Genomic DNA, 55,980 nt, shown 5'->3' with positions numbered 1-55,980 from the left:
AGCGCTACGGGACGTACCTCCGGCGGCTCGACCCCGACGAGCCGTCGCTGACGGTGAGCACGAACGTCTTCATTCACCCGACCGAGGACCGCTACCTCACCCCCCGCGAGATGGCGCGGCTCCAGACGTTCCCCGACGAGTTCGCCTTCGAGGGGACGAAGACCGACGTGATGAAGCAGATCGGCAACGCGGTCCCGGTCCGGCTCGGCGAGGAACTGGCGACGCAGCTGCTGGAGTACTACCCCGAGGTCCGCGACGCGCCCCCCGCCGACCCCGACGTGTACGAGCAGCAGTCGTTGACTGATCTGGCGTGAGACGGTTTTCAGGGTCACAGAGCTTCGATTTAGGTCGCTGCTACCTCCACGGTGACCACCGTCAAAGCCCCAGCCGGGACGACTCGCGCGGCTCGTTGCGCTCCTCGGTCGCTCGTTACACTCGCTCCCTGCGGTGCTTACTGCGCCGTGCTTCGTCCTCCCGGCTGCCCCTTTGGGTCCCACCCCACAGCACCGCGACCGCACCTCTCACCCCCCCAGCCTCGTCAGTCGCCTCCGCTTCGCTCCGGCGACTGACTCCCTCGCGCGTGCTGTCTCGCGGCCTCCGCGTTCGCTCCGGCCGCTCGCAGGCACGCGCCGGCGTCTCTCTGTCATAGCCACTGCTCACGGACTGTTCGCAGTAGAAGTGGGACCGCCCGGATTCGAACCGGGGTCACGAGCACCCAAGGCTCGGAGTATACCACTAACCTACGGTCCCTCACCCGTACTACCCCGAAGAGCCGCTAAAGGGTTTCGTTGCGCTCCGCGCCGCGGTCGACCGCGGCCGCCCTCACTCCTCGTCGTCGCGCAGTTCGAGGTCGGCCACGATGTCGTAGGGGTCGGTCCCCTTCCGGACCGCGTCGAGGATGAAGAACGCCTCGTCGGGCGCGAGGAAGTGCCTCGTGACGCCGCGGCCGAGCGGCGTCGGCTCGAAGCCGTCGATGAAGTTCCACTCCAGCAGCTTCCCGAGCGCGTGCTTGGTGGGGACCTCGCCGATCATGCGGTCGTTGAGGCGCTTGGCCTTCTTGCCGGCGACGACGACGTTCGCGAGCGTCTCCTCGGCCGCGGCGGTCTCGTCGTAGTGGGTCGCCACGTCCTCCATCTCGCCTTTCAGGAGGGTGAACGCCACCTCGTCCTCGGTGCGGTCCATCGAGCCGTGGTAGACGCCGTCGGGCTCGACGAGGAGGTAGACGCGGCCGCGGTCGTGGTAGTCCGGGCGCCCGGCGCGCCCGAGCATCTGCGAGAACTCCTGGACCGAGAGCCACTCGATCCCCATCGCCAGCGAGTCGAAGATCACCTGCGAGGCGGGGAAGTCGACCCCGGCCGCCAGCGCCGCGGTGGTGACGACCGCGGAGAGGTCCTGGTTCCCGAACTGGCGCTCGACCTTCTTCCGGCGCCCGTAGTCGAGGCCGGCGTGGTACGGCGCGGAGTCGTACCGCAGCTTCCGGCTGATCTCGTGGCAGCGCCGCCGCGAGTTCGTGAAGATGATCGTCTGCCCGCGGTACCCCTTCGACGATTTCGTGTCGAACTCGCGTTTCACGAGTTTGTCGGCGATCTGCGCTTTCTCGCGGCCGTCCGCGAACGTGACGTGGCGCTCGATGGGAACGGGACGCTCCTCGTACTCGATCAGCGTCGCCCGGAGCTTCTCCGCGAGCCACTCGGGGTTCCCGACGGTCGCCGAGAGGTAGACGAACTGCGTGCCGTCGTACCCCGAATGCGTCCGCATCCGCTCTTCGCTGTAGTACTTCAGCCGCGAGATGAGCCCGTCGAGGCGGTGGCCGCGCTCGCCCTCCTTCAGCGTGTGGACCTCGTCGATGACGACCGTGCCCACGTCGCCGAGGTCCTTCCCCGTTCGGAGCGCGTGGTCGATCCCCTCGTAGGTGCCGACGATAACGTCCGCGTTCGGGTCGAAGCGGTTGCCGTCGTCGTTCACCCGCGAGGACCCGACGCGGATCGACACGTCGAGGAGGTCGCCGTAGCGGTCCTCGAAGTCCTCGTGCTTCTGGTTCGCGAGCGCGACGAGCGGCACGAGGAAGAGCAGCTTCCCGTCGCCCTTCAGCGCGCGGTCGATCCCGGTCAGCTCGCCGACGAGGGTCTTCCCCGTCGCGGTCGCGCTCACGACCAGCTGGTCGTCGCCGTCCAAGAGCCCGTTCCGCACCGAGAGGCTCTGGACCGGAAGCAGCTCCTCGAACCGGCCCTGGAGGTGCGCGGAAAGATCCGGATGGAGGTCCAAGTCCTCGGTCCGCACCGGCGAGATGTCGTCGACGTTCGCGGAGACCTCGTCGTACTTCGTGAGGTCGGGGTCGAGCCCGCCCTGGAGGAGGCTCACGATCCGGTCTAAGTCGCCCGACTCGTACAGCAGCTCCTCTAAGCGCTCCTCGGCCGCGCCGGTGAACTCGCCTTTGTACGACAGCTCCCGCTCTAGCTCCCGGCGGGCGCAGTCCCGGCAGATCAGCTCGCCGTTGTGTTCGATCGCGTCCTCGCTCGTGATCGGTCCGTACCGCCCGTCGCTCGCGCAGCGCCGGCAGGTCCGGACCGCCGTCGCCTCAAGCTGGTAGCCGTCCAGCATCTCCTTCAGCCGCGCCCGGTTCTCGGGCGTCGTCTGCTCGGAGATGCGGATCCGGCCGGCCGCCCGCGCGAGGTCGACGAACTCGTCCGGCTGGCGGGGGTGGTCCTCCCCGTCGCGGATCACTCGGAACTTCCCCGGGCGGGGGCCCGCGGAGGTCTCCTTGAGTTCGAGCCGCCCCCGGAGCACGCGCTTGCCGTCGCGGTTCGCGACCACGGTGTAGTCGCTCCGCGACTCGTGGAGGAACAGCGTCTCGACCTCGGCCAACTGCTGTGACACTGCCATGCGGTACGCGAGCGAGGTATTTCAGGAGTTCGGCTCGCCGCGTGACGGCCGGCGGCTGCGCGCGGCGCCGCGGCTACGTCACGCGAACGCGTGGAGAAGAACCCGCCTCACGGACGGGGCGGTCGGCGGTCGTTACGAGACGAGCAGCTTCTCGCCGCGGTCGACCGTGATCCGGCACGGCGGGGAGAGCTTGTTGTACGCGCGGCGGAACGCCTCCTTCACGACGGGCGCCTGGTCGACGTCGCAGTACGCGGTGAAGATCACGTCGTCCTTGTCGAGCCGCGCGGCGGTGCCGACCGGCTTCCCGAACGCCTGGCGCATGCCGTCGGAGACGCGGTCCGCGCCGGCGCCGGTCGCCTGCTTGTTCTCCCGGATGACCTGGTGGGGGAACTTGCGGAGGGTCATCTTGTAGTTGCCCTCGCCGAGCTCCTTGATCAGGTGGCGGTTCGCCGACAGGCGCGCGCTCTCGAGCGAGCCGTGTCGGACCTGAAGCTCCTCCTCGACGCGGAGGCTGATCTGGACGGGGTAGTCGTCCGGCTCCGCGGAGAGGTCGCCCATGTTGTGCTGGGCGATCTTCGAGCCGGGGATGCCCGTGATGTACTCGCGGCGGGTGTACGACGGCTTGTCGATCGTCCGATACATGGAGGCGGGTTTGTCAGACATGGCTACTTGTCCGATGTAGCCCTCGCTGCGGCGATAAACCCTTCGATAGCGAGGCGTCCTCGTCGGCCTCGCGGCCCTGAGCGCCCGCCGTTCGGCCCGATCGCGTCCCGCGTTGGCACGCCGCTCGGCTCACTCCTCCGGCGTCGGTTCGAGCGCGACGTGGTCGAACCCGCGGTCCGCGAGCCGCTCCGCGGCCCGGTCGGTGACCGACGGCGCGACCAGGATGCCGCGGACCGCGGGGGAGTCGTCGTCGGTCTCGCCCTCGTCGGTGACTCCGAGTTCCTCCCGGAGCGCCCGCACGTACCGCGCCAGCTGTCCCACGGCGTCCGGGCCGACCCGCCGGCGCTTCAGCTCGACGACGACCGGCGTGCCGTCGGCGTCGACGCCGAAGACGTCCATCGGGCCGGCGCTGGAGGGGCGCTCGGTCTCGCGGGGCTCGAACCCGGGTTCGACGAGCTCCGGGCGCTCCAAGATCCGGGTTCGGAGGTCCTCTTCGCTGCCGTGGAGGTCGAGGTCGCGGCCGCCCGTGACGGCCATCGCGGAGAGCTGGTGGACGTCGGAGAAGCGGACCGTCAGGGTCTCGTCCGGGTTGCTCCTGGTCGAGCGCACGCGGAGCCGCCCCTCCCGGACGGCGGCGTGGTGTTCCGACCCCGGCGGCTGCCAGTTGACCGGCTGGCGGCCCTCGTCGGTGTGGACCAGGGCGGCACCGTCGGGCTTCAACACGAGCAGCCGGTCGCCGGCGCCGAGGTCCGAGGCCGCGCGCCCCTCGTAGGTGACCGTACAGCGGCCGAAGAGGCTGACGAGGTCGCCGCGCCCGAAGGCGTCCTCCAGCTCCCAGAGGGCCTCGCGGTGGCTCGGGTCGTGGACGCTCGTGACTGTCACTGGCGCGTCGTAGGCGGTCGCCGCTGAAAAAGGGCGCGAGCCGGACCGCCTCTCTCAGTCGCCGCGCCGCGACACGGCGATGCCGGCGACGAAGAGGACGACGCCGAGCGCGAAGGCGGCGATCCGAAGCGTCGTGTCCGAGACGAGGATTCCGGCCAGCACCGAGACGCCGAATCCGGCGTGTAAGACCGCGGTCAGGTTCATGGGATCGGTACGGTCGGGCGGCACAAAAACGGGTCGAAGGCGGCTGGGCGACCGCCGGGAGTCCCGCGCCGTCTCAGGTCCCGTGTTCCCAGCTGCCCATGTACTCGCGCTGCTCGTCGGTGAGGTCGTCGTACTCGACGCCCTCGGCGGCCAGCTTGATGTCCGCGACCTCGCGGTCGAGCTCGTCGGGCACGTCGTGGACGCCGGCGTCGTACGCGTCGCCGTTGGCGGCCAGTTCGCGGACGACGACCGCCTGGACGCCGAAGCTCTGGTCCATCACCTCGACCGGGTGGCCGAGAGCGATGGGCGCGGCGAGGTTGACGAGCCGCCCCTCCGCGATGACGTTCAGGACGCGGCCGTCCTCCATCTCGAACCCCTCGACGCCGTCGCGGACCTCGTAGCGGTCGACGGCGAGGTCGTCTAAGTCCTCCAGGTTCACCTCCACGTCGAAGTGGCCGGCGTTCGCGAGCAGGACGCCGTCGTCCATCTCCGCGAAGTGTTCGCGGGTGATCACGTCGCGGTTGCCCGTCGTCGTGATGAACACGTCGCCCTTCTTCGCGGCCTCCGCCATGGGGAGCACCTCGTACCCCTCCATGTGCGCCTCCAGGGCCTTCCGCGGGTCGACCTCGCAGACGATGACGTTCGCGTTCTGCCCGGCGGCCTTCTTGGCGACGCCCTTCCCGCACTGGCCGTAGCCGCCGACAACGACGTTCTTCCCGGCCCACGAGAGGTTCGTCGTCATCGCGATGGTCGCGAGCGAGGACTCGCCCGTGCCGTGGACGTTGTCGAACAGCTGCTTCATCGGCGTGTCGTTCACGGCGAAGACGGGGTAGTGGAGCTCGCCGTCGGCGTCCATCGCGCGCAGGCGGTCGACGCCCGTGGTCGTCTCCTCGGCGCCGCCGACGATGGAGTCGATCAGGTCGGGGTACTCCTCGTGGACGAGCTTCACCATGTCCATCCCGTCGTCGACGGTGATGGTCGGCTCGTGGGCGATGCAGGCGTGCATCGCGTCGTAGTACTCGTCGTCGTCCACGCCGCGCACGGCGTAGGAGGTGATCGACTCGTGGGCGTCGAGCGCGGCCGACACGTCGTCGTGCGTCGAGAGGGGGTTACAGCCGGTGATCGCCACCTCGGCGCCGCCCTCGGCGAGCAGTTCGACGAGGTTCGCCGTCTTCGCCTCGACGTGCATCGCCATCGCGATCGTCTCGCCGTCGAGCGGCTGCTCGTCGACGAACTCCTCGCGGAGGGCGTTCAAGATCGGCATGTGCTGGAGCGCCCAGTCCATCTTCCGGCGCCCCTCCTCTCGGGCCGTATCGACGTCCGAGAGGTGCTGTGACACCGGCGGATACGCGGTCTCGCTCATACCTCTCGGTTCGCTCACGGCGCACTAAACCCTGCCGACACCGATCGCGTCGACGGTCCTCGTCGAGGGGTCGACGAGGAGAAAGAGAGAAACGGGACCGAACCGCTCGCGTCTCGGGGACCGCGTCGCCCGCGCGTCAGTTACGGCGGGCCGTTGCCGTTCCCGTTACCGGGGCCGGCGTCGTCGTCGTCATCGTCGTCGTCATCCGCTTCCTCTTCGTCGTCCTCTTCTTCTTCGTCGTCATCCTCGTCCTCCTCGGCCTCGTCTTCCTCCGCGTCCTCGTCGTCCGCGCCGTCCTCGTCGTCCGCGTCGTCGTCGCCGTTCCCGGCGTGGTCCGGCGGGCCGCCCTGACCGTTGCCGACGCCCTCGGGCGCGTTGCCGTTGCCGGGCGCGTCGGTCTCGTTGTCGGCCTCGTCGTCGTCAGCCTCGTCCGGGCCGCCGGGGCCGCCGGCGTGGTCCGGGGCGTTACCGGGGTTGTTCTCCGTCACGAAGTCCGAGACGGCGCCGCCGATGTCGCTGTTCCGGTCCTTGAGCCCCTGGATGAACTCGCGGACCAGCTGGCCGAACGGCGTGCCCGCGTCGGCCTCGTCGTCCTCGTCCTCCTCGCCGGCGGTCAGCTCGACCGTCTCCGAGACGGTCTCGTTCTCGTACTCGGCGGTCACGTCGACCGTGACGTTCTCCTCGGCGGCGGGGAGTTCGACGGTGCCGTCCTCGTCCGTCTCGTACTCGCCCGTGCCCGCGTACGAGGCGTTCTCGCCCCCGTCGTCGGCGAGCGCGACGACGACCGTCGCGTTCGCGACCGCCTCGTCGTCGTTCGTCACCGTGACGACGGGCTCCTCGTCGGTGTCCTCGACCTCCAGTTCGAGGTCGTCGGGCGCCTCCAGCTCGACGGTCTCGGAGACCGAGTCGTTCTCGTACTCGGCGGTGACCTCGACGGTCACGTCCTCCTCCGCGGCGGGGAGAGTGACGGTGCCGTTCGCGTCGGTCTCGTAGTCGCCAGCGCCCGCGTACGACTCGTTCGCGGGGTCGGCGACGGTGACGTTCACGGTCGCGTTCTCGACGGCGGTGTCGTTGTCCGTCACGGTGACGACGGGCTCGCCGTCCTCGTCGTCGACCTCGAGTTCGAGGCCGTCGGGCGCCTCCAGCTCGACCGTCGTCGAGGCGCTGTCGTTACCCGCGGCGGCCGTGACTTCGACCGTCACGTCCTCCTGGGGCGCCTCGAGCTCGACGGTTCCGTTCTCGTCTGTCTCGTACTCGCCCGCTCCCGCGTACGACTCGTTCGCGGGGTCGACAACGGTGACGTTCACCGTCGCGTTCTCGACGGCGGTGTCGTTCTCGGTCACCGTGACTGTCGACGTCCCGTCCGCGTCTTTGTCGACGGCCACTTCGAGGTGACTGTCGGCGGCCGCGACGCCGGTCATCGCGCCGAGCGCGACGACCGCGATCAGTAGGATGGCTGTCGTGCGTTCGCTCATGTCCACTCGGGTCCATCCCCTGTTCACACATAAAGAGCGAACTCCCTTAACGCGGTTTAATTCGGTTTATATCCGGCTTAACGGCTCTGTACCGTTTGTTTTGGTTGATCGGCGGTTCGGCGACGGTTTCGCCCCCGATCGGACCCCGTTTCGACCCGGACGCGGGTCGGTCGCCGCTCGCGCGCGATACGTCAGTTATGAACTCGCCTCCTGAACTGACCGCGTAGTGAACACCTCCAAAGCCCCAGTCGCGAGGGCGACGTACGCTCGCTGCGGTGCTTGCGTCGCCTACGTCGCCCTCGCGACTGCCCCTTTGAGTCCCACCCGACCGCGACCGCACCGCAGCCTCATTCCTCCCCAGCCTCGCGGCTCGCTCGGGGTTCCCTCCGGTCACCCACGTCGCTCGCCGCGTCGCTCGCCGCGTCCCTCGCACGCGCTCCTCGCGGCCGCCGTTAGCGCCCGCTCGGAGGCACGCGCCGCCGCACCGTCTCGTTCAGCCGAAACTCCCGTCGTGGGTCTACTCGACCCGGTCGACGAGGTCGCTCGCGGCGGCCGCGGCGCGCTCCTGGACCGCATCGGCGTCCAGCGTCAGCACCTCGCGGTCGCGCATGAGGACCTCGCCGTCGCAGACGGTGTGGCGCACGTCGCTCCCGCGGGCCGCGTACGCGAGGTGCGAGACGGGGTCGTGGACCGGCGTCAGGTGCGGGGCGTCGAGGTCGACCACCGCGAGGTCGGCCGCCGCCCCCGCCTCGATCCGGCCGCCCGGGAGGCCTAGGGCGTCCGCGCCGCCGGCCGTCGCCATCTCCACGACCGCCGCCGCGGGGACCGCGCTCGCGTCGTCCGCGGCCAGTTTCCCGAGCATCGCGGCGTCGCGCATCTCGTCGAACACGTCGAGGTCGTTGTTCGAGGCCGCCCCGTCCGTGCCGAGCGCGACCGTCACGCCCGCCTCGCGCAGGCGCCGGACCGGCGCCATCCCGCTGGCGAGCTTCATGTTCGACGCCGGGCAGTGGACCACCGCGGTCCCCGCCTCGGCGAGCCGGTCGATCTCCGAGCCGTCGACGTGGACGCCGTGCGCGAAGAAGTCGTCCGGGCCGAGCGCGTCGAGGTCGTCGGCGTACGCGATCGGTCGCTCGCCGCGCTCGTCGACGATGGGGTCGACCTCGTCTGTCGTCTCGTTCGCGTGGAGGTGGACGGGGACCCCCGCCGCCCTGGCCTCGGCGACCCCCTCGCGGAGGAACTCCTCGCCGACCGTCGTCAGCGAGTGCGGCATGAACGCGGTGCGGATCCGCCCGTCCGCGGCGCCGTCGAGGTCGCGCGCGACCGCGAGGCTCTCCTCGACGTCCGCGCGTGCGTCCGCGTCGTCCTTCCCCACGGTCACGACGCCGTGGCCGAGCCGCGCGCGCAGCCCGGCGCGGTCGACGACGTCGGCGACGCGGTCCATCGCGAAGTACATGTCCGCGAACGCGGTCGTCCCGGACCGGATCATCTCTACGACGCCCAGCTCGGCGCCCGCCTCGACGTCGTCGGGCGTCAGCTCGGCCTCCGCCGGCCAGATGTCCTCGCGGAGCCACGGGTCGAGCGGCTTGTCGTCCGCGTACCCGCGGAGCAGCGTCATCGCGACGTGGGTGTGCGCGTTGACGAGCCCCGGCATCACCAGCGACCCCGACGCGTCGAGCGTCTCGGCGGCCGCCCCGCCGAGCGCCTCGTCCACCTCGTCCGGCGACCCCACGGCCCGGACCGTTCCCTCGTCGCGGTCGACCGCGACGTCCGCCCGCTCGACTCGGCCGTCGGGCCGGAGCACTCGTCCGCCGCGCACGCGGAGGTAGTTCATGTCCGCCCGTTCCGCCCGCCGCACCAAACGCCTTCGGTTCGACTCCTCGCTCCGCGACGCCTCCTCCCCCGAGCGACACGCCTTTATCCGCCGATCGAAACGGGCCGGTATGGCTCTGGACCGCGTCGCCTCGGCGCTCACCGCGAGCAAGCTGCGGGTCGCGCTCGTCGGCGTGGCGGTCGTCGTCGCCGCCGTCGGCGGGGCGGTCGCGCTCGGCGTCCTCGGCGTCCCGAGCGTCGCCGCCGTGAACAACTCCTTCGGCGACGTGACGAACGAGACGACGGTCGTCGAGACCGACCTCGTCGTCTCGAACCCGAACCCGGTCGGCGTCGGCCTCGACGGGGTCTCGATGAACTACACCGTCTCGATGAACGACGTCGAGATGGCGCGCGGCGGCCGCGAGGGGGTCAGCGTCGCGGCCGGCAACTCCTCTATCGCTTTCGAGACGGACCTGGACAACGACGCGATCCCGCCGTGGTGGACCAGCCACGTCCGGAACGGCGAGCGGACGACGGTGGCGATCGACGCGACGGTCACCTCCGACCTCCTCGGCCGGAGCGCGGACCTCACCCGAACCCGCGAGATCGAGACGGACCTCATCGGCGCGTTCACGTCCGACGAGACGCGCCCGGTGAACGCCGACGCGCCGCTCGTGGACGACCCGGTCCTCTACGTCAACGAGACGCGCGGCCGCTGGGGAACGGTGAGCGAGGCCGAGACGCCGATCGAGATGGAGTTCGACGCCTACAACCCCAACCTCGAACCGTACGTCGTCACCGAGATCGGCTACGACGTGACGATGAACGGCGTCGCGATGGGCTCCGGGTCGACCGAGGTGGAGTACGTCATCCCCTCGTACGGCTCCGAGACGATCGAACTCACGGCCGCGCTCCGCAACGAGCGCCTCGACGAGTGGTGGGTCACCCACCTCGACGAGTCCGTCAACGGCCACCAGGTGAGCGACCTCCGGATCGAGTTCTACGCGGTGGTCGAACTCCCCGGTGGCGAGGAGCTCACCGTCCCGCTGGACGCGCTGACGTACGAGGAAACGGTCGAGACCGACATCTTCGACGAGGGGCTCCATCAGGGGAACGGAACGAGCGCCGACGGGACGTCCGGTGACGGCGGCTCGACCGACTCCGAGGGCTCGACCGATTCCGACGACTCAGGCGACGGGGGAACCACGACCGACGACGGCTCCGGGGACGACACGAGCGGCGACGACACGACTGACGGCGGTTCCGGCGACGACACGAGCGGAGACAACACCAGCGACGACGGCTCCGGGGACGACGACGGCCTGCTCCCGCTGAGCGCCGGCGGATAGCCGCGGTCCGCGGTCCCGACTCGCGCCCGTCCGCCGTCCGAACCTTCTTGCCCGCCCGCGGCCGCGTTCCGCCATGGCAACCGACGCCCAGCAGGCGTGTTTCGAGGCGGGGATCAAGTTCGGCTCGCTGTACCACCAGTTCGCCGGCACGCCCGTCAGCACGTCGAGCACGCGGAGCCTGGAGGCGGCGATGGCGGAGGCCATCGAGAACCAGCCGCACTGCGAGGCCGTCGACGTGACGGTCCACGACGACCGCGTCGCCGACGCCATCGACCACGAGAACGGCTACACCGAACTCACCGGCTCGCTGATGGACGTCCGGATGCGGATCGAGTACGCGGGCGTCACCGTCCGCACCCGGATGGAGATGGAGGACGGCTACCCCCTGATGAAACTGGTCGAAGTGGTCGACGGCGGCGGGTCGCCGGGAGCCGCCGACCCGAACGCTTAGTACCGCGACGCGCCTATCGCGACCCGAACGCAGCCGGCATCGCCGGGTTCCAGCCTTCAGAGACGCACATGGTCGACAGACGACACGACAGCCAGTCGGACCGAACCGGCTTCGACGAGACGAGGAACTACCTCTCCGAGGCCGTCGGCCGCGTCGTGCCGCGGTCGGTGGCGCGGCGAGCGATCGAGGTGACGGTCAGCACCGACGCCGCCGAGTACGCGCCCGACGAGCCGGTCGCGATCACCGTCGCGATCCGCAACCGCCTGCCGGTCCCGGTCGAGGTCCCCACGTCGACCGGCCGCCTGTGGGGGTGGGCGGTCGACGGCGTCGTTGAGGCCACCGACGAGCGGCGCTACGTCCGCGGCGAGGGCTCGTCGCTGTCGCTCCGAGCCGGCGAGACGAAGCGCGCGACGGCCACGTGGAACGGCCGGTTCCGCCGCACCGACGACGACGGGCTCGACCGCTCAGTTCGGGCCGAGCGCGGGGACCACACGGTCTCCGTGTTCGTGCCGGTCCCGGGCGCCGACGAGCGCCACGAGGACGCCACGCAGATCCGGATCCGATAGCCCGGCGACTCACGTTCCCGAAAAAATCCTCTCCCTGACCGCCCGGCGAAACCCGACGGCGCTCAGTCGTCCGCTTCGGGCGCTTCCGCGCCGCGGCGGGCCGCGGCGTCCGCCGCGGCCTCGTCCACGTCGCTCGCGAGCGCCTCGTCGCGACGCAGGTGACACGCGGCGTAGTGACGGCCGTCGGTGAGGTCGGACGGCACCTCGTAGGCCGGCGTCGTCGTCGCGCAGACGCTTTGGTCCGCGAACCGTTCGACGAGGATCCGCTCGGCCTCGTCGAACTCGTCGCGCTCGATGTGCCCGAGCGCCTCGTCGAGCAGGGTGCCGGCCTCGCCGCTCGGCGCCGCGTCCCCGAAGTACCGCGACCGGAGCGCGTCGGGGTCGGTCTCCTCGAACTCCCGGCGATCGACCGCCCGCTGGAACGCCACGACGTTCCGCCAGGCGTCGTCGCTCATGTCGTACTCGTCCGGCTGGATCACCTCCGGACACCGCGTCCGGAACCGGCAGCCGGAGGGCGGGTCGATCGGCGACGGCACGTCGCCGGAGAGAAGCGCCGTCCGCCCGCCGCTCCGCGGGTCCGGGACGGGGATGGCGTCCAGCAGCGCCCGGGTGTACGGGTGCTTCGGGTTCTCGAACAGCTCCTCTTTGTCGGCCAGCTCGACGATGTTCCCGAGGTACATCACCGCCACGCGGTCGGAGATGTGGCGGATGACGCTCAGGTCGTGCGCGATGAACAGGTACGTGAGGTCGAACTCCTCTTGGAGCTCCTCCATCGTGTTGAGCACCTGCGCCTGGATCGACACGTCGAGCGCCGACACGGGCTCGTCGCAGACGATGAAGTCCGGGTTCACCGACAGCGCCCGCGCGAGGTTCACGCGCTGGCGCTGCCCGCCGGAGAACGCGTGCGGGTACCGGTTGTAGTGTTGCGGGTCGAGCCCGACCTTCTCTAACAGCTCCTTGGCGCGGGCCTCGCGGCCCTCCTCGTCGAGCATGTCGTGGGCCTTCATCGGCTCCTCGACGATGGGCCCGACCTTCATCCGGGGGTCGAGCGAGGACTGCGGGTCCTGGAAGATCATCTGCATGTCCTTCCGCATCCGCCGCAGCGGCTCGCCGGACAGCTCGGCGAGGTCCTCGCCCTGGAAGTAGACGCTCCCGCTGGTCGGTTCGAGCAGCCGGAGGACGGTACGCGCCAGCGTCGACTTCCCGCACCCGGACTCGCCGACGAGCCCGAGGGTCTCGCCCTGCTTGATGTCGAAGCTCACGCCGTCGACGGCGCGCACGTCGGAGGTCGACCGCGAGACGTACGGGAACTCGTCGTCGAGTTCGACGCCGGCCAGCAGGCCGCTCTCGTTGTCGAAGTACTTACAGAGGTCGCGGACCTGTAACAGCGCCTCGGGGTCCGACTCCGGCGGGCCGACCCGGCTCATTCCGCCTCACCCCCGGTCTCGGTGAGGCCGGCGGAGAACCCGCCGGTGGCCTCCGTCTCGATCGCCGGGCTCTCGTCGTAGCCGACCTCGAACGCGTCGTGTTTCACGCACGCCGCGGTGTGGGGCGGCTCGCCCGCCTCGCTCAGGTCTCGCGGCTCGGGGTGGACTTCGCGGCACACCTCCCTGGCCTCGGGACACCGCGAGTGGAACCGACAGCCGGAGGGCGGATCGATCGCCTCCGGCATCACCCCCTGGATCGGTCTGAGCTCGTCGACCGTCCGGTCGGGGCGCGGCATCGAGTCGAGCAGCGCCGAGGTGTACGGGTGTTTCGTGTCGTAGAACAGGTCGTCGACCTCCGCCTGCTCGATGATCTCGCCGAGGTACATCACGTTCACCCGGTCGCAGATCTCCGCGACGACGCTCATGTCGTGGGTGACCCAGATGAACGAGGTGTCGTACTTCTCCTGGAGCTCCTTGACCATCTCCAGGATCTCGCCTTCGACCGTCACGTCGAGCGCGGTCGTCGGCTCGTCGGCGATGATCAGGTCGGGCTGGCAGGCCAGCGCCATCGCGATCAGCACGCGCTGTCGCATCCCGCCGGAGAACTGGTGGGGGTACTCGTCGTACCGGGACTCCGGCGCCGGGATCCCCACCTCTCTGAGCATGTCGATCGCCTCTTCCTTCGCCTCCTGAGCCCCCAGGTCGCGGTTGATCTCGATGAACTCCCGGAGCTGTCCCCCGACCGTGAACACGGGGTTCAGCGACTCCATCGGGTCCTGGAAGATGATCGCGATCTCGCGGCCGCGGATCCGCTTCCGCATCTCCTCTTCGGTGAGCATCTCGTCGCGCGGGCGCAACTCGCCGTCGTCGCCCTCTTCGAGGCCGAAGATTGTCTCGCCTTTGAACTCGATCTCGCCACCGACGATCTCGCCGGGGCTGTCCACGAGCCGGAGGATACTGGAGGTCGCGACGGACTTGCCCGCGCCCGACTCGCCGACGAGCCCGACGATCTCCCCCTCGTTGACGTCGAAGGAGATGCCGTCGACGGCGCGGACCGTCCCGTCCTCGGTGAAGAACTGTGTCTTGAGATCGCGTACGCTGAGTAGTGGTTCGCTCATATCAGTTGTTGATCCGCGGATCGAGGGCGTCCTGGAGGCCGTCGCCGAGAATGTTGAAGCCGATGACGGTGATCAGAATGGCGATGCCGGGGAAGATGCTGAACGTCGGCGCGGGGAGCATGTAGCCGCGCGAGGCGGACAGCATCTGCCCCCACGACGGCGTCGGCGGCTGCGCGCCGAAGCCGAGGAACGAGAGGCCGGCGACGATGAGGATGCTCACGCCGACCTGAAGCGTCGCCTGGACCAGCACCGGCGCGAAGCTGTTGGGGATGATGTGCCGGAAGATGATGTTCCGGTCTTTCACCCCCGCGGCCCGGGCGGCCTCGACGTAGTCCTCCTCGCGGATGGAGACGACGCGAGACCGGATGAGCCGGTTGAACACCGGGACCGCCGTGATCCCGACGCCGATCATCGCGAACGTGAGGTCCCGCCCGAACGCGGTCATGAACGCGATGACCAGCACGAGGAACGGGATCGCGTAGATGGTCTCGGTGACGCGCTGGAGCACGTCGTCGACCCAGCCGCCGTAGTAGCCGGAGACGGCGCCGATGACGGTGCCGCCGCCGAGGCCGATGGCGGTCGCGAGGAACCCGACCGTCATCGCGATCCGCGTCCCGTAGATGGTCCGGGAGAGCAGGTCGCGACCGCGGTGGTCGGTGCCGAGCGGGTGTTCGATAATCCCCTGCCCGAACTGGTTCTCCATACCGACCGGCGGGAGGAGCCGCTGGACGTTCTCCGGGTCGGCCTCGGGATTGTACAGCACCGCCTCCGCGATCGCGTAATCGAGAATGTAGTAGTCGAACGCGGCGAAGATCGCGACGAACGTCATGAACCCGACGATGTAGGTCCCGATCCGCGCCGTCGTGTCCTGTCTGACCTGCTTGAGCGTGTACCGCAGGCCGACGCGGGCCTCGACCTCCTCGGGCCCGCCGCTCTCGTCTCCGTCGTCCGGCGTGTCGTCGTCCGAAGTCGCGCTGTTAACAGACATTACTCGTCACCGTAGGTGACCCGCGGGTCGAGGTAGCTGTACGTGATGTCCGTGATGATCACGCCGACCACGTAGACGAACCCGAACACGAGCGTCGTCCCCATGATCAGCTGGTAGTCCTGGTTCTGGATCGCCGTGATGATCAGTCTCCCCATCCCCTGGATCCCGAAGACGGTCTCCGTGAGGACGGCGCCGCCGAGCGCGGTCGAGAGCCCGAGCCCGATGATGGTGATAACCGGCAGCTGCGCCACCTGGAACGCGTGCTTGCGGACGATCGTCGACTCGGGCACGCCGTACGCGCGGGCGAGCTTCACGTACTCGCCTTGGAGCGAGTCGACCATCGACGAGCGCTCGATCCTGGTGATCTGGGCCATCTGAAGCGTTCCGAGCCCGATCATCGGCAGGAAGAGGTGGTGCGCCGACTGGCGTATCACCTCCACCTGCGTCGCCGCCCCGCGGACGTTCGCCGGGCTCTCCCACGGGAGGACGAGCCCCCGCGCGGGGAACCACCCGAGGTGGAACGCGAAGACGATGATCAACACCAGCCCGATCCAGAACGACGGGGTCGAGACGCCGATCAGCGAGATGATACGGGAGACGTGGTCGGCCGGCTCGTTCCGCCGCTTCGCCGAGATCACGCCGAGCGGGATGGCGGTGACGATGGCGAACGCGAACGCGGACAGCATGAGCAGCAGCGTGACCGGGAGCCGGAGGATGATCATCTCGAGGACGGGGCGGTCGTAGTAGATACTGAGGCCGAGATCCCCCGTCGCGACGCTGCTGAGGTATGCGAAGTACCGCACGTGTATCGGCCGGTCGAGGCCGTACTGGGCGCGGATCGCCTCGACCTGCTCCTGGGCCGGCGTCGGGCCGAGCATGATGTCGACCGGGTCGCCGGGGATCTGGTTTGCCAGGAAAAAGGTTATCGTCACGATACCTATCAGTACGGGTATCGCCTGTGCGAACCGCCGGAGTGTGTACCGAAGTAAACTCACTGTCGTGGATTCCTCGTTGCTTCGATTCGGTTTTTGCTGTCGCTTATCCGTTTCGCTCCCGCCGACGCACCAATTCGGCGCCGCGAGCGGGCGGCCGGCCCCGTCGCCGACCGCCCGGAAGGGCCGCGTTTACGACTCGATTCCGACCCGGGCGCGGACCGCTCGGGGTCGCTCCGTGGACCCGATCTCTCGGTCGGCGCGCCCGATTACCGGGTCACGGTGACGCCGTCCAGCTGAATCTCCGTCGAGATCGGGTGCGAGCTGAAGCCCTCCACGACGTTGCGCACGCCGTAGGAGTTGTTCAGGTTGTACGCCGGGAGGTGGACGCGCCCCTCGAGCAGCGAGGTCGTCGCCTCGATGTAGAGCTGCCGCCGCTCCTCGCGGTCGGCCGACTCGCGGGCCTGCGTCAGCTTCTGCGAGGCCTCCTCGTAGTCGTGGAACGTCCCGTTCGTCACGCCCTCCGTCTCCTTGCTCAGCAGGTTGTACGCGAACGTGTCCGGGTCCGGCGAGCCGGACCAACCGAGGGTGTACATGTTGTAGTCGTCCTCGTTGCCGGTGACGTACGCGTCGAGGAAGGTGCCCCAGTCGAGGCGCTGGACTTCGACGTTCTGGAAGCCAGCGTTCTGGAGCCCGTCGCCGATGGAGATGCCGATCTGTTCGCGCTTGTCGTCCGGCGGCACGATGATCCGCCAGTTGTAGTCCATCGGGACGCCGGCCTCCTCGAACAGCGCCTGCGCCTCCTCGAGGTCCTGCTCGTGCTGGATGTCGGACCACTCGTCGGTCGGGAAGTCCCACTCCTCGGAGATCGAGGACGGGAACGGGCTGTTCTGACGGACGCCGGCCGGCTCGACGAAGTTCTCGACCGCCTGGTCCATCGAGACGCAGTAGTCGACTGCCTCGCGGACGAGCGGGTCGCTCGTCGGTCCCTCGCCGCAGTTGAACGCGAGGTAGAAGTACCCGATGCCCGGCTCCTCGGTCAGCGTCGCGCTCTGGTTCGCCTCGACCGTCTCGTACAGCTGCGGCGGGATCGACTCGATGATGTCGACGTTTCCGGTCTCGAGCTCGGTGACGCGCGTCGTCTGCTCGACGATCGGCTCGAACTCGACCGTACCGATCTCCGGCAGGTTATCGCTGTCCCAGTAGTCGTCCCACCGTTCGAGCGTCGCGTAGCTCTCCGGCTCCCACTCGCTGAGCTTGAACGGCCCGGAGGTGACCGGGTCCATGTTGTACGCCTCGGTGTCCTCCTGGCGGACGGAGGCGTTGACGACGCTCCGCGCCATGGCGATCGTGAACGCGCCGTACGGGTACTTGAGGTCGAACTGCGCGGTGGTCTCGTCGACGACCTCGCCGGTGTCGATCATGTCCACCTCGGAGGCGTTCTGCGTCTCCTCCTCGATGGGCGCCATCATCGTGTGAACGACGTCCTCGGCGGTGACCGGGTCGCCGTTCTGGAACTGGGCGTCCTCGCGGATCGGGACGATGAACCGCGTGCCGTCGCGCTCGACGGTGGGCATGTCCGCGGCGATCTTCGGCTCCAGGCTGACGCCGTCGCCGTACTCGTAGAGGCCGTCGAAGATCCGCCCGGCGATCTGCGCGGACGGCACGTCGTTCATGACCACGGGGTCCATGTCGAGCGGGCCCTTCGCCTGCGCGAAGTACAGGGTCGGGGCGCTACCGCCGTCGCCGCCGTCGCCGCCGTCGGACCCGTCGCTGCCGTCGGATCCGTCACTGCCGTCGCCGCCGGACCCGTCGCCGCCGTCTCCGCCGCCGGCACACCCGGCGAGCAGGAGCGAGGTGCCGGCCGCGCTGCCGGCGAGGACCTTTCGTCGCGAAATTCGTTGTGTGCGTTGTCGACGCATACACCCGTCCTCTTGTTTCACTCTAATAAGTATTTTGGGTCGTCCTGCCCATACGGTCAGCTCCGGTCGATTCGTCATCATTTTGTGCGTATTCTTCCCCGCGAACGTCGTCCGAATCAGGAAGAAACGACTGCCGGGATCCGAACCACGCCGGTCGGTCCGCGCGGCCGAACGCCTCGGTCGAGGCGTCCGTCCCTCGCGCGCAGCGCGATCGGCGCCGCTCAGCGCCCGCCCGACGACGGCCCGTCGCCGCCGGTGTCCGTCACGGTCCCGACCCCCTTGCTCGACCCCTCGCGGAAGACGAACCGCTGCCCCTCCTCGATCAGGTACGGGCGGAACTTGAAGCGGACGCGCGCCTCGCCCGTGTCCCCCGGGAGCAGGCGGCCCTCCTCCGGGAAGAACGCCGCCGCCTCGGAGACGGTCTCGAGGTGGACCACGGGCTCGTACCCCTCTTGGATCCGGGTCGGGTGGTTGAGCACCATCACCTCGGCGTCGAACTCGCGGACCGGGTCCGGCTCCGCGTCGCGGGGGACCAGGGCCATCCCGCGTTCGATCTCGGCCTCGTCGACGCCCTTCAGCGCGATGCCGACGATCCGCCCGGCGGTCGCCTTGTCGACCCGGTGGTAGTGCATCTCGATCGACCGCGCCTCGACCTCGCGGAAGGAGCCGTCGGGCATGGGACCGAGCAGGAGCTCGTCGCCGGTCTCGACGGTCCCCGAGTTCACCGTGCCCGACGCCACCGCGCCCACCCCCGTCACCTTGTAGCTGCGGTCGACGTACATCCGGAACGTCTCGCGGTCGGGCGTCGCCCGCTTCGGCAGCCGCTCGAACAGGCGGTCGAGCGTCTCGATCCCGTCCTTCGTCACCGCGCTGGTCCGCAGCAGGGGGACGACGCCGTCGCCCACCTCCGCGACCGCGGTGTCGACCCCGTGCCGGCCGACGAGCAGCGGCGTCTGCCCGGCGTCGCGCAGCATCGACTCGACCTCGCGCTCCACCTCGGCGAGCCGGTCGTCGCTCACGGCGTCCGCCTTCGTGACCGCGACGACGGTCGGCAGCTCGGTGGCGAGGAGGATCCCGAGGTGCTCGCGGGTCGTCTTCGTCGGGCCGTCGTCGGCGGCGACGACTAAGAGCCCGTAGTCGAGCTTCTGTCCCACCAGCCCGCGGATCGTCGTCCGGAGCCACGGCTCGTGCCCGACGGTGTCGACGAAGGAGACGAGGCGGTCGGCCGCCTCGACGACGCCGGCGCGGTCGGCCTTCCGGTTCGGGTTGTCCATCCGCACCGGCTCGTCGGCGTCGTCGGCGAACCCGTACACGGCGTACGAGAGGTCCGCCGAGAGGCCGCGCTCGACCTCGTGGGGCTGGACGTCGAGGAAGCCGCGCGTCCCGCCCTCGCCGTCGTCGGCGCGCCCGGTGACCAGCGTGCCGACCAGCGTCGACTTCCCGTGGTCGACGTGGCCCGCGGTGCCGACCACGAGGTGGTCCTCGTCGGCCTCGAACACGCCGCCGTCGCGGAGCGTCGCGAGGCCGACGAGCCCCGCCTCGTCGCCGTCGCCGCCGTCGCCGGCGCTCCACGTCTCGGCGTCGGCGATGTGGGCGTCCGCCTCGTCGGCCAGGAGGGAGAGCACGTCCATCGTCTCGGAGAAGGCCTCCGGGGATATCCCGGCGAGTCCCCCGTCGTCGGTCACGCCGAGGACGTAGGTCGCCTCGCCGTCCCCGGAGAGGACGCGGTGGCGGAGCTGGGCCACGAGCGACTCCATGCGCCCGTCCGCAAGGTGGACCTCCCGCGTCAGCCGCTCCTTGAACTCGATCGCGCCGCCGTCCCGCTCGCCGCGCTCGATGGCCCGCCTGAGGGCGGACCGGTCAGCGCTCATGTCCGCTCGTATGCGAGGGCCGGGCTTAACGGTTTTCGTGGTACGTGCCCCCACGACACGTGATCGCCCCCGATCGGTCGGGAGCGCTCCGGCGAGCTATTTAACCGACCGCCGCGGACAACGACGGTATGGACACCTCGGTCCCCAGCGTCGCCGAACGCCGCGTCCACGTGGTCCCGCTCGGCTACGAGCGCGACCGGATCGTCGAACCCCTCCGGCGCCACGGCGCCGACGTCGCCTACCTCCTCGTCGACGCCCCCGACCGAGACGGGGACCGCGGCGACGTGGACTTCGACGCGGCCGGCGCCGCCGACCCCGCGGACGCGCGCGTCGACCCCGACGGGCTCACCGACTACCAGCGCGAGGCGTGGACGGCCGCCGCCGAGTTCGCGGAGGTCCGACCGATCCCCGTCGCGCTCGCCGACGTGTACGACGTGCTCGGCGTGACGACGACGGTCGCCGCCCGCCACCGCGCGGGCGCCGAGGACGGCGACCGCCTCTTCGGGAACGTCTCGACCGGCCCGCGGATCGCCGCGGTCGGCGTCGCGCTGGCGTGTATGATCGTCGGCGCGCGCCCGTACAGCGTCGAGCCCGAGCGCCACCGGCACGACCGGCGCGCGGAGCCGCTCACCGAGGGCGTCGCCCGCACCGTCGACCTGCCGATTTACCCGATGGACGCGCCCACCACCGACCAGGTGGCCGTCCTCGGCCGGCTCCACGAGCGCGCCGAGGAGAACGTCACCACCGACAAGTGGAACCTGATCGAGTGGGCGCGCGAGCGCGACCTCACGTTCCTGCGCGAGGCCGGCGAGAGCCGGACCGCGAAGTACCGCGCGCTGGAGACGCACGTGCTCTCGCCGCTGCGCGAGCGCGGCTACGTCGAGTTGGAGGACATCGGCCGGTCGGACACCGTCCGGCTCACCGAGATCGGTCGCCGCGTCTTCTTCGCGTTCAAACACAAGATCGACGGGTGACTGGGCCGCGCTCGCTCCCCGAACGGTGACTTCGACACGCACGACGTGACCGGTCCGATTCGACCGCGTTGTTCGGTCCATCCGTACTGTCGACGGCTAACGTAGAATTGTCCCCCGCACTTCGATTTAGTTGCGTGACGCCCGCCGGGCGGTCGGGGCGCCCTCCCTGCCCTCCACACCGCCTGTCCGCTATCAGCGGTCGGTCGCCGCCCCCCAACCGGCGGCGGCCGGTCGCCGCCGGCGTCCGGTCGGCGACGGTCCCCGCTGACGCCGCCGCGGCCGTCCGACGGATCGTCACGAGGCGACGGCGCCGCCGTCGCCGTTCTCCGCCGCGCCCTCACTCCTCCGTCAGGTCGACGTACGTCCGCCGGACGGTCACCGGCGTCACGCCGGCCGCGTCGGCGGCCTCCTGCTGGGTACACTCGGCGTCGAGCTCGCGGGCCGCGGTGTAGAGGCAGGCGGCCGCGACGCCGACCGGGTTGCGGCCGTTCGCGATCCCCTCCTCGACGGCGCGCTCGGCCAGCTCGCCGGCGCGGCGCTCGACGGCCGGGTCGCAGCCGAGGTCGCTGGCGAACCGCGGGAGGTACTCCGCCGGGCCGCTCGGCGCGATGGGGAGGCCGAGCTCGCGGTTCATCGCGTCGAAGGCGGCCCGGTGCTCGGCCTCCGTCGCCTTCGCCTCGGCGCACACCTCGCCGACCGTGCGGGCCACGTCGGCGGTGCGGCAGGCGACGTAGACGCAGGCCGCGGCGAACCCCTCCAGCGAGCGCCCGCGGAGCAGGCTCTCCTCCTGCGCGGAGTCGAACAGCGCGCAGGCGCTGTCGCGGACGCTGTCGGGCAGCTCCAAGACGCCGGTGAGCCGGCGGATCTCGGTGTAGGCGTACACCTTGTTGCGGTCGCGCTTCGTCGAGATCTGCGCGCGGTTGTGCTGGGTCCGCATCCGGGCGAGCCGCCGGCGCTTGCGGCCCTTCACCTTCGTCGACCGACCGATCTCCGTCGAGAGGCCGCGGTCGTGCCGCGACCGCGTCAGCGGCGCGCCGGTGCGCTTCGGGTCCGTGTCCTCGTCGTCGAACGACCGCCACTCGGGGCCGTGGTCGATCCGGTCGGCCTCGACGACGAGCCCGCAGTCGGCGCAGACGCGCTCCGCGTCCTCGACGCGCGTGCGGCCGCCGCACTCCGGACACGTCTCGCGGTCGCCGGCCTCGTCGGCCGTCCGGCTCTCGTCGCCGGTCGGGCTCCGCTCCGCGACGGCGGCGCGGTCGGCGGTCGCCGCGCGGTCCGTCGTCGCGGCGTCGTCGGTCTCGGTCCGGGGCGAACGAACGCGGGTGGAGCGTGCGTCACTCATCACACGTCGAACTCCGGCCCGATGCCTTACTTAAACCCGGGCGAATCGGCGGTCGATCGGCCGGATCGGCGCCGACTAACCGACCGGTTACCGGTCGGTGATCGCGCGGCCGACGGCGCCGCAGTACGGTGGTTTTAACCCGCCGCCCGCGCCATCGCCTCGCATGACGCTGTCGGAGATCGCGGCGGGGGTCGAGGTCACCTCCCGCCAGCGCGATCGGGGCGTGGCCCTCGCGGACGACACGGAGACGCCGCTCGTCGACCGCCTGTCGGCCCACGCCGACGCGCTCCCGTGTACGCCCGAGGCGACCGCCACGCTCGTCGACGCCTACACCGCCGGCCGGAGCGTCGGCGACGCGGCCCGCGAGGCGGGCGTCTCCCCGATGACCGCCGCGAAGGCGCTCCACCGGTGCGGCGTCGCCGGCGTCTGCCCGCTCTCGCCGACCGGCCGCGACGTGGTCCGCGACTGGCTCACCGGCCGGACCCCGCGCAGCGAGGCCGTCGAACTCGCCGGCGGCGACGAGGCGGACTTCGCGCTGGCGACGTACGTCGAGACCCACGACCCCGTCGAGCCCCTCGCGGAGGCGGTCGACGCGCAGGTCGCCGGGTCGGCGCCCCTCGGCGACGGCCTCGGCGCCGACGACCCACTCGGCGACGCGCTCGGCTCCACCGACGGGCTCCGCTGAACCGCGGCTCTTCTTCAACTCGTCTCAGGGCGTGAACCGCTCGACGAGCCCCGGATCCGGGAACTCCACGCCGAGCGACGCGTCGAACGCCGCCTCGTAGGCGGTCGCGATCGCTCGCGCGTACGCGCCGTCCCCCGTCGCCGCCGTCGGCGCGGCCGCCACGTCCGGGTCGGTCGCCGGCACGCGGACGACGCCGGACTCGCTCTCGTCGTCCTCGCCGTCCCCAGATCCCGCCCGTTCGACGGCGAGCGTCGCGTCGAGGCCCCCGCCAACGTCGGCGACGCGCCCGCGGAGCCGCTGGGCCGCGTCGCGCCCGTGGGCCGTCGCCGGCCTGACCGCGACCGCGCGGTCGGCGGTCGTCGCGGCCGCGACCGCCTCGTTCGACCCGACCGGCGCGGCGTCGACGACCACCGCGTCGTACGTCGTCGCCGCCTCGTCGATGCGCCGCTCCAGCTTCCGGGCCGCCTCCGCCGTCTTCGCCCGCGCGACCCGCTCGAAGGGGGCCCGTGCCGGCACCGCGTCGACGCGCCCGGGGAGGTCAGTCGCGTCCCCCTCGTCCTCGCCGGAGTCGCCGACCCCGGGACGCCCGGCGGCCGAACCGGCGCCGGCGATCGGGTACGCCGCCGCCGACAGCGCCGCGTCCGGGTCGTCGGTGAGGAGCGCGGTGAGGTCGGGGTCGATCCGCCCGGTCACGTACTCGGAGAGCCCCTGCGTGGTGAACGCGGCGTCGACGACCGCGACCTCGGCCCCGTCGCGCGCGCCCATCGCCGCCAGCTCGACAGCGGTCCGCGTCGTCCCCGCGCCGCCGGTCGCCCCGACGAGCGCGAGCGTCGTCGCGTTCATACGCCGGCCTCGCCGGAGGTCGCTTGTAAAAATCGCGAAGCCGGGCCGCGGTCCGGCGAACCGCGCCCCGGCTCGTCCCCTCACTCCGCTATCGCGGCCGCGACCTCGTCGGCGACGGCGTCGAGCTCGTCGTCCGAGAGGTCGGGCCGGGCCCCGGCGACCGCGTGGATCGGCGCGCCGCCGTCGCCCTCGAACCGGGGGACGACGTGGACGTGGACGTGCGGGACCTCCTGGCCGGCCGCCTCGCCGTCGTTGACGCCGACGTTGGCGCCGTCGGCGTCGACCGCCTCCTCGACCCGGGGCGTGAGCGCCGCGACCGCGTCGAACAGGTCGCTCGCGAGGTCGGCGTCGAGGTCGCCGACGTGCTGGGCGTGCGACTTGGGGATCACCAGCGTGTGGCCGCGCGCGAGCGGGTTCGCGTCGAGGAACGCCAGCACCGAGTCGGTCTCGTGGACGGTCCGCGCCGGGATGTCGCCGGCGACGATCGAACAGAAGATACAGTCGTCGGACATGACCGACCGATCGCTCGGCGCTCTCATCAAGGTTTCCCGCGGCGGCGGGCGTGGGGCGGTCCACCCGCTCCGCGCCGCCAACGGACCTATATCCGCCGCGCCGAAACGGGCGGTATGGACGACCGGCTCGAACGCGTCATCCGCCAGCAGCTCCGGAAGGCGGGCAAGCAGTTCGAGGAGGCCAAACGCGCCTACGCCGAGGGTCGCGACGACCCGGAGGGCAGCGCGGCCGCCGCGGCGCGGTTCGACCTCCCGACCGACGACGCCGGGCGCGCCCGGGTCGTCTGCCGCCGCCACGCCGAGCGCCGGACCGTGCCGGTCGACGACGAGGGGCGTCCCGCCTGCTTCGAGTCCGGGCACCCCGACTGCGAGGGCTGCGCGGAGGACGTCCGCGACGGGTTCGTCGAGACGTGGTGAGCGCCGCGGGCCGCGAGGCGCCCGGGCGGTCGCGCCGCGCCCCACCCGAACTGGTTTGTTCTCCGGCGCTGTGGTGCGGCGCATGAACCGGGCCGGCGCGGTCGTCGCGCTCCTCGTCGTCGTCGGGGTCGGGCTCGCCCTCTCAGGAGTCTTCGCGGGCGTCGCCGAGGAGCCGCAGGCGGACGACGTCGCGGACGACCGGCTCATCGAGGTCGACGGCGACTACCGGCTCTGGCCGTACACGAGCCGGAGCCGGACGGTCGAGGGGCGGACCCTCGCGATCAACGTCGTCTTCCACGCCGACGCCGAGGCGACCCGGGCCGCCATCGAGGGCGACCCGAGCACCGACTGGGAGGCGACGCCCCCGGACGAGGCCGCGGCGACCGCCGGCGACGACGACCAGCTCCGCGAGGTCGTCGGCCGCGACTGGCGGGACGCCCGCAGCTCGCTCCGCTACTCCTACGTCGAGGGCCCGGACGGCGGCGCGTGGCTCGCCGAGACGTTCGAGCTCCACGACGGGCGGTACCTCGGCGTCCGCGACCACCTCCGCGCGTACGAGTCGCCCGACGGCGCCTACACCGCGATCCAGGCCCACGAGGAGTACTACGACTGGTTCCGGCTCCGCCACACGGTCCCCGACATCGACGCGCCCGCGACGCGGCTGGAGGACGACTTCATCGAGTCGGGCCGCGCGACCGACGTGCGCCGCGAGTACCGCGGCATCGACGGCGGGCGCAGCGACGGCTGGCTCTCCGTGATCGAGCTGGCGGCGACCGCGGCGCTCGCCGGGGCGCTGCTCCGCCGGCGCACCCGCGAGGCGGCCGTCGACCTCCTCGGCCGACTGCGGACCGACGCGCGGCGACACGCCGCGGCCGCGACGCTCGGGGTCGCGCTCGGCGCCCTCCTCGTCGGCGTCCGCGTCGCGGGCGTGGCGCTGGAGACGGCGTTCCCGGCCGTGTCGCCGAAGGCCATCGCGGCCCCGCTGTACCTCGTCCTCGCGGCCGGGCTGCCCGCCCTGGTCGCCTGGCGCGCGCCGCGCTCCGATCCCGCGGCCGCCGCCGCGGCCGTCGTCGTCGGCCTCGGCGCCGGTTTCCTCGCCGACTTCGCGGCGCTCGGGGTGACCGTTCCGCCCGACCTCATCGTCCACCGGGTGGCGCTGCTGGCCGCGCTCGCCGTGGTCGCGGTCGGGCGGGCGACGGCCGACCGACCCGTCGCCGTCGCCGGACTGCTGGCCTGGGCCGTCGGCCTGGCGCTCCCGCTGGCGGACCTGATCTGAGGGCGGAACGGACGCTCGCGGCGACCGCCGGTTCCGACGAACCTCTCGGCGCGCCGACAGCACAGAAGAGATATATCCGGTGGCGGAAAACAGGGGGAGACGAACCGATGGCGCGACCGATCAGCCGACGAGCCGCGCTCACCGGACTCGGCCTCGCGGCCGCCAGCGCCGGCTGTCTCGGTCGCACGGAGAACATCGCCGGACGGGACCCCCACTCGCAGCTGACCTTAGAGATCAACACCACGCCCGCGGACGCGGACCCGAACGGCATCCGCATCGTGAGACAGCTCGAAGAGCACCTGACCGCCGTCGGCGTCGACGTCCGACTCAACACCGTCGGACAGACCGACCTCTGGCGGAAGGTGCTGATAAACCAGAACTTCGACGTCTACGTCGGGCAGTTCGTGGAGACGGACCCCTTCGACCCGGACGCGCTGTACGGGCTGACCCACTCGCGGTTCGTCGCCGAGCCGGGGTGGCAGAACCCCTTCGGGCTCACGGAGATCGCGGTCGACGACCTGCTGGAGCGACAGCGCCGAGCGACCGCCGGCGAACGGAGCGACGCCGTCGCCGCGCTCCAGGAGACGGTGTGCGACCTCCAGCCGTTCTCCGTCGTCGCGTTCCCCGACGCCCTCACCGCCGTCCAGGAGAACCGCTTCGAGGGCTGGACGGAGGACCGCCAGCCGGTGTCGGTCTCCGGACTGCTCGGCCTCGACCGCGCGCCCCCGGAGGACGAATCGGCCGGCGACGGCGACGCGAGCGGCGGCAACGCGACGGCCGCGGACGCCGACGACGAGTCCGAGCGCGTGCTCCGGCTCGTGACGACCGACGACCGGATCACGCAGAACTGGAACCCGATCGCGGCCGAGTTCCGGCGGCACGGCACGTTCACCGGGCTCCTGTACGACCCGCTAGTCCGCGCGGACGAGGGGTCGATCGTCCCGTGGCTGGCGGCCGACTGGGAGCGGGTCGACGCGACCGCCGTTGACGTCACGCTCCGCGACGCCCGGTGGCACGACGGCGAGCCCGTGACGGCGGACGACGTCGCGTTCACCTACCGGTTCCTCCGCGACACCTCGCTGGGGAGCGTCGAGACCCCGGTGCCGACGCCGCGGTTCCGCGGGCGGAGCTCCCTCGTCGAGGACGAGCGCGCCCTCGACGACGCGACCGTCCGGCTCACGCTGCCCGACGTCAACGACCGGGTCGCCGCCCGGGCGCTCCAGGTGCCGGTCCTCCCGGAACACGTCTGGGCCGACCGGACCGAGGCGGCGACGATCGCCGGCTTCGAGTTCGACTTCGAGACGACGGAGGCGGTGGTCTCGAACAACCCCGACCCGGTCGGGAGCGGTCCGCTCCGCTTCGTCGAGGCGACCGCGGAGGAGTCGGTCGTCTTCGAGCGGAACCCCGACCACTTCCTCGTCCGCCCGGCGCCGGACGCCGACGACGAGACGGCGGCCCCCCGCGCGGGGATCCCGCCGCGGTACCACGGGAAGCCGGCCTTCGACCGGCTCCGCGTCGAGGTGCTGCCGTCGGACATCTCGGCCGTGGAGGCGGTCGCCGAGGGGCTCGCGGACGCGACCGCCGCGAACCTCGGCCCGGCGTCCGTCCCGCGGATCGGCCGCTCGGACGCCGCCAGGCTCGTGAGCGGTCGGTCGGCGGCGTTCTACCACGTCGGCTACAACACCCGGCGGAGCCCGCTGTCGAACCCCCGCTTCCGGGCGGTCGTCGCCCGGCTGATCGACAAGGCCGCGCTCGTCGACGAGGCGTTCGACGGGTACGCGAAGGCGGCCGCGTCGCCGCTGGCGGCGTCGCCCGACGCGGTGCCGTCGTCGCTCGCGTGGGACGACGGGCGCGACCCGGTCCACCCGTTCTTCGACGACGACGGGTCGCTGGATGTCGCGGCCGCCCGCGAGGCGTTCCGCGGGATCGGGTATCGCTTCGACGACGAGGGGCGGCTGCTCTCCCGGGGCCAATGACGCCGTTCCTCTCGGTCGTCGCGTCGGTCGTCGCGTGGGTCGGGGCGATGCTCGCCGCCGCGTCGCTCGCGGTGGTCGGTCCCGCCCGGCTCCGGGCGGCGTGGCGCGGGCTCCGCGACCGGATCTGGGACGCCCGTCGGGCGATCGCGCTCCTCTGCGTGGTGCTGCTCGCCAGCGCCGTCGGCCGGGGCTCGCTCCAGACCGTCTCCAGGCTGTTCGGCGTTCAGGCGACGGCGCTCATCTACGCGCTGGAGGGCGGGTTCGTCGCGTGGGTCCAGGCGACGTTCGCGACCCCCGCGCTGACCGCGTACTTCTCGTGGGTGTACGTGTACGGCTACGCCTTCCTCCTCTCGTTCCCGGTGATCGCGTACCTCGCGCTCCCCCGGACGACGGCGCTCAGGCGGCTCCTCGTCGCCTACGCGCTCAACTACGGGATCGGGCTGGCGCTGTACACGCTCGTGTTCGCCTACGGGCCACGGAACGTGATGCCCGACATGGTGACGCCGCTCCTCTTCACCAACCAGCCCGACGTGATGCTCCTCGCGAGCGAGGTGAACGTGAACACGAACGTCTTCCCGTCGCTCCACACGTCGCTGGCGGTCACCGTGGGGACGTTCGCGGTCCTGACCCGCGAGGCGTTCCCGCGGTGGACGCCGCTGGCGGTCCCGCTCTCGCTGTCGGTCGTCGTCGCGACGATGTACCTCGGGATCCACTGGCTCACCGACGTCGTCGCCGGGTTCGCGCTCGCGTTCGGCTGCGTCGCGCTCGCGTACCGGCTCGTGGACCCGCCGAGCGACCCCGTCGAGTCGCGGCGCGACGCGGCCGAGGAGCGGTCCGAAGCCGGCGCGGGCGACTGACCGCCGGTCTCGGCGTCCCGTCGGCGCGGCGCTCCCGCCCCGATCAGACGCCCTCGACGAGCCGTTCGAGCTGTTCCGGCGGGACCGCGCCCCGGGCGGCGTGGCCGTCGTACGCGAACGTCGGGACGCCGGTGACGCCCCGCCGCCGCGCGGCGTCGAACATGTCGGTCACGCGCTCGCGGAGGTCGTCGTCGCCGAGCGCCTCGTCGACGACGCCCGCGTCGAGCCCGTCGACGTCCGCCGCGATGTCGGCCAGCACGTCGCGGTCGCCGATGTCCCGGCCCTCCAGCCACAGCGCGTCGAAGACGGCCTCGTCGAACGCGAGCCACGCGTCCGGCGCGGTCTCGCGCACGCGGACCGAGACGACCTGCGCGGGCAGCGAGTCGACCTCGGTCGCGAGTTCGAGCTCCATCTCGTCGGCGCCGTACTCCTCCTGGAGCCGCCGGACGTTCTCGCGGGCCTGCTCGTAGTACTCGTCGTCTTTCCCGGTGTCGGCGTCGTGGTCGATCTCGCCGTCCGGCCCGCGCTGCCCGGCGCGGAGGTCGAACGGGTGCCAGTCGATCGCGAGCGGCTCCTCGCGCGCCTCCTGATACCGCGAGAGCGACCGCCGCCCGAGGTAGCAGAACGGACAGACGTAGTCGGAGTAGACGGTGATCGCCTCGCGCTCGTCGGCGCCGGTCGCGGCGTCGGAGTCGGTTGCCATGCCCACCGGTACGCCGCGGAGCCGAAAAGGTCGTTCGGCGACGGCAGGCGCCGTCCGAACGCGCACGACCGAATCACCACCAATTAATATCACTAAGTTGTACCACCGCGTATGCCCGAGTACGACCCGGTCGACCCCCCGGTCGCGCTGACGGTCGCCGGCAGCGACAGCGGCGGCGGCGCGGGGATCCAGGCCGACCTGACCGCGATGACCGCCCACGGCGTCTTCGGGACATCGGTCGTGACGGCGACGACCGCCCAGAACACCCGCGGCGTCGAGGACGTGAACCCGCTCCCGGCCGACCACGTCGCGGCCCAGTACGCGGCGATCGCCGACGACTTCGACGTGCGCGCGGTCAAGACGGGGATGCTCGCGACCGCCGAGATCGTCGAGGCGGTGACCGAGGCGGTCGCGGACGCCGACGTTCCCCTCGTCGTCGACCCCGTGATGGTCGCGGCGACCGGCGACCGCCTGCTCTCGCCCGCGGCCGAGGCGGCCTACGAGGGCCTGGTCGCGGCCGCGACGCTCGTCACGCCGAACGCGGACGAGGCCGCGGTGCTGACCGGCGACCCGGTCGAGACGCCCGCCGACGCCGAGGCGGCCGGGCGCGAGCTGGTCGCGCTCGGCGCGGAGGCGGCGCTGGTGAAGGGCGGACACCTGACGGGCGGGAAGGCCGGCGACGACGCCGTCGTCGACACGCTCGTCCGCGCTGAGGGGGAGGGCGAGTCCGGTCCCGCGGTCGACCGCTTCGAGACGCCGCGGATCGACACCGCGGCGACGCACGGCTCCGGCTGCGCGCTGTCGAGCGCGATCGCGGCGCGGCTGGCGCGGGGCGAATCGGTTCGCGATGCGGTCGAGGCCGCGGTCGAGGGGATGACCGAGGCGGTCCGGCGCGGCTACGACGTGGGCGAGGGGCCCGGCGCGGTCAACCCGACCGTGCTGGGCGCGGAGTGAGTCGTCGAATCGGGTTGTTGTTTATAAATAGTCGCCTGTGGATCGGCGGAGAATCCCTCCGAAGACCCAGCCCCTTATTTATAAACAGTTTCGAGGAGATCGGTGGCGAACACCCCCAAAGCCCCAGCCGCGAGGACGGCGCACGCTCGCTGTGCTCCTCACTCAGTCGCTTACTTCGTTCGCTCCCTCGTTGCGGTGCTTACGTCGCCTGCGCCGTCCTCGCGGCTGCCCCTTTGAGCCCCACCCCGCACCGCACAGCACCGCACCTCACACCTCCCCAGCCTCGCCGCTCACGCCCTTCGGGCGTTCGCGGCGTCCCTCGCGCGTGCTCCTCGCGGCCGCCTCCGGCGGCCACTCGGAGGCACGCGCCACCGCATTGGCATTTATAAACGTTCTTCGCCGCTCCCGTCGACCGTTTATAAGTACGCCAGCGGGACCATCAGCGCGACGCCGAGCGCGATCCCCCCGACGAGGACCGGTTTGCCGCCCCGCGGGAGGTCGGCGCCCGTTTCGAGCGCCTCGGGGACGAACTCGGTGAGCACGAGGTAGATCATCGCGCCCGCCGCGAAGCCGAAGCCGTACGGGAGGACCTCGCGGGCGTACCGCACGAACGCGAACGCGATCACCGCCCCGATCGGCTGCGGGAGGCTGGAGAACACCGACCACCACACCATCTTCCACTTCGAGACGCCCATCGACCGCAGCGGGATCGAGATGGCCGTCCCCTCGGGAACGTTGTGGATCGAGATGGCGACGGTCATGAACACGGCCAACAGCGGGACGGTGAAGCCGAACAGCGCGGTGCCGCCCTCGAGCCCGAGGTCGGCGAAGGAGACGCCGACCGCGATCCCCTCGGGGAAGCTGTGGACCGTCAGCACGCCGAGGATCAGGATCAGCTTCTTGAAGTCCGCCTCGGCGTACTCCCGCGGGTCGATGTCGGCGTCCAGCAGCACCTCGTGGGCGAGGACGACGAGGACGACCCCCGCCAGCATCCCGACACCGATTTCGACGACGGTCCCCTCCGCGAGCCCCTCCTGGACGAGGCCGAACAGCGACGCCGCGAGCATGATCCCCGACGCGAAGCCCCACAGCGCCACGTTCCCGCGGTCGCTGATCGTCTCGAAGAAGAAGAACGGGAGCGCGCCGATCCCGGTCGCCAGCGCCGTGATCAGTCCGGCGACGAACACGAACGCGTAGGCGTCGATAGCGACCATTCCGTGTCGCGGCTACGACGCTCCCGGTGATAATTCCGCGGGACGCCCCCACGATCCGGGAATCTGTCGCCCGCCGGGCCCGGTCCGATCACCCGAGGCCGCGGATCAGGCCGACGAGGAACGCGAGCAGCACCAGCGCGACGAAAAGCAGCAGCGTGGTGAGTTTGCTGCCGAACCCCGATCCTCGCAGGCACGGACTCCTCCCGCGCCCCTCTCCGGACTGCTGCGAGCCGATCGGCGCGTCCATGATCACGTGCCGTTCGGCCGGTCGGACGCGGGCCGCAGATCGGCGTCGACCGCGTTCGCCGGGGCCGAGACCGCCGTCGAGTTCTCCGCGCCGCTCGACTCGTTCGTCGACGGTTCGCCCGTCTCCGACGGTTCCGTGGCCGTTTCGCTCGGGCTCGACTCGTTTGTCGACTGTTCACCGGTCTCCGGCGGTTCCGTCCCCGTTTCGGTCGGGCTCGACGCGTTGCCGTCGGCGGGCGCCGAAGCGCCGTCACCGTCTGGCGCCGAGGCGTTGCCGTCGGTGGCCGGTTCCGTTTCGGTCGGGCTCGACGTGTTGCCCTCGGTCGGTGCCGAGACGTTGCCGTCTGCGGGCGCCGAGACGTTCTCACCGGCGGGATCCGAGACGTTTCCGTCGGTCGGTGCCGAGGCGTTATCGTCGGGAGGCGCCGAGACGTTGCCGCCTGCGGGCGCCGAGACGTTCCCGCCCGGTCCGGCGGCGGTCGCTGTCGGGGTGGTTCCGTTCACCTCGGTCGTTCCGTTCGCGACGGCCGCGACGGCGAATCCCTCGCCGGCGGACTCGTCTATCTGCCGGAGTTCGTCCGGCGTCTCGAACGTCGTCGTCACGGTGGCGTTCGCGGTGAGGACAGCGATTGTAGCCCCTCCGGCGAACGCGACGCCCCACACCAACACGGCGAGGGCGACGAGCGCGACGAGCCCGCGGTTCGCGGTCATCTGTCCGCCTCCGCGGCGCCGTCCGCCGGCGCAGGCGTCGTCGCGGGAATCTCCCGATCCGGGTCGTCGATCGCGTCGGTGTCGGGCTCGCCGGCGTCGGTCGCCGGCGCGTCAGCGCCCCCGTCGGTCTCGGACACGCCGCCGTCGGCGGCCGCGGCCGGCGCGTCGGTCTCCGCCGCGCTCGGACCGCTCCGGTCGAGGACGCCGCTCGCCGGGATCCACGCCGCGAGCGCGCCCAGCAGGAGCGTCGCGGCCGCGACCGCCACCGCGATGGCGACGGCGGTGCGCAGCTCGAACGCGACGTAGACCGCGTACGGGGTGACCGCGGCCAGCACCGCCGCCGCGCCCCCGACCGCGTCCACCGAGACGCCGCCGGACCCGCCCGCGGCCTCGGCAGTCGAGGCGGACTCGGCGTCGGTGGCGGTCTCGGCCGCTACCTCGGCGCCCGCTCCGTCGGTCGACTCGGCCGGATCGACGGTCGCCGGGGCCTGTCCTCCGGGCTCGCCGCGCTCGCGGACGATCGACCAGACCTCGGTGGCCGCGAGCAGGCCGAAGGGGAGCATGACCAGCGCGACGAACCCGGCGCGCGTGCCCGCGAACTGGATCACGTAGCCGATCCACGGGATCGTCAGCGTCACCACGCCGACGAGGTTCCCGGCCGGGACGAGCCCCGGATCCGGCCCCTCGTTGGCGTCGCCCATCGTCTCGAACGCGAGCGCCGCTCCCTCGCCGCTCACGCCGATCACCCGATGCGTCACCGGCACGTCGCTCGTGCCGCGGACGAACGTGATCACGTCGCCCTCGGCGATCGCGGTCGGGTCGCGCTCGGCGACGATGACCACGTCGCCCGGCGCGATGGCGGGCGTCATGCTCGCCGTGAGCACCACGAAGCTCTCGTCGGCGCCGACGACCTCGGGGACCGCGAACACCGCGAACGGCGCGACGACCGCGATCAGCAGGACGATCCCGAGTACGTTCGCCGCGCGCTTCGTCCGTGGTGATGTGAGTAGTTTGGTCATCAGTTCGCCTCCGAGCCGCACAGCGGCTCGCCGTCCGTGGTCGCGGCCGCGACGATCTCGTACAGCCCGCCGTAGACGTCGCCGACCCGGAGCGGAACCGAACAGCTCGTGTGGATGTCGACGCCCGTGCGGTCCTGACCGCCACCGTTGCCGCCGTTCCCGTTCCCGTTCCCGTTGCTTCCGCCTCCGTTGTCGCCGCCGGCTCCGCTGCCGTCGTCGAGACGGATGTTCGGGCCGATCCAGTTCGGGTCGCCGTTGGTCGGGGAGGCGCTCCCGTCGACCACGAAGGTCTCGTTCGGCGCCACCTCGGCGTCGAACACCGTCGTCCCGCCCGCGCCCACGCCGCCGCGGCCGCCGCCCGTGGCGACGACGACGACGGTCGCCGGGTCGTCACCGAGGTACCGGAGCGTGAGCGATCCGATCTTGACGCCGTTCTCGTCCTCGCAGGGGACGCACGTCGGCTCGCAAACGACGCCCGCGAAGGGGTTCGCCTCCGGCGCGTTCGCCTGCTCCTCCGAGACGTGGCGGCACTGCTCGGCGTAGAGCCGGAAGGTCAGGTCCGTCGCCTCCCCGCCCACGTCGGGCGAGTCCGCCGGGAGGTACGGGGCGACCTCGACGACGATCGGGCCGCCGTCCGGGTCGAGGCAGCCGTCGTCGATCCGCACCCCGGTCGCGAGGTCGCGCTCGACCGCCGCGAGGGGGCGGTAGCCCCCCGTCACCGACGCGCCGTCGACGACGATCTCGACCTCCAGGGCGTTCCCGAGCCGGTCGCCGTCCGGACACTCCGTCGCGAGCCACACCCGCACGGGGTTCGCCGACGCCCCCACCTCGAACCGCTCGGGGGCGGGGCGGTCGTCGAACGTGGTCCGGTCGACCGCGAGCGGCCCGACGGTGACGGTCCCGCTCGTGGGGTCGCCGTCGACCGTCAGCCCGACCTCGCCGGCGCCGAAGACGTTGCTCGGGAACGTCTCGCGGTCCGAGAGGTACGCGCCCGTGCCGATCCCGCTCGCCATCCCGACCGCGCCGACGCCGCCGATCCCGGCGAGCAGCCGGCGGCGGCTCAGCCCGCTCGGGCGCCGTCCACCGTCGCCTCCGGGGGTCATTGTCCCACCTCGGTGGCGTCGCCGTCGCTCACGTCGCTCATCGCGAAGGGGTTCCCCTCGGCCGAGCAGTCGTCGGCGGCGAACCGCACGTCGAAGTCGACGGCGCCGCCCTGTCCGGCGTTGCCGCCCTCGCCGTCGAACTCCCAGGCGAAGGTCAGACAGCGGCGCTCCTCGGTCGTGAGGCAGCCGTTCCCGAGCAGCGTGGGGTCGAGTTCGATCCCCGTCGCCACCGGGTCGGCGCTGAGTTCCGCGAGCGTGCCGGCGGCGATCAGCTCGCCGTAGCCGGCGAAGTCGCTCTCGGCGCCCGCGCACGCCCCGACGCCGAGGAGGCCGGTGTCGTACCGGACCTCTAGCCGAATGCGCTCTGCGAGCGCGCGGCTCGCGGCGTCCGAGCCGTCGAGGGACGGGTCTATCTTCAGCCACACCCGGACGCCGTCGGGCGCCGCGCCCGCGGGGTCCTCCAAGCGGAGCCCCACGCTCGCGGTCCCGGTGTCGTGCGGGAGGGCGTTGTCGACGTCGACGAGACGGATTCCGGCCGCCTCGACGTCGTCTTCGGCGTCGGTCGGGCTCGAATCGACGACCGTCCCGTTCTCCGTGCGCCGCCAGCCGACGAGCAGGTCCCACGGCCGGTCGGTCTGCGCGTAGGTGTAATCCGTGTACTCACCCCAGCTGTCCGTGCCCGTCGGTCGACCGGAGGCGGCCCCGAGGGCGGCGAAGCCGACGGCTCCGGCGCCCGCGAGTGCCTCCCGCCGCGTCAGTCCTGATTCCTTCTGTGTCATTATCTGTCGTCGCGGCTCCGAACGGCCGTGTCGTCGATACCCTCCCTACTCTCACTGTGCTCGTATGTATGCGCGTCCTACCCGTGCGGCCGGGGCTCCGTACCCCGACGGTACGGGTACCGTACCCGCCCGCGGTCGCTCGATCCGCTCGCCCGTCGGTCGGTCTCGCTCGACGGCGCCGCGGCGGGGTCCGAACCGCCGGATCAGGCCGCCGCCGACGGCCCGGCGCCGTCGTTGTGGCGCTCCTGTTCGGTGTAGAAGCCTAGGTCGAAGCCGAGCGTGTCGCCCTGGATCTCGTTGCCCACGTCGAAGGGGAGCTCCCACGAGAGCGCGACGCAGTGCATCACGCCGTCGCCGCGGAACGCGTCGCGGTCCGCGTCGTCGGGGGCGTCGCTGAGCTCGTCGTACAGCGTCGAGCGGTTGCCGTCGAGCGGGACGCCGTCCCCGTCCGCCAGCGCGGCGAGAACGTTCGCGAGGGTGTCGTCCATGATGACCTTCTCCTGCGTGGCCTGCGCCGCGAGGTTCCCGAACACCGTCGGGATGTTCAGCGGGTCGTCGAGGTCGTTGAAGAACACCGGGTCGCCGCCCGCGCCGCCGGCGGGGCCGGCCATCGCGAGGAGCGTGCTGGCGCTGCCGTTCACGTTGATCGTGTACACCTCGGTCGCCGGGCTCGGCGACGCCGCGCGGGCGTCGTCGGCCGCGTCGATGGGCGAGGAGAACTGGGTGCTGCCGGTCCCGTTGAACGACTGGCCGTCCGAGAGGACGATGTTGCGCTTGTCGGCGCTCGCGCGGCCGTTCGCGTCGATCTCGGCCTGCGCGTCGTCGACGCCCTCACCGATGTAGGTGCCCGTCGCGATGCCGCTCGCGTTCGAGAACGGGTTGGGGTTGCCGTCGTTGGTACCCGGCAACGAGGGCTCGGGGCCGGTCACCACGTCCGCCAGCTTCTGCCGGAGGTTCGACAGCGCGTTGTCGACGTCCGAGAGATTGCTGGTCAGGGGTTCGAGGATGCCGGTCCGGGGCTGGGTGTCGTTGCTGCCTTCGCCGTCGAAGTACGCCACGCCCACCTGCGCGTCGGCGCCCGCGTTCTGGAGGAAGTCGATGAACTGCCGGGTGCCGAGCTCGACGAGGTCGATCTTCGTCGTCTCGTTGTAGGTCGTCCCATTGATCGTGATCGGGTCGCTGCTGACCACGCCGCCGTACTGGTTGTACAGCATCGAGCCCGAGAAGTCGAGCGTCAGCATGATGTCGACCGGCCGCGCGGCGTCGTAGACGTTGTCGCAGTCCTCGTCGTACCAGAGCCGCGCGTTGATCGCGTCGCCGAGGTCGCCCATGTTGTCCGGGTCGACGATGAGCTCCGGCTCGGTGCCGGCGCCGCCGGACTCGGAGATGTTGCCCGCCTGCATCCAGATGTAGCCGGGGTTGTCACAGAGGTGGAGCGAGAAGGTGATCTCGCCGGAGTCGCCGGGCTTCACGTCGGTGAGCCGGACCAGCGTGTCCATGTCCTCGCCCGTGACGGGGTCGGTGCCGAAGTCCGCCTCCGAGAGCGGCGGGATGGTCTCGCAGTCCAGCACCGGGATGTTCGCGCCGTTGCTGTCCTCGTCCTCCTCGTCCGGGAAGTCGCTGTACTTGTAGACCGTGCCGTCGATCTCGATCGACTGCTCGCCGTCGCCGTCGTGGTCCGGGTGCGCGCTGACGAACTGGTGGCCCTCGCCGAAGTCGTAGGTCTGTTGCCAGTCGACGAGCAGGTCGAGCTGCCCGGCGGTCAGCTGGTTGCCCTCGAACGACTCGGTGTCGTTGAAGTACGCGGTGGTGCCGAGGCCCGCGCCCGCGGAGGCGATCCCGACCGCGCCGAGGCCGGCCAGGACGGTGCGCCGCGAGAGTCCGATCGTGTCGATGTTTTCCTTGTCGTTCATGATTGTGATTCCCCGAAGGGAGTCCCACCGACGGAGTCGAACCGTCGTCCCGGCCGCCCGCGCGGGTCCGGAGTGGGAGGCGATCACGCCGCTTCGAGCGGCGTCGTCAGTGCGTCAGTCGCTGAACTCGACCGCGTTCGTGCTGTCGTAGAAGTCCGGCCCGACCGCGGGGTCGTCGTTGACCTTCGCGATCGGCCCCTCGCCGCCGGTGCTGCCGTACCCGAGCAGGCGGAACGTCGAGCCGATCTCGCTGTTCGGGATCCCGAACACGATCGTGTCGCCGACCTTCGACGCCGCGAAGCCGGCGGGAAGCGACTGAGCCGGACCGTAGCTGCCGCCGGTGTTCTCGGTGTAGCCGAACGGGGCGTCCGGGAACCCGGCGTTCGGCTGCCAGATGACCTGCCAGTCGTGGGTGCCGTCGGCGTCCGCGTCGACCGCCACGGGCAGATTCGTGCTGGAGTAGTCCGCGGTGTCGAGGAAGTCGACGCCGTCGGCGTCGTCGTCGAACGTGAAGCTCAGGACGGTCTGGCTCTGACCGAACGAGACGCTGGTGTAGACGTTCCCGTCGGTGGGGTTCGCCAGGGTCTGACCCTTCCAGCTGTTGTCGTACGCGGTGACGACGGTCTCGTCGACGCAGGGGTTGTGGGTCCCGTCGTTGTGCCGCGACTGGACGGCGTAGAACTCGAAGTCGAACGTGACCGAGTCCGTCTGGATCTCGTTCTCGACGCTCGTCGGCACCTCCCAGGTGAAACAGACGCACTGCTCCGCGACGTTCGGCTCCCCGTCGGTGAACGGCTCGGTGACGCCCTCGAACGCGGGGCGACCGGCGAGCGACGCGTCCGCGTCGCCGTCGCCGGACAGGGGAACGCCGGCCTGGAGCGCGAGCATGACCTCCGCCAGCGACCCGGAGACGATCGTGTCACCGACGACGTTGCCGCCCTCGCCGTCGTCGGTACAGTACGAGACGGTGACCTCCATCGCGTCGGCGAGGTCCCCACCGGGAGTCTCGTCGTCCTCGCTCTCGGGTTCGTTCATTCCGTTCTCCGCGTTCGCGGTCAGCTCGCCGCACATCCACATGTACGCGGGGTTGTCGACGATCGAGAAGCAGAACTCGCCCTCGCCGGAGTCGCCGGGCTTCAGGTCGGTGACCTGGATGCTGAGGGGCTCGCCCTCGATCTGCTGGCCCTCGATCCCGACGACGTTCCCGTCGACGTAGGTGCCGGGCTGCGTGGAGTACTGCGCGTAGCTGCCCTGGTCCTCGGAGTAGTCGACGTGGACGAACAGGTCGAGCGAGCCGGCCGTCAGCTCGTTGTTGTCGAACGTCTCCGTGTCGTTGAAATACGCCGTGGTGCCGAGGCCCGCGCCGGCGGAGGCTACGCCCACCGCTCCGAGACCGACCAGCATCTTGCGCCGCGATAGTCCGATAGTGTCGTCGTTCATTGTGTATCATCCCCGAAGGGAACTCCCGGCGGCGGTCGCGAACCGCCGCGTCGGCCGCCCGAAGGCGCCGAGCCGGGAACCGGACGTGTCTCGTCGTCCGGAGTGACCGCGTTGCTCCGCGGTGTTACACGCTGGTGCTGTTCGCCTCCGTGCCGTTGAACGTCACTTGGGGGTCGTCGTTGTGGCGCGACTGCTCGGCGTAGAGGCCGATGTCGAACATGACCGAGTCCGTCTGGATCTCGTTTTCGACCTCCGCCGGGAGCGTCCACTCGAAGCCGATACACTGGGTGGTCGCGCCGGGGTACGGCTGGCGGCCCTCCTCCTGGCGGTCGCCGTCGAGCGCGTGCCCGTCTGCGAGGAAGGTTCCGAAGAAGTCGGCCATCGACCCCTCGAAGATCTTCAGCTCGCCCGCGAGGACGATCTGCGCGATCTCGGCGTAGACGGTGTCGAGATCGGCCGGATCGGGCGCGACGAACGCGTCATCGGGGGAGCTGGCGACGCTCTCCAACAGACTGGTGTCGGCGTTCCCGAGCGCGATGGTGAAGATACGGATGCCGTTGTTCTTCGCGTCGTCCGCGGCGCTGATCGCGGCGGCGCTGTCGGACTGGCCGTCGCTCAGCAGGATCATCACCTTCGACGCGCCCGGCGTGGCGTTGGTGCCGTTAAGGAGCTCGTCTTCGCCCTCGACGATGCCGGCGGCGATCGAGGTGCCGCCGCCCGCGCTGTAGTTGTTGATCGCGTTCTGGACGAGCTGGTAGTTCGTCGTCAGCTCCTGGTCGGTCGTCGCGCCGGAGTTGAACGAGATCGCCGCGGCCTCGTCGGGCGACGAGAGGTTGCCGACGAAGCTGGTCGCGGCCGTCTTCAGCGCGGAGAGCGGCGCGCCGCCCATCGAGCCGGAGACGTCGCTGACCAAGGCGACCTCGAGCTCCTGCTGCTGGCCCGTGCCGGTGGGCTCGTACACGTTGTCGCAGTCCTCGTCGTACCAGACGCAGACCTCGATGGCGTCGGCGAGCTCGCCGATGCCGTCGGTGTCCTCGCCCTCCTGCTCCATCTCGGGCTCGCTCTGACCGTTCTCGGCGTTCTCGGTCAGCTCGCCCGCGAGGTAGAGGAACGCGGGGTTGTCACAGATGTGGACGCTGATGGTGACTTCGCCGGAGTCGCCGGGCTTCACGTCGTCGAGCGTGAACACCGGGATCTCGTCGCCGTTGATGAGGAACTGGTCCGCCTCGGGCGAACAGAAGTCGAACGCCCTACCCTCGCCCTGAACGAGGTCCTCCCACGCCTCCATGTCACCGGGCGTGGGCGCCTGCCCGAGCAGGTAGCGACCCTCGCCGAGGTCCTCTGCGTCCGGGTAGCCCATGTCGATGACGTCGTCGAGGCGCCCGGGACCGCCGAGGTACGTCGACTTGTAGTCCAGCTTGAGGTCCAGCTCGCCCGCGGTGAGGGTGTTGCCCTCGAACGACTCGGTGTCGTTGAAGTACGCCGTGGTTCCCAGTCCAGCGCCCGCGGAGGCCACGCCGACGGCACCGAGGCCGGCGAGGACTTTGCGCCGCGAGAGTCCGATTTTGTCGTTTGTGTCTTGGCTCATGCTTTCTCCCCCGACCCGCCCCCGTCCGCGCTGGACAGCCGAATCGGTTACTTCCCCCTCCGAGGGATACCGACGTAGTTACGCGCTCCCATGTCACCGTCGAACGACCGATTCCACGTGATAGAACGTCTCAGTCGCCGAGTCAAACGGAGCGTTCGACCGGCGGTCCGGCGCCCCTACTCCGGCCGATATTGCCGGTATGGCCCTCGTACCGCCGCCTCGGAACGCGGCACGGGGACCGTACTCGTCGGCCCGAATCCGACATGGACCTCGTACTTCCGCCGCTCGAAGGGGGATCTCACCGGGTAGCGAGTTCATACATATACCCCCGTCTGACGCAGTAGGCGACAGACCTCGGACGCCGCCGCGCGCGGTCTCCGGATCCCCACCCCATGAAACTCCGAAACGACGTGCTTCCGGCCGAACAGGTGTACGCCATCCTCGCGAACGAGCGCCGACGGCGCGCGATCGAACAGCTCAGGTCCGTCGGCGGGCCCGTCTCGGTCAACGAACTGTCGACGCTCGTCGCGGGCCGCGAGACCGGCGAGAGCCCGCCGCCGAAGCGCTGTCGCGAGAGCGTGTACACGTCGCTCGTCCAGACGCACCTCCCGAAGCTGGCGGACGCGGGCGTCATCACGTACGACCGCGAGTCGCAGACGATCGAGCTCTCGCGACGCGCGCGAGACGTCCGGCTCTACACGGAGATCCTCGCGCCCGGCGGCGCGACGTGGTCGGAGATCTACCGCGCGCTCGCGGTGGCGTCGCTGCTCGTCGTGCTCGCCGCGCTCCTCGACGTCCCGCTCGTGTCGGCCGTCGACCCGGTCCTCTGGACCAGCCTCGCGCTCGGCGCCTTCGCCGCCGCGAGCGCCGTCCAGCTGTGGGTCAACCGCTTCTCGGTGCTGCGACAGCTTCGGCCGCGGTGACTCGGCTCTGAAAAACAGTCCCTACTCGATTTTCGACCACTTCCCTTCGATTCCCCTCCGTCGCTTTAGTTCTCTTCCGTCGGTTCAGTTCTTCTCCGTTGGTTCGTTCTCCTCCGTTGCTTCGATTTCCTGGCTTTCCTACTCGCTCGCGGCCGCGAGCGACGGCGGTAGCCGCAGTTCGAACAGCCGGGCGTCGCAGCCCGCACACCGCCCGGCGACGACGTCGTAGCTGGAACAGCAGGACTCGACGACCCGCTCTTCGAGCGCCACGTCCCCGGCGCAGGCGGGGCACTCCTCGACGAACAGCCGGAGGGCCCCGAGGACCGTGCTCTGGTCCGCGAGCGGCAGGTCGGTCCAGTCGTCGCGGGTCGCCGTCAGCACGCGGTCGGCCGCGGCGTCCGCCCGGAACGCCGCGCGCGACTCCCAGTGGCCGATCTTCTCGTCGCCCGCGTACGCGAAGCCGACGCCCTCGTACCAGTCGATCGCCAGCTCGTCGCGGTCGACCCCGGTGAGTGTAGCGAGCGCGTCGAGGTCGTCGTCGGTCGCCCCCTCGGCGTCGGCGTCGACCGCCGCCCGCCACGCCGCGGCGAAGTCGGGCGCGAACGCGAAGTCGTCGCCCCCCGGCGTCTCGACGAGGACGCCGGCGTCGAGGAGGTACGCCTCCGGATCGACGTCGCCCGCCCGAGGCTTCCCGCGCCCCACCCCGTTGGGCGCCTTGCCGAACAGCGCGAGGACCCGCTCGGGGAGGTAGCGCTTCGTGAGCTCGGGCGTCCCCGGGACGAGGTAGCCGCGCAGCCAGATCGCCGCGAGCGAGAGTCCGAACCCGGCCGCGCCGAGAAGCGGGGCACCGACCGCGCCCACCGCCGCCGCGCCGACCGCGGCCATCCCGACGTTGACGACCGTACACGGGAGACAACGGTTCTCGCCGGTGTACTCGGGCTGCCGGAGGCGGTCGACGGCGGTCCGGGCGGGTCGTCCGAGTCTGGCCGACAGCGCGGTGCGTGACGCGTTCATACACACTGAACGGCGCCGAACCGACCTATGTATGCGCCGCCTACCGCGCCGTCGCACCTCGATTTCTCGAATTGTATGTTACAGAAAAAATATATTATTGGGAGTGGGAAAGAGATTAAATGAATTATAGTTTCACCAACCAGTCTTAGCGGTATTTTGAGGGTCTGTAAGAGACGATTTCTGTGATCCATCAGATTGCTACCTGACAGGAATTTGTTAAGCGAAAATGATAAGTCGTCTCACGTTGATGTGGTCGTCAAGTGATTGAATATGCTATGACACCACAACCCACGGGGCCGGAGGTATCGCTCGCCGACGGTGAGGGCGGCCCACGCGCCGAGGACGACGCCGGGCCCTCGCGCGCCGAGGACGACGCCGGGCCCTCGCGCGACGAGGTGTTCACCGCGCTGAGTAACGCGCGGCGGCGGAACGTGATCAAGTACCTGAAGCGGAACGGCTCGGAGGCGCGGGTCCGCGACATCGCCGAGCAGCTGGCGGCCTGGGAGAACGACGTCGGGATCAACGAGGTCACGTACAAACAGCGCAAGCGCGTGTACACCGCGCTCCACCAGTCGCACCTCCCGAAGCTGGCCGCAAGCGGCTTCATCGACTACGAGCCCGACCGCGGGCTGGTGTCGCTCACCGAGGAGAGCCGGCAGCTAGAGGTGTACCTGGAGGTCGTCTCGGAAAACGAGATCCTCTGGGGGGAGTACTACGTCGGGCTCGCGGTCGTGTGCGGACTGCTGGCCGCCGCGGCGTGGGCCGGCACCGTCCCGTTCGACGCTGTCTCCGGATACACCTACGCGGTCCTCTTCGCGGTCCTCTTCGGTATCTCCGGGATCGTCCACCGCACCTCGACGAGGCGGAACCGGGTGGGGTGATCGGCCGCCGGCGAGCGCCCCCGACCGGCGGGGCCGCGCGGACACCCGCAGGGTTTTAGCCTCACACGGCGGGAGTACGGACATATGGCAACGGGGATCGTCGGGGAGTTCCTCGATCTCAAGGCGGAGACGGACGCTGACGTCCTCGCGATGCAGTGCGGCGACTTCTACGAGTTCTTCGCGGACGACGCGGAGCTGGTCGCCGACGAGCTGGACCTCTCCATCTCGCAGAAGTCCTCCCACGGCTCGTCGTACCCGATGGCGGGCGTGCCGCTCTCGGAGCTGACGCCGTACGTGAACGCCTTGGTCGAGCGGGGCTACCGGGTCGCCGTCGCCGACCAGTACGAGACGGAGGGCGGCGACCACGCCCGCGAGATCGTCCGCGTCGTCACGCCCGGGACGGTCCTGGAGACGAGCGACGACGACGCGCGCTACCTCGCGGCCGTCGTCCGGGAGGAGGACGCCGGCGGCGCGACGGGCGCGGGAGACGCGGCCGACGGCCCCTACGGGCTCGCCTTCGCCGACGTGACGACGGGGCGGTTCCTCGCGACGACGGTCGAGGACGGCGGCGACCTGCGCGCCGAGCTCTACCGGTTCGACCCCGCGGAGGTGCTGCCCGGCCCGCGCGTCCGCAACGACGACGGCCTGCTCGGCGCGGTCCGGGAGGACCTCTCCGGGCGCGTGACCGCCTTCGACGCCGAGGCGTTCGCGGCGGGCCGCGCGAGACACGCGGTGCGCGAGCAGTTCGGCCGCGAGACGGCCGACAGCGTCGGGCTGGACTCGGAGCTGGCCGTCCGCGCGGCGGGCGCGGTCCTCTCGTACGTCGAGGAGACCGGCGCGGGCGTGCTGGCGTCGATGACCCGCCTCACCGCCTACGGCGCCGACGACCGCGTCGACGTGGACGCGACCACCCAGCGCAACCTCGAGATCACGGAGACGATGCGGGGCGACGCCGACGGCTCGCTGTTCGACACCGTCGACCACACCGTCACCGCCGCCGGCGGGCGGCTGCTCCGGGAGTGGCTCACTCGCCCCCGGCGCGACCGCGAGACGCTCGCCGACCGCCTCGACGCCGTGGAGGCGCTGGCGTCCGCGGCGCTCGCCCGCGACCGGATCCGCGAGGTCCTCGGCGACGCCTACGACCTCGAACGGCTCGCGGCGCGCACGACGAGCGGGAGCGCGGGCGCGCGAGAGCTACTCTCCGTCCGGGACACGCTCGCGCTGCTGCCGGACCTCGCCGACGCGGTCGCCGACACCGCCCTCGCCGACTCGCCCGCGGCCGCCGTCCTCGACCGCGTCGACCGCGACCGCGCGGCCGCCCTCCGCGAGGAGCTCGCCGAGGCGCTCGCCGAGGACCCGCCGAAGGCGAAGACGGGCGGCGGACTCCTCAAGCGCGGCTACAACGAGGAGCTCGACGAGCTGATCGAGCGCCACGAGTCGGTGAATTCGTGGCTCGACGGGCTCGCGGAGCGTGAGAAGCGCCGGCACGGGCTCAGCCACGTCACCGTCGACCGCAACAAGACGGACGGCTACTACATCCAGGTCGGCAAGTCGGTGGCGGATCAGGTCCCGGAGGGCTATCGCGAGATCAAGACGCTGAAGAACTCGAAGCGGTTCGTCACCGACGAGCTGGCCGAGAAAGAGCGAGAGGTCCTCCGCCTGGAGGAGGCCCGTGGCGACCTGGAGTACGAGCTGTTCGAGGAGCTGCGCGAGCGCGTCGCCGAGCGCGCCGAGCTGCTCCAGGACGCCGGCCGGGCGGTCGCGGAGCTGGACGCGCTCGCCTCGCTCGCGACCCACGCCGCCCGCAACGACTGGACGCGCCCGGAGCTGACCGCGGAGCGCCGGCTCGACGTGGAGGCCGGGCGCCACCCGGTCGTCGAGGGGACGACCGACTTCGTCCCGAACGACCTCCGGCTCGACGAGGAGCGCGGCTTCCTCATCGTCACCGGCCCGAACATGAGCGGGAAGTCGACGTACATGCGACAGGCCGCGCTGATCCAGCTGCTCGCGCAGGCGGGCTCGTTCGTCCCCGCCCGCGCGGCCGAGGTCGGGCTCGTCGACGGCATCTACACCCGCGTCGGCGCGCTCGACGAGCTGGCGCAGGGGCGGTCGACGTTCATGGTCGAGATGCAGGAGCTGTCGAACATCCTCCACTCGGCGACCGACGAGTCGCTCGTCATCTTAGACGAGGTCGGCCGCGGCACCGCCACCTACGACGGCATCTCCATCGCGTGGGCCGCGACCGAGTACCTCCACAACGAGGTGCGCGCGCGGACTCTCTTCGCCACCCACTACCACGAGCTGACGACGCTCGCGGACCACCTCCCGCGCGTCGCGAACGTCCACGTCGCCGTCGACGAGCGCGACGGCGAAGTGACCTTCCTCCGGACCGTCCGCGACGGCCCGACGAACCGCTCGTACGGGGTCCACGTCGCCGACCTCGCCGGCGTGCCCGACCCCGTCGTCTCCCGCGCGGACGAGGTCTTGGACCGGCTCCGCGAGGAGAAGGCCATCGAGGCCCGCGGCTCGCGGAGCGGGGGAGGCGCCGCCGGGGGATCTCCCGGCGGCGACGGCGAGACCCAGCAGGTCGTGTTCGACCTCTCGTCGGGGTCGTTCTCGGGCGGCGGCGACGCCGAGGGAGCGACCGCGGACGCTTTGGCCTCCGAGGCAGGTCGCAACGGCGCGGCCGCCGGAGCCCAATCGACCGAAGCCGCCGAGTCGACGGCGACCGGCGGCGCCGAGTCCGGGAGTTCCGCAACCGCCGACGGCCTCGACCCCGAGACCCGCGCCGTGATCGAGGAGCTGAGCGACGTCGACGTCGCGGCGACCGCGCCGGTGGAGCTGCTCTCCCGCGTCCAAGAGTGGCAGGAGCGGCTGGAGTGAGGGTACGTCTGACGTAAGAACTAATGTCTGACCTCGTCGTGTGGTGTGTATGGGCATCATGAGCAAGATCCTCGGCGGAAGTGGGAGCCGCTCCGTCGACGATTACGTCGAGCTCGACTCGGACGACTTCGCCGACGCGCACGCGGAGACGGGGACGCAGGTACACTTCGCCGAGATCGCCGACCAGAGCGACGTCATCCCGATCAAAGACGCCGTCTACGACGGCGACTTCGTCATCGCGGACATCACCCGCCACTCCACGTCGGACCGGACGATAGAACACGTCTACGACGAGCTCCGCCAGGTGGTCCAGGAGGTCGACGGCGACATCGTCCAGAAGGGCGACGACCAGATCATCGTCACCCCGACCGGCGTCAAGGTCTCGCGGCAGAAGCTGTAAGCGCCGCGTTCCGGCGATTTTCTCTCCCCGATTCTCCCGCAGCCACCCCTTCGCGGCCCGCACTCGCCCGTATCGGGCGAACCGTGTCATATATGCCGTTCTCCCGCCCACGTAGAGTCGAATGGACGAGCCGGTCCTCCTGACGGGCGCCGGCGGACGGGTGGGACAGGCCATCCTCCGCGGTCTCGGCGACGAGTACGACTGGCGGCTCCTCGACCGCGAGCCGCTCCCGGCCGCGAAGGTGCCCGACGGGGTCACCGACGCCGACCGGTACGTCGCCGACATCACCGACGAGCGCGCCGTCCGCGAGGCCGTCGCCGACGTCGGCGCGGTGATCCACCTCGCCGGCGACCCGCGGAAGACGGCGCCGTGGGACTCGGTCCTCCGGAACAACATCGACGGGACACAGGTCGTGATGCGCGCCGCCGCCGAGGCCGGCGTCGAGAAGTTCACGTTCGCCTCCTCGAACCACGCCGTCGGCGGCTACGAGACGGCCGAGCGGACTCCGGACCTCTACCGCCCCGAGGACGACTACCGGCTCGACGGGAGCGAGCTACCCCGCCCCGGCAACCTCTACGGGGTCTCGAAGGCGGCCGGCGAGTCGCTCGGTCGCTTCTACCACGACGAGTTCGACATGAGCGTCGTCTGCGTCCGCATCGGGAACCTCACCAAGGACCACCCGCCCCGCGAGTACGAGCGCGGGCAGGCGATGTGGCTCTCGCACCGCGACTGCGCGCACCTGTTCGACCGCTGTCTCCGCGCGGAGTACGGCTACGAGATCGTGTACGGCATCTCGGCCAACGACCGCCGCTACTACTCCATTGAACGCGCCCGCGAGGCGCTCGGCTACGACCCCGCCGACAACTCCGCCGACTACACCTTCGAGGGCGAGCCGAAGTCCGACCGCGACGCCGAGGCCGACGGCGACCGCTACGCGCCCGAGTCCTTCGCGCCGGACGCCGACCGCCCCGCCAACGAGTCGCCGGCCGAACCGAACTTCCCGGCCGACCCGGACGACGCCTGACCGGCCCGCCGCGCTCAGAACAGCCCGTCGACGTCGCGGCGCTTCCGCTCCTCCCGGTCGACGTGATCGCCGAGCCGCGCGGCCACCTGCGGCCGGGCGTCGGGCGTCCGGAGGTACGCGAACAGCAGCTCGGCGAACTCGGTCCGGCCCGTCCCGCGCTCCTCACGGGCGAAGGCCGCCGCGGTCGCGAGCGTCTCCGCGTCGCCCGGCTCGCCCGCCGTCGCGAGCGCCGGCGCCGCGACCCCGGCCGCGGCGAGCGACAGCCCGTCGCCCGTCGGCGCCTCGCCGTCGACGCGGATCCGCGGCGCGCTCGCGGGGTCCGCTCCTCCCGGGTCGGCCGCGAGCCGCTCGGCCCACTCCCGGACGGGAGCCAGCGCGACGTCCCGCGCGTCGGCGACGCCCCCCAGCGCCGCCGCGGCGTCGTCCGCCTCCGCCGCCGCTCCATCGTAATCGCCGTCGGCCGCGCGGTGCGTCGCCGCCGCGGTCGCGGCGAGCGCCCGAAAGAGTCGCTCGTCGTCGCCGCGGTCGTCGCCCGCGGATCGCCGTCCCCGGTTCCAGGCGTCGCGCGCCGCGAGGAAGCGTCGCTCGTTGAACAGCGCGGCGCCGGCTCCGAGCGCGGCTGACGCGTCGGGCGCGTCGCGTCCGCCTCGATCCGGACCGCGGTGGCGGTCGGTCACGCCTCACGGTCGGCGACGGCGAATGATAAATGTCGAGTTCCGCGTCGGGAGGGCAGTGCGTCAGCGGGGAAGTGGAGGCCGGAACGTCAGCGGGGGATTTGGAGCGGAACGTCAGCGGGGGAGTGGAGGGCGGCGCGTCAGCGGGGAGTCGGAAGGGGGAACGTCAGCGGGGGATCGGGATCGGGAGCGGCCGCCGGATCAGGCCTCCCTGACGGCGCCGTCGTCGTCCGGCAGGCGGACCGTGCGGTCGACCGCGGCGGGGTAGCGCCGGTGGATCGCCGCGCCGGCGACGGCGCCGCAGAGGGCCGCCAGCGCGACGGCGGCCGCGGTCGGGAACGACAGGGCCGCCACCGTCGCGACCGGCAGCGCCGCGAAGGCGACCATCGCGCCGCGCGACGGGAGCGGTTCGGACGGGTGGGGGCCAACGTACGGGTCGGGGTGAGCGGTGCGTCTGGAGGGGGATCGGTCTGCGTTCATCGTCGGATGTGGTGTGGTGCGAGGCGGACGCCTCGCGGGTCGAGTCGGTTCGGCCGTCGAGAACGGCGGGACGCGCTACGAGTCGAAGCCGTCGCGTCGGGGAAGGGAGCGGCGGGGGCCTCGTCTCGGTGGACGAGCCGGCCGTCCCCGCGTCGGGGTCACGCGGCGACGGCGCCGAGGAGAGCGGCGACCGGCCCGCGGACCTTCCGGACGCTCCGGCGGGGGGCGAACGTCGGGATGGGGTCGCGGACGGTCATAGGTTCGACCCGGCGGTGGGGACCGACCGGGCGTGCTCTCACCGAGAGACGGAACCGAGTTAATAGTTGCTCGTGTGTGTGACTCAATGCCGCGGCCGGTTGTCGCGGCGGACCGGCCGCCGCCCGGACCACCAGTACACTAAGGAAGGCCGGGAGCGTATCGCCGGTAGCCGTGTCCAGTAGCCTGCTCCCGGTGATCGCGGTCGTCCTCGTCTCGGGGCTCGGGGTCCAGCTCCTCGCGCACCGGTTGCGGGTCCCCAGCGTCATCTTCTACCTCGCGATCGGGGTGCTGTTGGGGCCCGAGCTGCTGGGGCTGGTCACGCTGGAGACGTTCGGCGACGGCCTGGAGATCATCGTCGGGCTCAGCGTCGCGATCATCGTCTTCGAGGGGGCGTTCGCGCTCCGGATCGACCGGATCCGGCGCGCGTCGACGGCGTCGCTCCGGCTGGTGACCGTCAGCGCCCTCGTGATGTTCGTCGGGACCGCGGCCGCGGTCCGCGCGTTCACCGACGGCACGTGGGAGATCGCGCTGCTGATCGGCGCGCTGCTCGTGGCCACCGGGCCGACCGTCATCACGCCGATCCTCGACGTGGTCCGGGTGCGCGACCACGTCGCGACCGCGCTGGAGACGGAGGGGATCGTCAACGACGTGACGGCCGCGATCGTCGCGGTCGTCATCTTCGAGACGCTGCTGCTCGACGACCTCGGCGTCCCCGCGACGGTGGTCTCGTTCCTCCAGCGGTTCGGCGTCGGGGTCGCGGCGGGGCTGCTCGCCACGGTCGTCATCTACGCGCTGCTGGAGAGCGACCTCGTCCCCGAGCGCGACGTGCAGGCGTCGCAGTTCCTCGTGCTGGCGGCCGCGATCGGGTCGTTCGCGGCCGCGGAGGCGGTCGCCGCGGAGGCGGGCATCGCGGCGGCCGCGACGAGCGGGATCCTCCTCGGGAACCTCGGGATCGACAACCGCGAGGAGATCGAGCGGTTCGCGCAGAACACCACCACGATCGTCTTATCGTTCGTGTTCATCTCGCTCGCGGCGCTGATCGACGTGGAGGCGATCGCCGGCCTCGGGCTCGGCGTGGTCGCGATCGTGGTCGTCGTCATGCTCGTCCTCCGGCCGCTGGGGGCGTTCATCGCGACGGCCGGCGTCGAGCGGTTCACCCGGCCCGAGCGGCTGTTCCTCGCGAGCGTCGGCCCGCGGGGGATCATCCCGGCGAGCGTGGCGACGCTGTTCGCCATAGAACTGGAGCTCGCGGGCAGCGTCGCCGCCGGCGAACTGCTCGTCGGCACGGTGTTCGCGGTCATCTTCGCGACGGTCCTCGTGGAGGCGGGGCTCGCGCGGCAGATCGGAGAGTTCCTCGGAGTGTCACCAATGCGCACGATAATCATCGGCGGGGGCCGGGTCGGCCAGGCGCTCGCCACGCGACTGGAGAACAGGGGCGAGTACGTCGTGGTCGTCGAGACGGACCCCGACGTCGTCGAGCGCGCGCGCTCGGCCGGGTTCACCGTCTACGAGGGCGACGGCAGCGACACGGAGACGCTGCGCGAGGCGCACATCGAGGACGCCAAGCGGTTCATCACGACGACGGCCGACGACGACATCAACCTCCTCGCCTGTCAGCTCGCGATCACCAAGTTCGACGTCGAGTCCGTCTACTCGCGCGTGAACGACCCGGACAACGTCGACGCCTTCGACAGCATCGGCGTCACCGGCATCGACGCCACGACCGCGACCGCGGTCGCCATCGACGACGAGATCGAGCGGCCCGCGCTCACCCACTGGATGAACGAGCTCGGCGACAGCCACGACGTCCAGGAGGTGGAGGTGACCTCCGAGACGCTCGCGGGGCAGAGCATCCGCGACCTCAACGCGCAGATCCCCGACGGCACCTTCGTCGCCGTGGTCAGCCGCGACGGCGACAACCGCGTCCCCTCGGCGGACAGCGTCGTCGAGGTGGGCGACCACCTGACGTTCATCGGCGACACCGACGGGGTCCGCCGCGCGATGGAGCGCTTCCACCCGCACGACTAAGACGCACATTACGGCGTTCGTACCGTTCGCGGTGGGGGAACTGCGGCTGATGACCTAATGCTGAGTCATTTAGAAGCCGTACCAACGAGGCGTCCTGACGGAGTCCTGCGCGAGCGAAGCGAGCGCAGGGCACGTCAGGACGTGAACGCAGCGGCTGTCGAACGAAGTGAGACAGCCGCAAAGTGAACGTCCTGACGGAGATTTGAACTCCGGTCCCTGGCTCCGCAAGCCAAGAGGATAGTCCACTACCCTACCAGGACTCATCTCTACGTATCGCGGTAGAACTTAAGACGGTTACGGTCCGGCGGCCGCGTGCCCCCGGTCCGCACGGACGCTCCGGGCGGGATGAACACCTTTTGTATCGACGGGCACCATGAACCGCTATGCGACGCCTTCGAGCCGCGACCGCGACCCGCGCCGGTCGCCCCGCCGACCGGCCGGGAGCCGGCGCGAACCCCGGGCAACGGCAACGCTTATGCGCGACCTCGCCGACCACGGAGGGACGAGTATGGGAGCCATAGAAGAGGTGTACGAGGACCTCGACACCGAGGTCGAGTTCGAGGAGTTCGAGGCCGCGGTCGAGGACAAGGTCGAGCAGATGGGCGGGCTCGCCGACGAGGAGACCGCCGCGATGCTCATCGCGCACGAGCTGCGCGACGAGGAGGCCGACACCATCGCCGACATCGAACCGGGGATGAACGAGGTGAAGTTCCTCGGGAAGGTGACCGCCATCGGCGAGGTCCGGACCTTCGAGCGCGACGACGACGAGGCCGAGGAGGGCCGGGTGTGTAACGTCGACGTCGCGGACGCCTCCGGCTCCGTCCGGGTCGCGCTGTGGGACGACATGGCCGCGGCCGCCGAGGAGGAGCTGGAGGTCGGGCAGGTCCTCCGCGTCATGGGCCGCCCCAAGGAGGGGTACAGCGGGCTCGAAGTGAGCGCGGACAAGGTCGAACCGGACGAGGACGCCGAGGTCGACGTGCAGGTGCTCGACACCTACCGCGTCGAAGACCTCACGCTCGGCGCGTCCGACGTCGACCTCGTCGGCCAGGTGCTCGACACCGACTCGATCCGGACGTTCGACCGGGACGACGGCAGCGAGGGGCGCGTGGCGAACCTCACCGTCGGCGACGAGACGGGGCGCGTCCGCGTCACGCTGTGGGACGGGAAGGCCGACCTCGCCGAGGAGTTCGACCCCGGCGAGGTCGTCGAGGTCGGCGACGGCTACGTCCGCGAGCGCGACGGCGACTTAGAGCTCCACGTCGGCGACCGCGGGACCGTCGAGCGCGTCGACGAGGACGTGGAGTACGTGCCCGAGACGACCGACATCGCCGATCTGGAGATCGGACAGACCGTCGACGTCGGCGGCGGCGTCATCGAGACGGACCCGAAGCGGACGTTCGACCGCGACGACGGCAGCGAGGGGCAGGTCCGCAACGTCCGGATCAAAGACGAGACGGGCGAGATCCGCGTCGCGCTGTGGGGCGACAAGGCCGACCGCGAGATCGAACTGGCCGACCGCGTCGTCTTCACCGACGTGGAGATCCAAGACGGCTGGCAGGACGACCTGGAGGCGTCCGCGAACTGGCGCTCGACCGTCACCGTCCTCGAGGGAGAGAGCGACGCGGCGGACGCCGCCGGGGGCGGCCGCTCGGGCGGCGACCGCGACGCCGACGAGACCGGGCTCGGCGCCTTCGCCGAGGACGGACAGAAGGCGGCCGCGGAGGCCGTCGCCGGCGAGGGCGGTGAGGACGAGGCGGGCGGCGCGGGCGGCGCCGCGGCCGCGACGGCGGAGCGGTCGGGCGAGGCGGTGGAGTTCACCGGGACGGTCGTCCAGACGGGCGACCCGGTCGTCCTCGACGACGGCCAGCGGACGAAGACGGTCGAGACCGACGCGAGCCTCCGCCTCGGCGAGGAGATTACCGTTCGCGGGCCGGAGCGGGACGGCACCATCGACGCCGACGACGTCTTCTGACGCGGCCGGCTCCCCTCCGGAGCCGGCGGCCACGCGGGTAACGGAAAGCGTTATACGATACACGGACGCGACTGTGTGTATGAGTGTCGAGTTGCCGTTCGCGCCGGTCGACGGGATCATCCGGCGGAACGCGGGGGAACTCCGCGTCAGCGCGGACGCCGCCGAGGAGCTCGCGCGACGGATCCAGTCGCACGGCGCGGAGCTGGCCGTCGACGCGGCCGAGCGGGCGACCGCGGACGGTCGGAAAACGCTGATGGCGGCCGACTTCGGGGTCGAGCAGGTCGTCAGCCGCGAGGACCTCACGCTGCCGGTCGCGCCCATCGACCGGATCGCTCGGCTCCGGATCGACGACCGGTACCGCGTGGGCGTCGACGCGCGGGTCGCGCTGGCCGACATCCTAGAGGACTACGCGGACAACGTCGCGAGCGCGGCCGCGACGCTGGCCCGCCACGCGGACCGACGGACGGTACAGGCCGAGGACATCGAGACGTACTTCGCGCTGTTCGAGTAGATGCGGTTCGGCTACAGCGAGCGGTGCCTCGACCACGACACCGGCGAACGACACCCGGAGAACCCGGACAGGCTCCGCGCGATCCGCCGCGGGCTCGCCAAGCGCCACGGCGTCGAGTACGTCGAGGCCGACCCCGCCGAGAAGGCGGCGGTCACGGCGGTCCACGACGCCGCGTACGTCGACGAGCTCGAGTCGTTCGTGGCGGACGGCGGCGGGAGCTGGGACCCCGACACCGTCGCCAGCGACGGGACGTGGGACGCCGCGCTCACCTCCGCCGGCCTCGCCCAGTGGGCGGCCCGCGCGGCGCTCGACGGCTCGACCGGCCGACAGACGCCGTTCGCGCTCGGCCGCCCCCCGGGCCACCACGCGGTCACCGACGACGCGATGGGGTTCTGCTTCTTCAACAACGCCGCCGTCGCGGCCCAGACCGCGCTCGACGAGGACCTCGCGGACCGCGTCGCGATCTTCGACTGGGACGTCCACCACGGCAACGGGACGCAGGACATCTTCTACGACCGCGGCGACGTCTTCTACGCGTCGCTCCACGAGGACGGCCTCTACCCCGACACCGGCGACCTCGACGAGACCGGCGAGGGGGACGGCGAGGGGGCGACCGCGAACCTCCCGCTGGCGGCCGGCGCCGGCGACGCCGACTACCTCTACGCCGTCGACGAGGCGATCGCGCCCGTCGTCGACCGGTTCGACCCCGACCTGCTGATCGTCTCCGCGGGCTTCGACGCGCACCGGCACGACCCCATCTCGCGGATGCGCGTCTCCTCGGAGGGGTACGCGCTGTTAACCGACCGGATCCGGACGCTCGCCGAGAACGTCGGCGCCGCGGACGCGTACGTGCTGGAGGGCGGCTACGGGCTCGACACCCTCGCCGAGGGCGTCTCGATGGTCCACGAGACGTACGACGGGCGGCCGCCCGTCGACACCGACGAGGATCCCGACGCCAAGACGGAGTCGCTCGTCGACGACCTCCGGGCGGAACTGGGTCTGTAGGGCGCGGGGAGTCGCTTCGCTTTCTTGTTCAAATTCCTTCTGGGTACGTCGGCGCCGGACTCGCTCGTCGCTGTCGCTCCTCGCTCGTAGTCGGCGTCGACAAGAACGCCCGGAGCGGGATTTGAACCCCGGTCGTTCCGCTCGCTACGCTCGCTCCACTCCCTGCTTCAAATCCCTTCGATGGTTTCTGCTGCCGCAGTACTCACTCGTCGCTGTCGCTCCTCGTTCGTTGTTGCGGCAGCAGAAACGCCCGGAGCGGGATTTGAACCCGCGTCACGACCGTGACAGGGTCGTATGATGGGCCACTACACCATCCGGGCAGACAGCGACAGCGCCCCGAAACGTGGGGACGCCCGGAGCGGGATTTGAACCCGCGTCACGACCGTGACAGGGTCGTATGATGGGCCACTACACCATCCGGGCTTGTCGCATCAGTTCGTATCCCTGTCTGGCAAATAAGGCTTGTCATCCCTGACGGGAGTGCGGGTGGGTGACAGGGAATTGCGGCTCGCGGGCCGCGACGTTCGGGGACCGGTCGGGGTCGCGGCCGGTATGCTTTTGTGCCGACCGCGCGTGTGTGGGAGTGTCGCCCGCCCCGCGACCGTGAGCCGTGCGCGGCGCGCTTGGTAAGTCTTATGCCGCTGGCGCATATACGCAACTGTAGTATCTCGTGATAGCTTCTCCCCACCACCAGCACCCATGGTAGACGTAAGCCAACACGAACTCGTCCCGGACCACGTTCTCCTCGACGACCCCGAGGAGGTCGAGGAGGTCCTGGCGGAGTACGACGTGAAGAAAACGAATTTACCGAAGATCAAACGCACAGACCCCGCGCTCCCCGACGAGGCCGAAGTCGGTGACGTGGTGAAGATCGTCCGCGACTCCCGCACGACCGACGAGGCGGTCGTGTACCGACTGGTCGTCTCATGAACAGGCAAGACCGACGCGTGGTTTCACGCGAGTACTTCTCGGACGAACGGCTCGCCGAACACCACTTCCGCTCGTTCAACAACTTCCTGGACCGCGGCATGCAGGAAGTGGTCGACGAGAAGGAGACGATCGAGACGGACATCGGCGACAAGGAGGGCCAGGAACCGGTGTACGTCGAGCTCGGCGACGTGCGGATGGTCACCCCGCGCGTCCGCGAGGCCGACGGCTCCGAGGAGCTGCTCTACCCCCAGGAGGCGCGCCTCCGTAACATCACCTACTCGGCGCCCGTGTTCATGGAGATGTCCATCGTGCGCGGCGGCGAGGACGAGCCCGAACAGGTCGTCGACACGACCGAGACCAAGGTCGGCCGGATGCCGATCATGGTCGGCTCGGACAAGTGTAACATGGCGGGCTTCTCCGACGAGGAGCTCATCGACATCGGCGAGGACCCCGTCGACCCCGGCGGCTACTTCATCGTCAACGGCTCCGAGCGCGTGCTGATGACCTCGGAGGACCTGGCGCCGAACAAGATCCTCGCGGAG

51 protein-coding genes and 4 tRNA genes (2 of these 55 only partly in view) are annotated in these 55,980 nt (G+C 70.9%); 22 read left to right on the top strand and 33 right to left on the bottom strand.

What is annotated here, in order from left to right; translation table 11 throughout:
• Positions 1-314, top strand: the 3' portion of a protein-coding gene (locus tag EXE44_RS10170) for a DNA cytosine methyltransferase (RefSeq protein WP_394348229.1). 862 nt of this gene lie to the left of the window's left edge; 314 of the gene's 1,176 nt are visible here — the last part of the coding sequence; its start codon lies beyond the left edge, outside the window; its stop codon occupies positions 312-314.
• A 365-nt stretch (positions 315-679) separates the two neighbouring features.
• Here the strand turns inward: EXE44_RS10170 and EXE44_RS10165 are convergent.
• From EXE44_RS10165 to EXE44_RS10135, 8 genes are all read right to left on the bottom strand, one after another.
• Positions 680-750, bottom strand: a tRNA-Pro gene (locus EXE44_RS10165).
• A gap of 72 nt (positions 751-822) precedes the next feature.
• Positions 823-2,877 (bottom strand): DEAD/DEAH box helicase, encoded by a 2,055-nt coding sequence (locus EXE44_RS10160; protein ID WP_137717051.1) that lies wholly within the window; start codon positions 2,875-2,877, stop codon positions 823-825.
• Between the two features lie 138 nt (positions 2,878-3,015).
• Entirely contained in the window at positions 3,016-3,546 is a 531-nt protein-coding gene (locus EXE44_RS10155; RefSeq protein WP_053770214.1) for a 50S ribosomal protein L16, read from the bottom strand.
• 129 nt (positions 3,547-3,675) lie between these two features.
• Complete coding sequence (nucS, locus tag EXE44_RS10150) at positions 3,676-4,428, bottom strand: endonuclease NucS (protein ID WP_137717043.1); 753 nt, start codon at positions 4,426-4,428, stop codon at positions 3,676-3,678.
• A gap of 54 nt (positions 4,429-4,482) precedes the next feature.
• Positions 4,483-4,632 (bottom strand): hypothetical protein, encoded by a 150-nt coding sequence (locus tag EXE44_RS20755; RefSeq protein ID WP_173229244.1) that lies wholly within the window; start codon positions 4,630-4,632, stop codon positions 4,483-4,485.
• 73 nt (positions 4,633-4,705) lie between these two features.
• Positions 4,706-5,995 (bottom strand): adenosylhomocysteinase, encoded by a 1,290-nt coding sequence (locus EXE44_RS10145; protein WP_137717042.1) that lies wholly within the window; start codon positions 5,993-5,995, stop codon positions 4,706-4,708.
• Between the two features lie 140 nt (positions 5,996-6,135).
• Entirely contained in the window at positions 6,136-7,470 is a 1,335-nt protein-coding gene (locus EXE44_RS10140; RefSeq protein ID WP_137717041.1) for a DNA primase, read from the bottom strand.
• 517 nt (positions 7,471-7,987) lie between these two features.
• Entirely contained in the window at positions 7,988-9,301 is a 1,314-nt protein-coding gene (locus tag EXE44_RS10135; protein WP_137717040.1) for an amidohydrolase, read from the bottom strand.
• 109 nt (positions 9,302-9,410) lie between these two features.
• Between EXE44_RS10135 and EXE44_RS10130 the strand changes: the two genes are divergently transcribed.
• The 3 genes from EXE44_RS10130 to EXE44_RS10120 all read left to right on the top strand — a co-directional run bounded on the left by EXE44_RS10130 (position 9,411) and on the right by EXE44_RS10120 (position 11,645).
• Complete coding sequence (locus EXE44_RS10130; RefSeq protein ID WP_137717039.1) at positions 9,411-10,628, top strand: LEA type 2 family protein; 1,218 nt, start codon at positions 9,411-9,413, stop codon at positions 10,626-10,628.
• A 73-nt stretch (positions 10,629-10,701) separates the two neighbouring features.
• Positions 10,702-11,079 carry a dihydroneopterin aldolase family protein gene (locus tag EXE44_RS10125; RefSeq protein ID WP_137717038.1) on the top strand — a complete coding sequence of 126 codons (378 nt, stop codon included), beginning with the start codon at positions 10,702-10,704 and terminating at the stop codon, positions 11,077-11,079.
• A gap of 68 nt (positions 11,080-11,147) precedes the next feature.
• Positions 11,148-11,645 carry a hypothetical protein gene (locus EXE44_RS10120; protein WP_137717037.1) on the top strand — a complete coding sequence of 166 codons (498 nt, stop codon included), beginning with the start codon at positions 11,148-11,150 and terminating at the stop codon, positions 11,643-11,645.
• A gap of 62 nt (positions 11,646-11,707) precedes the next feature.
• Here EXE44_RS10120 and EXE44_RS10115 read toward each other — a convergent pair whose 3' ends face one another.
• From EXE44_RS10115 to EXE44_RS10090, 6 genes are all read right to left on the bottom strand, one after another.
• The gene (locus EXE44_RS10115; protein WP_137717036.1) at positions 11,708-13,072 is read right to left on the bottom strand and encodes an ABC transporter ATP-binding protein; all 1,365 of its coding nucleotides are present in this window, start codon (positions 13,070-13,072) and stop codon (positions 11,708-11,710) included.
• Positions 13,069-14,190, bottom strand: a complete 1,122-nt coding sequence (locus tag EXE44_RS10110) for an ABC transporter ATP-binding protein (RefSeq protein ID WP_137717035.1) — start codon at positions 14,188-14,190, stop codon at positions 13,069-13,071. The genes EXE44_RS10115 and EXE44_RS10110 overlap by 4 nt, the downstream gene beginning before the upstream one ends.
• A gap of 1 nt (position 14,191) precedes the next feature.
• A complete protein-coding gene (locus EXE44_RS10105) occupies positions 14,192-15,178 on the bottom strand; it encodes an ABC transporter permease (RefSeq protein WP_137717034.1) in 987 nt (328 codons plus the stop codon).
• Entirely contained in the window at positions 15,178-16,173 is a 996-nt protein-coding gene (locus EXE44_RS10100; protein ID WP_222595379.1) for an ABC transporter permease, read from the bottom strand. The genes EXE44_RS10105 and EXE44_RS10100 overlap by 1 nt, the downstream gene beginning before the upstream one ends.
• A 206-nt stretch (positions 16,174-16,379) precedes the next feature.
• The gene (locus tag EXE44_RS10095) at positions 16,380-18,032 is read right to left on the bottom strand and encodes an ABC transporter substrate-binding protein (protein ID WP_137717033.1); all 1,653 of its coding nucleotides are present in this window, start codon (positions 18,030-18,032) and stop codon (positions 16,380-16,382) included.
• Positions 18,033-18,253: 221 nt separating this feature from the next.
• Entirely contained in the window at positions 18,254-19,903 is a 1,650-nt protein-coding gene (locus tag EXE44_RS10090; protein ID WP_137717032.1) for a GTPBP1 family GTP-binding protein, read from the bottom strand.
• A 128-nt stretch (positions 19,904-20,031) separates the two neighbouring features.
• Between EXE44_RS10090 and EXE44_RS10085 the strand changes: the two genes are divergently transcribed.
• Positions 20,032-20,877, top strand: a complete 846-nt coding sequence (locus EXE44_RS10085) for a DUF6293 family protein (RefSeq protein ID WP_137717031.1) — start codon at positions 20,032-20,034, stop codon at positions 20,875-20,877.
• Between the two features lie 337 nt (positions 20,878-21,214).
• Here the strand turns inward: EXE44_RS10085 and EXE44_RS10080 are convergent, their stop codons facing one another.
• Entirely contained in the window at positions 21,215-22,219 is a 1,005-nt protein-coding gene (locus tag EXE44_RS10080; RefSeq protein ID WP_137717030.1) for a transcription initiation factor IIB family protein, read from the bottom strand.
• 163 nt (positions 22,220-22,382) lie between these two features.
• Here EXE44_RS10080 and EXE44_RS10075 point away from each other — a divergent pair, with 163 nt between their 5' ends.
• A complete protein-coding gene (locus tag EXE44_RS10075; RefSeq protein WP_137717029.1) occupies positions 22,383-22,904 on the top strand; it encodes a hypothetical protein in 522 nt (173 codons plus the stop codon).
• A 24-nt stretch (positions 22,905-22,928) separates the two neighbouring features.
• Here the strand turns inward: EXE44_RS10075 and EXE44_RS10070 are convergent, their stop codons facing one another.
• Together EXE44_RS10070 and EXE44_RS10065 are read right to left on the bottom strand one after the other, a co-directional pair.
• Positions 22,929-23,747: a CpsD/CapB family tyrosine-protein kinase gene (locus EXE44_RS10070; RefSeq protein WP_137717028.1), complete on the bottom strand. Its 819-nt coding sequence runs from the start codon at positions 23,745-23,747 to the stop codon at positions 22,929-22,931.
• Positions 23,748-23,827: 80 nt separating this feature from the next.
• Positions 23,828-24,259 (bottom strand): HIT family protein, encoded by a 432-nt coding sequence (locus EXE44_RS10065; protein ID WP_137717027.1) that lies wholly within the window; start codon positions 24,257-24,259, stop codon positions 23,828-23,830.
• 114 nt (positions 24,260-24,373) lie between these two features.
• Here EXE44_RS10065 and EXE44_RS10060 point away from each other — a divergent pair, with 114 nt between their 5' ends.
• The 4 genes from EXE44_RS10060 to EXE44_RS10045 all read left to right on the top strand — a co-directional run bounded on the left by EXE44_RS10060 (position 24,374) and on the right by EXE44_RS10045 (position 28,785).
• On the top strand, positions 24,374-24,676 hold the full coding sequence (locus EXE44_RS10060) for a hypothetical protein (protein WP_137717026.1): 303 nt from the start codon (positions 24,374-24,376) through the stop codon (positions 24,674-24,676).
• Between the two features lie 82 nt (positions 24,677-24,758).
• Positions 24,759-25,952, top strand: coding sequence for a hypothetical protein (locus tag EXE44_RS10055; RefSeq protein ID WP_137717025.1), 1,194 nt, complete (start codon positions 24,759-24,761; stop codon positions 25,950-25,952).
• A 107-nt stretch (positions 25,953-26,059) separates the two neighbouring features.
• The gene (locus tag EXE44_RS10050) at positions 26,060-27,928 is read left to right on the top strand and encodes an ABC transporter substrate-binding protein (RefSeq protein WP_137717024.1); all 1,869 of its coding nucleotides are present in this window, start codon (positions 26,060-26,062) and stop codon (positions 27,926-27,928) included.
• Positions 27,925-28,785 carry a phosphatase PAP2 family protein gene (locus EXE44_RS10045; protein ID WP_137717023.1) on the top strand — a complete coding sequence of 287 codons (861 nt, stop codon included), beginning with the start codon at positions 27,925-27,927 and terminating at the stop codon, positions 28,783-28,785. Before EXE44_RS10050 ends, EXE44_RS10045 begins: the two co-directional genes overlap by 4 nt.
• 43 nt (positions 28,786-28,828) lie before the next feature.
• Here EXE44_RS10045 and EXE44_RS10040 read toward each other — a convergent pair whose 3' ends face one another.
• Positions 28,829-29,488: a DsbA family protein gene (locus EXE44_RS10040; protein WP_137717022.1), complete on the bottom strand. Its 660-nt coding sequence runs from the start codon at positions 29,486-29,488 to the stop codon at positions 28,829-28,831.
• A gap of 111 nt (positions 29,489-29,599) precedes the next feature.
• Here EXE44_RS10040 and thiD point away from each other — a divergent pair, with 111 nt between their 5' ends.
• On the top strand, positions 29,600-30,442 hold the full coding sequence (thiD, locus tag EXE44_RS10035; RefSeq protein ID WP_137717021.1) for a bifunctional hydroxymethylpyrimidine kinase/phosphomethylpyrimidine kinase: 843 nt from the start codon (positions 29,600-29,602) through the stop codon (positions 30,440-30,442).
• 416 nt (positions 30,443-30,858) lie between these two features.
• On the opposite strand, the gene EXE44_RS10030 is transcribed toward thiD, so the two are convergent.
• From EXE44_RS10030 to EXE44_RS09995, 9 genes are all read right to left on the bottom strand, one after another.
• The gene (locus EXE44_RS10030) at positions 30,859-31,656 is read right to left on the bottom strand and encodes a ZIP family metal transporter (protein WP_137717020.1); all 798 of its coding nucleotides are present in this window, start codon (positions 31,654-31,656) and stop codon (positions 30,859-30,861) included.
• Between the two features lie 88 nt (positions 31,657-31,744).
• Complete coding sequence (locus EXE44_RS20215) at positions 31,745-31,909, bottom strand: hypothetical protein (RefSeq protein WP_158293446.1); 165 nt, start codon at positions 31,907-31,909, stop codon at positions 31,745-31,747.
• Positions 31,906-32,613 (bottom strand): hypothetical protein, encoded by a 708-nt coding sequence (locus EXE44_RS10025; RefSeq protein WP_137717019.1) that lies wholly within the window; start codon positions 32,611-32,613, stop codon positions 31,906-31,908. The genes EXE44_RS20215 and EXE44_RS10025 overlap by 4 nt, the downstream gene beginning before the upstream one ends.
• Positions 32,610-33,632 (bottom strand): signal peptidase I, encoded by a 1,023-nt coding sequence (locus tag EXE44_RS10020; RefSeq protein ID WP_137717018.1) that lies wholly within the window; start codon positions 33,630-33,632, stop codon positions 32,610-32,612. The genes EXE44_RS10025 and EXE44_RS10020 overlap by 4 nt, the downstream gene beginning before the upstream one ends.
• Positions 33,632-34,735, bottom strand: coding sequence for a hypothetical protein (locus tag EXE44_RS10015; RefSeq protein WP_137717017.1), 1,104 nt, complete (start codon positions 34,733-34,735; stop codon positions 33,632-33,634). The genes EXE44_RS10020 and EXE44_RS10015 overlap by 1 nt, the downstream gene beginning before the upstream one ends.
• A complete protein-coding gene (locus EXE44_RS10010; RefSeq protein WP_137717016.1) occupies positions 34,732-35,514 on the bottom strand; it encodes a hypothetical protein in 783 nt (260 codons plus the stop codon). Before EXE44_RS10010 ends, EXE44_RS10015 begins: the two co-directional genes overlap by 4 nt.
• A gap of 203 nt (positions 35,515-35,717) precedes the next feature.
• On the bottom strand, positions 35,718-37,427 hold the full coding sequence (locus EXE44_RS10005) for a SipW-dependent-type signal peptide-containing protein (RefSeq protein WP_137717015.1): 1,710 nt from the start codon (positions 37,425-37,427) through the stop codon (positions 35,718-35,720).
• 114 nt (positions 37,428-37,541) lie between these two features.
• Positions 37,542-38,867 carry a SipW-dependent-type signal peptide-containing protein gene (locus EXE44_RS10000; RefSeq protein WP_137717014.1) on the bottom strand — a complete coding sequence of 442 codons (1,326 nt, stop codon included), beginning with the start codon at positions 38,865-38,867 and terminating at the stop codon, positions 37,542-37,544.
• A gap of 124 nt (positions 38,868-38,991) precedes the next feature.
• Positions 38,992-40,455 carry a VWA domain-containing protein gene (locus EXE44_RS09995; protein WP_137717013.1) on the bottom strand — a complete coding sequence of 488 codons (1,464 nt, stop codon included), beginning with the start codon at positions 40,453-40,455 and terminating at the stop codon, positions 38,992-38,994.
• 392 nt (positions 40,456-40,847) lie between these two features.
• Between EXE44_RS09995 and EXE44_RS09990 the strand changes: the two genes are divergently transcribed.
• Entirely contained in the window at positions 40,848-41,378 is a 531-nt protein-coding gene (locus EXE44_RS09990; RefSeq protein ID WP_137717012.1) for a hypothetical protein, read from the top strand.
• A 138-nt stretch (positions 41,379-41,516) separates the two neighbouring features.
• Here EXE44_RS09990 and EXE44_RS09985 read toward each other — a convergent pair whose 3' ends face one another.
• Positions 41,517-42,392, bottom strand: coding sequence for a hypothetical protein (locus EXE44_RS09985; protein WP_137717011.1), 876 nt, complete (start codon positions 42,390-42,392; stop codon positions 41,517-41,519).
• A 275-nt stretch (positions 42,393-42,667) separates the two neighbouring features.
• Between EXE44_RS09985 and EXE44_RS09980 the strand changes: the two genes are divergently transcribed.
• The 4 genes from EXE44_RS09980 (at position 42,668) to azf (ending at position 47,580) form a co-directional block, all read left to right on the top strand.
• Entirely contained in the window at positions 42,668-43,273 is a 606-nt protein-coding gene (locus tag EXE44_RS09980; protein ID WP_199241199.1) for a hypothetical protein, read from the top strand.
• 84 nt (positions 43,274-43,357) lie between these two features.
• Positions 43,358-46,156 carry a DNA mismatch repair protein MutS gene (mutS, locus tag EXE44_RS09975; RefSeq protein ID WP_137717010.1) on the top strand — a complete coding sequence of 933 codons (2,799 nt, stop codon included), beginning with the start codon at positions 43,358-43,360 and terminating at the stop codon, positions 46,154-46,156.
• A gap of 49 nt (positions 46,157-46,205) precedes the next feature.
• Positions 46,206-46,556 (top strand): cell division protein SepF, encoded by a 351-nt coding sequence (gene sepF / locus EXE44_RS09970; RefSeq protein WP_121563471.1) that lies wholly within the window; start codon positions 46,206-46,208, stop codon positions 46,554-46,556.
• Positions 46,557-46,677: 121 nt separating this feature from the next.
• The gene (gene azf, locus EXE44_RS09965; RefSeq protein WP_137717009.1) at positions 46,678-47,580 is read left to right on the top strand and encodes an NAD-dependent glucose-6-phosphate dehydrogenase Azf; all 903 of its coding nucleotides are present in this window, start codon (positions 46,678-46,680) and stop codon (positions 47,578-47,580) included.
• 14 nt (positions 47,581-47,594) lie between these two features.
• Here the strand turns inward: azf and EXE44_RS09960 are convergent, their stop codons facing one another.
• Both EXE44_RS09960 and EXE44_RS09955 read right to left on the bottom strand, forming a co-directional pair.
• Positions 47,595-48,257, bottom strand: a complete 663-nt coding sequence (locus EXE44_RS09960) for a hypothetical protein (protein ID WP_137717008.1) — start codon at positions 48,255-48,257, stop codon at positions 47,595-47,597.
• A 198-nt stretch (positions 48,258-48,455) separates the two neighbouring features.
• Positions 48,456-48,734: a hypothetical protein gene (locus EXE44_RS09955; protein WP_235681745.1), complete on the bottom strand. Its 279-nt coding sequence runs from the start codon at positions 48,732-48,734 to the stop codon at positions 48,456-48,458.
• A gap of 450 nt (positions 48,735-49,184) precedes the next feature.
• On the opposite strand from EXE44_RS09955, the gene EXE44_RS09950 reads away from it, so the two are divergent.
• The gene (locus EXE44_RS09950) at positions 49,185-51,020 is read left to right on the top strand and encodes a cation:proton antiporter (protein ID WP_137717048.1); all 1,836 of its coding nucleotides are present in this window, start codon (positions 49,185-49,187) and stop codon (positions 51,018-51,020) included.
• A gap of 187 nt (positions 51,021-51,207) precedes the next feature.
• Here EXE44_RS09950 and EXE44_RS09945 read toward each other — a convergent pair.
• Positions 51,208-51,280, bottom strand: a tRNA-Arg gene (locus tag EXE44_RS09945).
• A gap of 248 nt (positions 51,281-51,528) precedes the next feature.
• Between EXE44_RS09945 and EXE44_RS09940 the strand changes: the two genes are divergently transcribed.
• The 3 genes from EXE44_RS09940 (at position 51,529) to EXE44_RS09930 (ending at position 54,508) form a co-directional block, all read left to right on the top strand.
• Positions 51,529-52,992: a single-stranded DNA binding protein gene (locus EXE44_RS09940; RefSeq protein WP_199241198.1), complete on the top strand. Its 1,464-nt coding sequence runs from the start codon at positions 51,529-51,531 to the stop codon at positions 52,990-52,992.
• 79 nt (positions 52,993-53,071) lie between these two features.
• A complete protein-coding gene (locus EXE44_RS09935; RefSeq protein ID WP_004599099.1) occupies positions 53,072-53,503 on the top strand; it encodes a histone family protein in 432 nt (143 codons plus the stop codon).
• Complete coding sequence (locus tag EXE44_RS09930; RefSeq protein WP_137717006.1) at positions 53,504-54,508, top strand: histone deacetylase; 1,005 nt, start codon at positions 53,504-53,506, stop codon at positions 54,506-54,508. It begins immediately after the preceding gene.
• Between the two features lie 247 nt (positions 54,509-54,755).
• On the opposite strand, the gene EXE44_RS09925 is transcribed toward EXE44_RS09930, so the two are convergent.
• Positions 54,756-54,828 (bottom strand) — tRNA-Asp (locus tag EXE44_RS09925).
• A 30-nt stretch (positions 54,829-54,858) separates the two neighbouring features.
• Positions 54,859-54,931: transfer RNA gene (locus tag EXE44_RS09920), tRNA-Asp, on the bottom strand.
• A gap of 276 nt (positions 54,932-55,207) precedes the next feature.
• On the opposite strand from EXE44_RS09920, the gene EXE44_RS09915 reads away from it, so the two are divergent.
• Positions 55,208-55,438 carry a DNA-directed RNA polymerase subunit H gene (locus EXE44_RS09915; protein ID WP_004599097.1) on the top strand — a complete coding sequence of 77 codons (231 nt, stop codon included), beginning with the start codon at positions 55,208-55,210 and terminating at the stop codon, positions 55,436-55,438.
• Positions 55,435-55,980: the start of a DNA-directed RNA polymerase subunit B'' gene (locus tag EXE44_RS09910; protein ID WP_053770171.1), read on the top strand. 1,020 nt of this gene lie beyond the right edge of the window; the window shows 546 of its 1,566 coding nt (coding positions 1-546); it begins with the start codon at positions 55,435-55,437; its stop codon lies off the right edge, out of view. The genes EXE44_RS09915 and EXE44_RS09910 overlap by 4 nt, the downstream gene beginning before the upstream one ends.

Origin of the sequence: Halorubrum sp. SS7 (assembly GCF_005435055.1) — an archaeon.
GTDB lineage: Archaea > Halobacteriota > Halobacteria > Halobacteriales > Haloferacaceae > Halorubrum > Halorubrum salinarum.
The sequence above is the reverse complement of the archived record's forward strand: the minus strand, read 5'-3'. Positions and strand labels throughout refer to the sequence as shown.

Coding starts and splice junctions, on each gene's coding strand:
- EXE44_RS10155 (WP_053770214.1), bottom strand. CDS start 3,546: ATGTCTGACAAACCCGCCTCCATGTATCGGACGATCGACAAGCCGTCG.
- EXE44_RS20755 (WP_173229244.1), bottom strand. CDS start 4,632: ATGAACCTGACCGCGGTCTTACACGCCGGATTCGGCGTCTCGGTGCTG.
- EXE44_RS10145 (WP_137717042.1), bottom strand. CDS start 5,995: ATGAGCGAGACCGCGTATCCGCCGGTGTCACAGCACCTCTCGGACGTC.
- EXE44_RS10140 (WP_137717041.1), bottom strand. CDS start 7,470: ATGAGCGAACGCACGACAGCCATCCTACTGATCGCGGTCGTCGCGCTC.
- EXE44_RS10135 (WP_137717040.1), bottom strand. CDS start 9,301: ATGAACTACCTCCGCGTGCGCGGCGGACGAGTGCTCCGGCCCGACGGC.
- EXE44_RS10130 (WP_137717039.1), top strand. CDS start 9,411: ATGGCTCTGGACCGCGTCGCCTCGGCGCTCACCGCGAGCAAGCTGCGG.
- EXE44_RS10125 (WP_137717038.1), top strand. CDS start 10,702: ATGGCAACCGACGCCCAGCAGGCGTGTTTCGAGGCGGGGATCAAGTTC.
- EXE44_RS10120 (WP_137717037.1), top strand. CDS start 11,148: ATGGTCGACAGACGACACGACAGCCAGTCGGACCGAACCGGCTTCGAC.
- EXE44_RS10115 (WP_137717036.1), bottom strand. CDS start 13,072: ATGAGCCGGGTCGGCCCGCCGGAGTCGGACCCCGAGGCGCTGTTACAG.
- EXE44_RS10110 (WP_137717035.1), bottom strand. CDS start 14,190: ATGAGCGAACCACTACTCAGCGTACGCGATCTCAAGACACAGTTCTTC.
- EXE44_RS10105 (WP_137717034.1), bottom strand. CDS start 15,178: ATGTCTGTTAACAGCGCGACTTCGGACGACGACACGCCGGACGACGGA.
- EXE44_RS10095 (WP_137717033.1), bottom strand. CDS start 18,032: ATGCGTCGACAACGCACACAACGAATTTCGCGACGAAAGGTCCTCGCC.
- EXE44_RS10090 (WP_137717032.1), bottom strand. CDS start 19,903: ATGAGCGCTGACCGGTCCGCCCTCAGGCGGGCCATCGAGCGCGGCGAG.
- EXE44_RS10085 (WP_137717031.1), top strand. CDS start 20,032: ATGGACACCTCGGTCCCCAGCGTCGCCGAACGCCGCGTCCACGTGGTC.
- EXE44_RS10080 (WP_137717030.1), bottom strand. CDS start 22,219: ATGAGTGACGCACGCTCCACCCGCGTTCGTTCGCCCCGGACCGAGACC.
- EXE44_RS10075 (WP_137717029.1), top strand. CDS start 22,383: ATGACGCTGTCGGAGATCGCGGCGGGGGTCGAGGTCACCTCCCGCCAG.
- EXE44_RS10070 (WP_137717028.1), bottom strand. CDS start 23,747: ATGAACGCGACGACGCTCGCGCTCGTCGGGGCGACCGGCGGCGCGGGG.
- EXE44_RS10065 (WP_137717027.1), bottom strand. CDS start 24,259: ATGTCCGACGACTGTATCTTCTGTTCGATCGTCGCCGGCGACATCCCG.
- EXE44_RS10060 (WP_137717026.1), top strand. CDS start 24,374: ATGGACGACCGGCTCGAACGCGTCATCCGCCAGCAGCTCCGGAAGGCG.
- EXE44_RS10055 (WP_137717025.1), top strand. CDS start 24,759: ATGAACCGGGCCGGCGCGGTCGTCGCGCTCCTCGTCGTCGTCGGGGTC.
- EXE44_RS10050 (WP_137717024.1), top strand. CDS start 26,060: ATGGCGCGACCGATCAGCCGACGAGCCGCGCTCACCGGACTCGGCCTC.
- EXE44_RS10045 (WP_137717023.1), top strand. CDS start 27,925: ATGACGCCGTTCCTCTCGGTCGTCGCGTCGGTCGTCGCGTGGGTCGGG.
- EXE44_RS10040 (WP_137717022.1), bottom strand. CDS start 29,488: ATGGCAACCGACTCCGACGCCGCGACCGGCGCCGACGAGCGCGAGGCG.
- thiD (WP_137717021.1), top strand. CDS start 29,600: ATGCCCGAGTACGACCCGGTCGACCCCCCGGTCGCGCTGACGGTCGCC.
- EXE44_RS10030 (WP_137717020.1), bottom strand. CDS start 31,656: ATGGTCGCTATCGACGCCTACGCGTTCGTGTTCGTCGCCGGACTGATC.
- EXE44_RS10025 (WP_137717019.1), bottom strand. CDS start 32,613: ATGACCGCGAACCGCGGGCTCGTCGCGCTCGTCGCCCTCGCCGTGTTG.
- EXE44_RS10020 (WP_137717018.1), bottom strand. CDS start 33,632: ATGACCAAACTACTCACATCACCACGGACGAAGCGCGCGGCGAACGTA.
- EXE44_RS10015 (WP_137717017.1), bottom strand. CDS start 34,735: ATGACCCCCGGAGGCGACGGTGGACGGCGCCCGAGCGGGCTGAGCCGC.
- EXE44_RS10010 (WP_137717016.1), bottom strand. CDS start 35,514: ATGACACAGAAGGAATCAGGACTGACGCGGCGGGAGGCACTCGCGGGC.
- EXE44_RS10005 (WP_137717015.1), bottom strand. CDS start 37,427: ATGAACGACAAGGAAAACATCGACACGATCGGACTCTCGCGGCGCACC.
- EXE44_RS10000 (WP_137717014.1), bottom strand. CDS start 38,867: ATGAACGACGACACTATCGGACTATCGCGGCGCAAGATGCTGGTCGGT.
- EXE44_RS09995 (WP_137717013.1), bottom strand. CDS start 40,455: ATGAGCCAAGACACAAACGACAAAATCGGACTCTCGCGGCGCAAAGTC.
- EXE44_RS09990 (WP_137717012.1), top strand. CDS start 40,848: ATGAAACTCCGAAACGACGTGCTTCCGGCCGAACAGGTGTACGCCATC.
- EXE44_RS09985 (WP_137717011.1), bottom strand. CDS start 42,392: ATGAACGCGTCACGCACCGCGCTGTCGGCCAGACTCGGACGACCCGCC.
- EXE44_RS09980 (WP_199241199.1), top strand. CDS start 42,668: ATGACACCACAACCCACGGGGCCGGAGGTATCGCTCGCCGACGGTGAG.
- mutS (WP_137717010.1), top strand. CDS start 43,358: ATGGCAACGGGGATCGTCGGGGAGTTCCTCGATCTCAAGGCGGAGACG.
- sepF (WP_121563471.1), top strand. CDS start 46,206: ATGGGCATCATGAGCAAGATCCTCGGCGGAAGTGGGAGCCGCTCCGTC.
- azf (WP_137717009.1), top strand. CDS start 46,678: ATGGACGAGCCGGTCCTCCTGACGGGCGCCGGCGGACGGGTGGGACAG.
- EXE44_RS09955 (WP_235681745.1), bottom strand. CDS start 48,734: ATGAACGCAGACCGATCCCCCTCCAGACGCACCGCTCACCCCGACCCG.
- EXE44_RS09940 (WP_199241198.1), top strand. CDS start 51,529: ATGGGAGCCATAGAAGAGGTGTACGAGGACCTCGACACCGAGGTCGAG.
- EXE44_RS09935 (WP_004599099.1), top strand. CDS start 53,072: ATGAGTGTCGAGTTGCCGTTCGCGCCGGTCGACGGGATCATCCGGCGG.
- EXE44_RS09930 (WP_137717006.1), top strand. CDS start 53,504: ATGCGGTTCGGCTACAGCGAGCGGTGCCTCGACCACGACACCGGCGAA.
- EXE44_RS09915 (WP_004599097.1), top strand. CDS start 55,208: ATGGTAGACGTAAGCCAACACGAACTCGTCCCGGACCACGTTCTCCTC.